We start from the raw sequence: 55,351 nt of genomic DNA on the forward strand, positions 1-55,351 counted from the left end.
CGACTGTGCTTCCTGCGCGCCGCAAGGCGCAGGTCAGCAGGTTGGCCCGTGATCTCGCGTTCTATGTCATAGAGGGCGCCAATCCGGTCCAGAGCCTCTCGGGCAATCTCGGATTTGGTGGCAGCCCAGATGTCGTGGAAGTCACGGCGCAGATGCGCCCAACAGGCTGCTTCTCGGAACCGGGCAGTCCCATCAGGTTCGGGGTCGTAAAGCTTGGCATAGCCCTTGTAACCATCAGCCTGGAGGATGCCTCGGGTTTGTTTGAGATGCTCGTGGACGTGCTCTTCCTTCCAGTCTGCGGCGAAGTAATAGACCGCCCCGGGCGGCGCTGCTCCCGCCCAAGGGCGCTGATCGCGGACATAGGCCCAGATCCTGCCTTTCCTGACGCCCTTGCCCAGACCCTTGTCGCGCATGGATGGGTCCAGAACCCGGATCGGAGTGTCGTCAGCGTGCAGGAGATCGCTGGCCATGATCCTGGTTGCGATCCGGTCAGCCAAGGGGGCGAGCACCTTGCAGGCTCTCCCGCACCAATCGACCAGCGTGCTGTCAGGGATATCGGCTCCCAATCGAGCGAAGATCTCATTCTGGCGATACAAAGGCAGGTGGTCATCGAATTTGGAGACCAACACATGGGCCAACAGACCCGCGCCGGCCATGCTGCCGTCAATCGGGCGACTGGGGGCCGGCACCTGCACCATCTTTTCGCAGCGGCGGCAGGATTTCTTCAGGCGGGCGATTTGAACGAGCTTCATCTGCGCCGCGATCATGTCAAGCATTTCACTGACATCCTCGCCGACCAAGCGCAGATCGCCACCGCAATCGGGGCAGCAGGTGCCGGGATCGAGTTCCCGGCGTTCACGGACAGCATTTGCCGACACGCGCGGACGACGGCGCATGACCCCCTCGGCCGCGATCAGCGTCGGCGGTGCCAGCGTATCCGTCTCATTGACCGGTGCGGCATCCGTTTCTGCCGCAGCGATCATCAGGTCTTCAAGCGCCAGTTCGAGTTGTTCGATCTCGCGTTCGATCTTTTCCGAGGACTGGCCAAAGACCTGCTTCCTGAGCTTGGCGATGCGCAGCCGGAGGGCTTGGATCAGCTGATCATGGGCGCGCAAGGTGGCGGATATCTTGGCGTTCTCCGCCTGCAAAATCGCGATCATCGCCTTCAGCGCGGCGGGGTCATCAGAGAGATTTTGGGCGTCGCCGGACATGCGACTGACTACCACAAGTCAGGCCAAAACACCATAAAAACAAGGGTATTCAGACCGGTAAATCACCCGACACGAGCAGGCGGCGCACCCCAATCCGGCCTGCGCCAGTCGATCCCTTCCCACAACATCGCCAGCTGGGCCGAGGTCAGGCGCACCGCGCCATCACCAGCGGTCGGCCATGGAAAGCGGCCCTTCTGGAGCACCTTGTAGTAAAGGCAAAAGCCCTGCCCATCCCAATAAAGCAGTTTCAACCGGTCACCCATGCGCCCCCGAAACGCAAAAACCGCACCCCCTGTCGGCTTCTGGCGCAGCACATGCCTCACGTCAACGCCGCCAGGCCCTCGATGCCTTTGCGCATATCTGTGGCACCACACGCCAGATAGACACGAACGCCAGTCCCTGGCGCTATCATGCCGTCTCCACCACCTGGAGCAGCCTCGCCAAGATAGCCGCATCCATCTTGCCGTCGAAGTGCAGGGAGCGTCCGTTCCGCAACCGGACTTCAACCATCGAGGGCGCTATTGGTATAGCTGCTTGGGCCTCCGGCGGCTCGCGCAGGTCTGATATATCTACCGGCAAAAACGCCACTCCGGACGACAGCGGCCACAAACCCTTCTTCTTCAACTCATGCCGCCAAGAATAAATCTGCTGCCGCGTGACCTCATGATGATGCGCAAGCTGCGTCACCGTCACGCCACCCACACCTACAGACGCGACAATTCTGACCTTGTCCTCATCCCGCCACCGCCGCCGCCGCTCAAGACCTAGAACATCGCCACGCATCACCAGCCTCCGCATAAGACACGTCGCTAACGACGTCGTTATGCACGTGCCTTACCCCGTAACTGACCATTCTGGCAGGCGGTCCCAACCGGGTGATTACGCAGATACACTGAAGCGCAGATCCTTGCGATCCTGCGTCAGGCCGAAGGCGGGATGCCGGTGGCCGAGTTGTGCCGGGCGCATGGCATGAGCTCGGCGTCGTTTTACAAGTGGCGGGCGAAGTATGGCGGCATGGACGCGTCGCTGATCAGCCAGATGAAGGCCATGGAAGAGGAGAACCGGCGGCTGAAGCGGATGTATGCCGACCTGAGCATGCGGGCGGATTTGCTCAAGGAAGCCCTTGGAAAAAAATAGATCGGCCATCTCAACGCCGCGAGATGGCCGAGAAAGCGGTGGCGCGACGAGGTGTCAGCATTGCGCTGGCCTGCAGGGCCTTTGGGGTCAGCGAGACCTGCTATCGCTACAGCCCGAAGCTGAAGGACGAGAACGAGGAGATTGCCGATCTGCTCGTCGGGCTGACCGATGCCCGCAAAACCTGGGGCTTTGGCCTCTGTTTCCTGCACCTGCGCAACGTGAAGGGGCATCCGTGGAACCACAAACGGGTTTACCGCATCTACTGTGCCCTTGAACTGAACCTGCGGATCAAACCCCGCAAGCGGCTGAAGCGCGACAAACCAGAGGTGCTGGCGGTGCCTGAGGCTCCGAACATGACCTGGTCAATGGACTTCATGGCTGATCGGTTGGGGGATGGCAGGGCGTTTCGGCTGCTGAACGTGCTGGACGATTTCAACCGCGAAGGCTTGGGCATCGAGATCGACTTCTCGCTGCCGGCCGAGCGCGTGATCCGGACCCTGAACAGGATCATCGAATGGCGGGGAAAGCCCGGCACTATTCGCGTCGACAATGGCCCCGAATACATCAGTGGCAAGCTGCTGATCTGGGCCGAGGAGCGGGGGATCACGATCCAGCACATCCAACCCGGACAGCCCCAACAGAACGCCTATATCGAGCGCTACAACCGCACCGTCAGGCATGAATGGCTCGACCAATACATCATCGAAACCATCGAGGAGGCCCAAGACTTCGCCACACAATGGCTCTGGACTTACAACAACGACCGCCCGAACATGGGCATCGGCGGCATCACACCCGCCCAGAAACTGAAAATGGCCGCGTAAGTTCTACGGATGCACCCCGTTAAGAATGGGGGGATTACCCAACGCAAATTCGCTTCTCTCATTCAAATCAATCCGATATAATAATAAAAATTCATTGAAATATTCGTTAAAATAATTATTGATGCGCCAGAAGCTTTCTCAAAGGCGAGGGCCCATACCAGATTTCAACTCGTCTTGGTACCATTGATAGGTTGCAGTGATGCCAGTCCGTAAATTTACAGTGGCGTGCCAACCTAAACAAGCGAGCCGTGAGACTTCCATGAGCTTGCGTATAACACCGTCGGGCTTGGAGGCATCGAATCTGATGCGGCCGTAGAAACCCGAAACTTCTGCGATAATCTCCGCCAGTTCACGAATGCTCACGTCTGTGCCCGTTCCAACGTTAATGTGGCTTAGCATCGGCTGGGTCTCTGATGCATAGACCTGCACTGGCAGGTCCAGAACGAAAAGGCTCGCTTCGGCCATGTCATCGACATGCAGAAATTCCCGCCGCGGCATTCCTGAACCCCAAATCGTTACCTCTTCCCGGCCCTCGGCCACTGCTTCGTGAAAGCGGCGGATCAATGCAGGCATCACATGGCTATTCTGAGGGTGGAAATTATCCCCTGGACCATATAGATTTGTGGGCATGACAGAGCGAAAGTCCACGCCATACTGACGGTTGTAGCTTTCACACAGCTTGATCCCGGCGATCTTGGCGACTGCATAAGGCTCATTCGTCGGCTCCAGAGTGCCAGTAAGAAGCGATTCCTCCCGCATAGGCTGCGGGGCTTCCTTCGGATAGATACATGAAGAACCTAGTTGCAAGAGCCGTTTGACACCGCAAAGATAGGCTTGATGGATGACATTGGCTTCGATCATCAGATTTTCATAGATGAATTGAGCCGGGAATGTATTGTTAGCGTGGATGCCACCCACTTTGGCAGCAGCAAGGATGACGACATCAGGCCTTGTGTCCTGGAAGAAATCACGCACGGCGGCTTGGTCTGTAAGGTCCAACTCTGCGCTTGTCCGGATGATGATCTCAATATTTTCGCCCGCATTTCTGCGCACCTGAAGACGACGCAGAATAGCGCTTCCGACCATGCCGCGATGGCCTGCAATGTAAATCTTAGTCATGCTGAGTTCCAACTTTTGAATGCTTGAGTTGTGGGACCACACGTGTTTAGGTCAAACGATGCAGGGCATACAAAGTAAGTTGACACGATCGGCCCATGGACTTCAGCTTTCCAGGCTGACAGGTACATTCAGCCCATGAGTCTTTAGAAGTGCGTGACGCCGCGCTGCAGTGTGATCATGTTTTACCATTTCCGCGCACATTTCTCGCGCCGTAATCACTGGTTCCCATCCTAGCTTCTCCTTTGCCTTACTTGGATTCCCGAGCAGTGTTTCCACCTCTGCGGGACGGAAATAACGAGGGTCGATACGCATTATGGTCTGGCCTTCGCGCACCATTGGAGCAAGATCGCCCACTATTTTTTCGACAATTGCAACTTCATCAATCCCAGTACCCTGAAATGAAGGGGTAATGCCCAGATCGGCGGCCGCCCAAGAAATGAATTCCCGCACTGAGTATTGTTTGCCAGTGGCTATGACAAAGTCCTCTGGAACATCCTGCTGCAGCATCATCCACTGCATACGAACATAGTCTTTAGCGTGGCCCCAGTCACGCAGTGAATCAATGTTGCCCATGTAAAGGCAATCTTCCAGTCCCATTGCGATGTTGGACAAACCTCGCGTGATCTTACGCGTCACGAAGGTTTCCCCGCGGCGGGGGCTCTCATGATTGAACAAGATGCCGTTGCATGCGTAGATTCCGTAGGCCTCGCGGTAGTTAACTGCAATCCAGTATGCGTATAGTTTTGCCGCAGCATAGGGCGATCGCGGATAGAAGGGGGTCTTTTCTGTTTGTGGCGTTTCCTGAACAAGCCCGAAGAGCTCGGAAGTGGATGCCTGATAGAAGCGAGTCTTTTCTTCCAGTTTCAGGAACCGAATCGCTTCCAAGAGACGCAAAGTACCCATTGCGTCGACATCTGCAGTGTATTCAGGTGCCTCGAAACTGACTGCGACGTGGGATTGCGCTCCTAGATTATACACCTCGTCTGGCTGCACTTCCGAAAGGATCCGCGTCAGGTTGGAACTGTCGGTCAGATCACCGTAATGAAGGCGAAAGAGCGCATTGTCGATGTGGGGGTCTTGATAGATGTGGTCCACCCGTTGGGTGTTGAATAGCGAGGCGCGGCGCTTAATTCCATGCACCTCATAGCCCTTTTCCAATAGGAATTCTGCCAGATAAGAGCCATCTTGTCCTGTTACACCAGTGATCAAAGCTTTTTTCATCATTCTCGTTCCATTTTCGCGCCGAACGGGTCAAGTGCTCGGCCAAACAGTGTCGAGCGTCCCTCCAGCCGAAAGGCCTAAGTGCCACGACACTTCCTATGACATCGCCCCACCACCAGAGAGCAACTTTTATCCATCCAAAGATACTTCGCAAGAGTAATACGACATTGTAGCGAAAAGGACGAGTTCCGCCTGCGAGCAGCCTTGTGTGATGTATTTTGGGGCTCGCCAAAGTGCCGGATAGTCGATCCTGATAGAATTTTGGGCCAAGCGCCATGTTTTGCAGCGCTTGGCCAGCACAGACGGCACGAAACATATCCCTGGGCTGCGTTCTGGCTCGCTTCAATTCCATTGGCGACCGTTTCGACCTTGATCCTAGTGCTATCAGTCAAGCTTTGCACCTGCCCAAGAACCCCCTCGACCTGTCGCGGTCTGGTTCTGCTGCTTTGATCACTAAGGTGCAACGTAAGCGGTGTATACACCCCATGTTTCAATAAAATAGGGGTTCTGCGACAATCGGCCCGTCTGGAAAACGGAGGCAGGGGTGCAGGACGAAACACTTTCAGGAACGCGTATATGGGGGCTTGAGGTCCCACTCGGCGAGACCGACCGACGGGTTTGGTCGGATGAAATCAAAAGGACCGCGGCAGAAAGAGTCGCGTCAGGCAGCAGTATTTCGGACATTGCCAGGGAACTCGGCGCCACGCCTGGGCTGGTGTCAAAGTGGGTCCGCAAGCCCAACCCGACTGCGGCGAACCAACGCTTCGTAGAAGTCTCGTTGGCCACCGAGCCGCCGACGGCAGCTCAGCATGTTGAGACTGAACCGCTCCGGGTTTACCGGAGGGTGGTTTGTTCAATGACTATGCGATCATATCGAGTGAGTTCAGGTTTGCATAGAACGCCTCCTCTACTTCTGCGGGCGGGATGTAACCGATTGGACCTAGAAGGCGGCGATTGTTATACCAATCGACCCATTTCAAGGTTTCCCATTCGACCTCGCGAATTGATTTCCATGGGCCGATCTGGTTGATGACCTCGGTTTTGAAAAGGCCGATCACGCATTCGGCAAGGGCATTATCATCGGCATCGCCGACGGTGCCGACTGAAAGATCGATGTCTGCCTCGGCCAGGCGCTCAGTATACTTGACGGACAAGTATTGGGAACCACGATCCGAATGATGAACCAAGCTCTTGTTATCTGGCGTCTTTCTTTGCCAGATCGCTTGCTCAAGTGCGTCAAGCACGAACTGTGTCTTAATCGAGGTCGAGGCACGCCAGCCGACGATACGACGCGCAAACACATCGATCACGAATGCTACGTAGACCGTCCCAGACCAAGTTTGCACATAGGTGAAATCTAAAGCCCACAGCTTGTTCGGACGGTCTGCCATGAACAGCCGGTTCACCTTGTCATCTGGGCACGGCTGCGATGTGTCAGGGTTCGTGGTGATGACCTTTTTGCCCCGAAGCACACCTTTGAGGCCCAAATCGCGCATCAACCGCTCTACTGCGCATCGCGCGACGTCCTGATTGTCTCTGAGCAAAACATGCCAGATCTTCCGTGCCCCATGGAACTTGCGGCTGTCTTTCCAAGCTGCATCGATCTTGATGCAGAGATCCGCGTCAGACTTTGCCCGAGCCGAAGCACGATCAGGATCACGCCCGATGGCGCGACGCTCATAATAGGTAGACTGGGCGATTTGCAGTAGTTAGCACATCGGCTCGACCCCGAACTGTCCCCTATGTTTTTCAATGAAAGCAGTCACTTGCGAAACGGGCGGTCGAGCTCCGCCACCGCAATATATGCTGATGCCTTCTTCAGTATCTCGTTGGCCTGGCGCAGTTCGCGCACTTCCCGCTCCAACTCCTTGATCCGATCTTTATCGGCACTGGTCAGACCTGGCCGTTCGCCACCATCACGCTGGGCCTGACGCACCCAAACGCAAAGGCTGTCCGGCGAACAACCCAATTTGCCTGCAATCGCCGTCAGCGCCGCAGTTTCGCTTTGACACTCATTGCGGTGTTCCAGCAAAAGCCGAACCGCGCGTTCGCGGAACTTGGGTGAATACGGCTTCGACGTCTTCTTCTTTTGTGCATGTTCCATAACGGGCAATTCTCCGAGAGTTTTGCCCTCCGGCAAACCCGCGGCGGTTCAGTCATTGGCGTCGTCGTGGGTCGCCTCAACCGCGTCCAGATGGAGCGAGACCAATGCGTCCATGCTGACAATCGCCCGGATCAGACTGCCGTCGATGCGAACGGTCTCCGCCGAAACCAACCCGGTTCTCTGGCACTGCCGCACCCGACGCGTGAAAACCTAGTGGAAGACGTCTTCGCCCCAGCGTTGCCGGATGTGGGCCAGCAAGGAGTGATCCGGCAACGCCTCGTGCAAGGCATAACCGACGAACCTGCGGATCGCGAGATTATCCTGCGCTTCTCGCATCAATCTACGTTCTAGAACGACCCCCATCAGGAAGCCTTCCAGCGTCAGCCGCACGGCAACCTCGGGATCGATGCAGGGACGGCCATTGTCAGCAAAATAGAGGTCGGCCACTTCAACGCGAAGCCACCCAAGATCAGGAACCTTATTGACCCTGACCACACATGGTCATCAGGGATCAGCCTCCGCAACGCCCCGGTGATAAAAAGCTCCAGTTGCCCGGCTTCTTTCCGAACACGTATAGCTGCCTCAAAATCTCTGTTCTGTCAAGTGAATCAGAGACATGGGGCTTTTTCAATAGCCCCCACTGGACTGTTTTCTGATCCATCCCCAGATTCAAAGGCAGCCGACGCGACGAATGCATCAATGAGACGATATTCGACAGCCTGGCCGATGCTGGCCGCAAGCTGGCCCTTCGGCGCTAAGGTTACAACAACGTGCGGCCGCATTCCCCACTCAGCACTGAGAACTCGGTAGAAGTGCGCCCGTCGCTCGAGCCAGCTTGGGGCTCCGCGGCCGGCTCACTTGCCCCGCCGGCCGCCAACCGCGATCAAGAATGGTCTCTCGTTGTGAACGAGGGACAACTGAGGGGGGCAGGTCAGCGTGATAGCCCTGAAAAGCAAGAATATCCTACTTGGCGAAGCGTTCTCGCACCCGGACAAACTGAACCTTGTGCGGATCTCCGTCTGGAAGTGCGGCCAATGCGGCGGTTACTGCTGCCTGCAATTTGCTATCCGTCTTAAGACGAGCCCTCATCTCCTCTGAACGGGTCAAGAGGCCAGACCCCACGGATGTCAACAAGAGCCGCGCAGACGAATAGTCACTTACGACGTTCCATCGTTCCAGCATGTCCACGCCATCGGCCAATTCTCCTGGCACCGCACTACCACCATCCAAACGCTTGCTCATTTCCTCGGCATACTTGGTCAAGTCCGCAAAACTCTTGCGGAGTTGATCCAGTTCCAATTGAGTATTCGAAGGATGTCCCAACGGCACCGGCAAAACCTCTCGCCGCCTTGATCGCGCCAAATCTGCAGACAGAATGTTCCGCAATATCCCAGGAGATGCGATTTTAAATACAGATTGTATTAAAGAACGCCAAGAGTTCCTTTCCAAATAAGCGATGCGAGATCGCTCTATACTAGCTAAAAAACGATCATAATTATCGACAACTTCAGATATCGCGGCAACAATCCCATCCACAGTTGGTGAAGCGCAGACTCCTATCTCCTCTGCCTTCACGACATCCGCCAACCAAGTGTCCTGCAAGACTACGACAGGTTTCCCTAACAACATTGCGTCCACTAGGATCCCGGACGTTCGGCGCCGAAACGCATCCGCAAGGTAAGGGATCACAACAATATCGGCACCTTCGATCATATCGATGAACTGGTGATCGGAAAGATCAGCGTCCAATATTTCGATCCCCGATTTGTCAAGACCGTCATAAGCCTTCTTCAGGACAGCCCCTGAAACCTGATCCACCCTAGCTCTGAGCACAATATCCAAACCTGCGGCGCCACGAAGTCGATCCACGGTGCCGACGCTGAGAACAAAGCCTTTCTCCGCGCGGGCCCCACCAGGGAATACGATACGAAATCGCGTCTCTAAGGCAGAAGAGCGCACGGCAATGCGGCCAGCAGCAAGCTGCCGGGCAATAGTATCGGAAAAAGTAGTACTGGGATGTTCAAGAACAGGAAGTTCAATATTCCAATCGTCGCGGAACTCATTCGCGATTTGCTCGGTTGAATGCATCAGGTGGAGTCGGGGGTGAGCATTGATTCGGCGCGCAACAAGACGCCAACGTTCAATGTATTCGAGATTCTTCTGATCATGCGCATATGACCAGAAAAGATTCACGACAGCATGAAGGCGCGGGTGTTCTGCAAGCAGGAATTCAATGAGTTCTGCCGCCTCAAGGCTTCCTACGTAGAAGAACAGGCAAATATCCCCGCTCGCAACAATCGCCTCTATCCTCCTAATTCCCTCATCCAACTCCGTCGCAAATCGCAATAAATTTGCACGCTCTGCAGGTTTCTTATTTCCGATGGTCCAACTATTAACAGTAAAAACCCGAATCAGCGCCGCGCAATCCGATGGGCGAAATCGCTCCTCCAATTCCTTTCGACATATAATATAAAAGTCGACACCTGCTTCTTTCGCTGCACTTGCAAGTCGCGCATCGTAGGCCAGGAAATGTCCCCAATCGTCCTTCGCATCGGGATCGATCATAACGAATGTACACAAGCCCTTTGCCGAGTCGCGCCGTTCGCGCGCGTTCAGGGCCGGTATAAGAGAAGGTGTATCCGAGACGACAACGCGCCCAGCCTCCTCCAACGCAACAATGACTTTCTCCAGATCGCGGCAATGATCCAGATAGTAATCATTGTAGTCGATTGCGAAGAATCCTGGATGAGCGGCCTGTATTTCAGCCATCTGATCATTGAACTGAACTTTTTTGTCATGCGACCAGAAGAAAGAATCGTCCAGTAGACGTCTGCCGTCACAACCGACCACATGGATGCTATCTGAGAAAGTTGCTGCCAAGGGCAAAAGCAACAAAGTTAAGACATTAGGGAAAGGATTGATGTGGAATGATACAGTTAAATCCGTCGGAATTGCAACTTTAGAGTCAAAAGGTACACAGACCATGCGATCAGCAAGTTTTTCAGGAAGAAAAGCCCGATATATGCCAGAATCGCGCAGCGGGCATACGAACCATGCTCCAGTCTGCTCCAATGCCTCCAACAATGCCTGACGAAATGCACCCGCGTACGACGAACATCCGGCGTGATAGATCGGATCGGCGGCACAAATGATCCGTGGTTTCAGCTTATCCATCGCGGATTTGTTCTTGACAATCGAATTAGCAACAATGCAAAGGTCACCGTCGAATTCATGACTCTCGACATATTCGCTGAAGCTTGGGCCCGTGCCGAATACAAAGGCTTTCGGAAAATGCCCGACTTCAGCCGCCATTTCCGCTAGTCGAAGCCTGTTCTTTTCAATGAGCACCTTGGGTTCAGAGAATTTGTTAAGCCCGGCCCATAAGAAGAACGATCCCTCCTGACGCGTGCGCACCGGATCAACTCTATAGAACCCTGCATTGGCAGTGTATCCCGCCTTCGCTTCTGTTAGGGGCTGCGACATTGTCTTCTCTGCACGCGAATCGACCAGCATAAATACGTCGCGCTTCCGGTCTCCATCCAGAACTCTCTGTACCAGATCGCTTTCAGGAACAATTCTGATTTTAGAAATTAATGGAGAAATCAGTTCCTCGATCTCGGTTGCCATGTGCGGTGCGAGGGTTGAACCAGCGATCCATGCGTAGTTTGGGCATGTCAGAAGGATAGATCCAATCTTGTCCAAATAGGGTGACATGTACCAAGCAAGTCGAGATACAAGGTCATTGGCCTGCAGCTGATCTGTAAGCGCAGGATAGATAAAGACTGTTGGCAGAATTACTTCTTTCATTCGTTCAAAAACCCTGCCAGCCGTTCGATGGCCTCGTAGCTGGCGCGGATCACCGCATCGACGGTGTTGGAGCCGTTGTGGGTTCCGAAGATGCAGCGGTCCATGCTGCGCAGGGGGCTGTCCATCGGCAGAGGCTCCTCCTCGAAGACGTCGAGAGCGGCGGAGTGGACGTGGCCCGATTGCAAGGCGGCAATCAGGGCCGGTTCGTCGATCAGCGGGCCACGCGCCACGTTGACCACGCGCAGTCCGGCCTTGGTCTTGGCCAGCACTTCGGCATTCAGCATGTGAAAATTGTGCTTGTTCAGCGCACAGGTGAACACCAGGAAATCCAGGCGCTCCACTTCGGCGGGCCAGACCGCGCGCTCGAGACCGGCAATGCCTGCGTCACCGTCGACGCCAGGATCATAGGCCACAACCTTCAGGCCAAGGGCCTGCATCCGACGCACGGTGTTGCGACCGATGTCGCCCAGACCCACGACGCCCACGGTACGCCCCAGAAGGCTGATGCCGGCCGGCTTCGGCCAGGTTCCTGCCCGCACGCCCCGGTCAATCACGAACAATTGGCGGGCAAGGCCAATCACATAGCCTGTGGCGACATCCGCCACCTCGGTGCCGAACATCATCGGCGTGTTGATGATCGGGATATCCAGTTCCTTGCAAGCCGCGAAATCGACGTTGTCGACCCCGATGCCCCATTTGACCGCCGCCTTCAGCTTGCCCGCCCTGGCCTTGGTGAACACCTCACGCGTCGCCGGGTCGTCGCCGATGATCCAGCCGTCGTATCCCGGAACAACTTCCAGCAGTTCGGGCACCGACAGGGTTTGCGTCACCTTGGCCGGCACCAGCCGAATGCCGCGCTCGGCCGCGAATTCGGTGAACCGGCTGATCTGCCCCAGCATCGGCGGGCAGGTTACAAGGACTTCAAAGGAATTACGCTTCATCATTCAGCTGCACTCTGGTTGGCAAGGGAATGGCCCGCAAAGGCCTCGGCAATCGCCCAATCTTCGGGCGTGTCGATGTCGACCGCCTCAAGCTTGGACATCGGGTACAGGATCGGCTTCTTGCCGATCCGGGCGTTGGACGCATGGAAGCTGTCGCGCGAGAAGATGTAAAGGTTTGAATTCTCTTCAAACCAGGGTTCCAGATCCTGCGTCTGGATCAGGTTGGCAGGGTCATGGTTCACGGCGCTGCCATCGGCCCGATAAAACCGGGTCTGGAACCGGTTGACGGTGAACAACGAATCCGCTGTGCCTGCCGCGACGCCGGCCCGGTAGGCGTCAATGGCAGCCCGTATGGTTTGAGCCCCCAGCATCGGGTTGGTGGTGTGCGTCATCAGGTACATGTCGGCCGGCACGGCTGCGATGTCATCTTTCAGGATCAGGTTCATCGAGACGGTATCGCCACACAGTTCAGGCTTGCGGTCACGAATCCGCACCCGTCCGCCCTCCACCAGGCCATTCTCGGCCAGGATGTGGCGGGCATCGGTGTTGATGACGACCTCATCAATCTCCGGCAGGGCCAGCATGGAATCGAGGATCCACTTGAACAGCGGTTTGCCGTGCAGGATGCGGAAGTTCTTACCCTTTACGCGCTGGCTGTTTGCTTTCATGGGGAGAAGTGCGACGCAGCGGCCCAAGCCAGTCATCTTGATCTGCCTTTCCAGTAATTTGAGGATAGAAAAACCGTTCCTTCGCACTTTGCGACAGGCGGCGGTGTTCATGGTTGCCCTTGTAAGAGCCGATGTACTGATTCCAACGATACCGCATCATATCCAGCGGTGAGGTCGATCGGACGCCGTTGCGGGCCGAAGCCGCCCAGTCGCTACAGACAGAGGTCACGACATAGCGCAACACGTCAAGGAACGACAAATGCACTTCGGGCATGATGCTGCGCAAGGCCAGCGCCTCACGCTCGAAGCGGCGCCGGACCGAAGCCCAGGTCTCGGTGTGGTGATGAAACACCGGAGCTTGCGCGACGTAGCCGATCTTCATTCCCTTGGATACCAGCCGCTTGGCCAGTTCCATATCCTCAAGCCCGGTCAGGGTTTCATCGAAGGGATGGGCCTCCCAGACGCTGCGCACCAAGGCGGCATTGGCATTGTTGCAAAAGAAGCCTTCTTGCGGAACGGCCGTGGCATCGGGGTAGTATTTCGCGAAGATCCGCCGTTCGCTGTAGTTGCTGTCGTCGTCGCCGATCTGGCGACCGTAGGCATAGGACACGCGTCCGTCGATCAGCGGCTGGCACAGAGTTCGCAGCCAATCGTTGCTCACCGGGATGCAGTGGCCGGAAATGAACACAAGAATGTCGCCGGTGCTGACCGCACAACCCAGGTTCAACGACCGTCCGAACGAGAACTCTTCTTTGCGGATGTAGGTCAAGGTGCAGCCGTGACGCTCTGCCGTCGGCAGGGTCGAATCGGTCGATCCTGAGTCGATCACCACGGTTTCGATGTCATGCCCGTCCAGAATCTGCCGGCTGATCATCACCAGCAGGTCGTCCAGATAGCGCCCTTCGTTGAGCGTCCGAATTACGATGCTGATCCGCATTCTATGCTCCTTTCCGGACAACTGGGCGAAACGCGATGCACACAGAACGAAAGATCACAGATCGGGCAATCGCGCGCGACCCTATGCTGCACTTGCACAACCTTACTCGAATAACACCTAGGCTTACTATCCGAATGATACAACCTGGCGACTACCAAAGGGGCAATCCGTTGTCCATCGACATGTAATGTAACCGAAATCGTTCGGCAATGCATAGCTTTTGGGCAGACCGACGCCGCGTCTCAGGGTTTCTGCACAAATCCCAGCCTGCCGTTCAGTCTGGGTGTCGGCCAAGGATTCGCCGGTGGTCAGCTTTCTCGAAAATATGACACGCTCCACCCAGGGTTGCATCAAAAATCCGGCGGCCAGCCGCCTCGAAAGCCTTGCGGGCCGCCGCGTAGGAGTCCTCCGAGCGGGCCAGATCAGGATTTTGCCAGTCGTGCCCCGAAAAGTAGTCCGGGCTGAAATGGTTCACATCCGGCCCTTCCAGCCGCTGTCTTTGATGTGGTTTGCCGCTGAAATCATAGCGGTGGTCCATGCCGATGATCACGACTTCGCTGAACCCCATGTAATAGGCCACCTGCAGGGCCACATGGGTCACCGTGCCCCCCTCGCGCACGCCAAGGGCGATGTCGGGGGAAAACACATTCGGCGGCCCCAGAATCGGAAGGTGGTAGGTGAACGCGTCCTGTGGCAATTTGTCTGCCGCGCGCCCCCCGATGAACTTGATACAACTCATCGCCGCAAGCTCGCGCCGAGATTGTTCCACGACCAAAGCGTTCACGGCCACCAGATAGCGGGGATAGAAACCGAACCGGTCAAGGCCAAGGTGGATCTTGTTCAGACCGATCACCACCTCGGACCGCAGCACACTGAGGTCCATCTGGTTGAGCGACGGGCCGTTGCAGACGATCACGCAGCGCTTGCCGGCATGCAGGTTTCGAAAGCGGGACAGGTGAGGCATGACGGTCTCGACTTCTATCAGGGAATCCAGTCCGGCAAAGGCCCCCGAACAGATGGGCAGGTCGCGCACCAAGGGCGCTGCGGCGGCCGGCGCGGTCAGCCCCGCAGGTTTCCTGCGTCAAAGTGGCGGAATGCGCCAGACGTCAGGACTGTGCCGAGAGGACTGTGCCGCGGTGCAACGGCATCCTTATCCGCCAAAGATCGGTCGCGTGCAGCCGCCACAAGGCGGGCCGGATCGGCCGACCCATCCGCATCGGCGCGCCAATTTTCAGCATCGCGCGTATCGTTCATTTGGACTTGCCGCCCTTTCCGGCGCCTTTTGATTTCTTCTTGTCACGGGTAGGCTCGGTGACGGTCAGCGCATTCATCGAAGGCTGGGGCGGCAGTTTCATATAGTCGCGCAGATGAGCCGATGCCTCTTGCAGGCGGGGTGTCAGTTGCCGCAGCAGCCCTTCCTGCTGGGCCTTGACCTCCATCATTTCAGCGAACTTGGCTTGAAGCGCCCAAAGATCGCCCGCTGCGGTCGCCTGAAGTCGCAAGGCGATCAGCAGGTCCTGACGGACCCGCGCGGTTTCGGCCTCTGCCGCCTCGGCCAAACGTGTTTGCTTTTGCAGCGCCGCAAGGTGCAGTTCATCATTCCGACGCATCAAGGCGGTCTGTTTTTGTACGGCTGCCAGATGTTGTTCGTCCGTTCGGCGCAGAAAGGCCTCCGCCTCGTTCAGGGATTTCGACTTCGCGTCCAAAGTCTGTTTGGCCGTGGACAAAGCACGTTCCAGTTCGGCAATCTTGGCTGTCCCCGCGGCAGTCAGGTCAGTCAGCTCCTTGAGCTTGGCTTCGGAGGTGGTCCGCGCCGCAGCGGCAGCAGTCGCAGCAGTTGCCGCGCCCGCTTTGGCCGCAGCCAGGGCAGCTTCTGCTTCGGCCAAGGCCTTCGACTTGGCCTCAAGACCTTCCTTGGCCGCAGCAAGTGCCCGCTCCACCTCCGCCACCTTGTTGGCACGGCCCGCCGCAAGGTCGGTCAGTTCCTTGATCTTCGCCCCCGAGGCCGTTCGCGCCGCAGCGGCATCGCCGGCCGCCTTGGCTGCGGCGGCCTTGGCCTCCGCCACGGCAGCTTCCGTCTCAGCCAAGGCCTTCGACTTGGCCTCAAGACCTTCCTTGGCGGCAGCAAGTGCTCGCTCCACCTCCGCCACCTTGCTGGCACGGCCCGCCGCAAGGTCGGTCAGTTCCTTGATCTTCGCCTCCGAGGCCGTTCGCGCCGTGGTGGCAGCCGTCACGGCGGCCTTCGCCTCGGTCAAGGCACCTTCTAATTCGGCATTGCGCCGCGACCCGGCTTCCGCCAAGTGCCGCGCCCGTTGCAAGGCCGCTTCACCTTCAGCCAGCTTGGTTTCTGCCCCCTGCAGCGCAGCGGCAAGCTCGGCGATCTGGCGGGACTGTGCTGCCATTTGGGCGTCAGCTTCGGCCAGTTTCCGACGCATCTCACGCCGCCCCTGATCCGCGACAAAGCGCATTTCAGGCCAGTCCGGATCCTCGGTCTCAACCGTTTGCGGTACGAATCCGGCCTGAATCATCCAGCTTTTCAAGTCCTCGAACCCAACAGCGCCCTCGTAGAGCGGCTCCAGACCCGCGCGCAGATCAAGCGAATCAATCTGGTCCAGATGGCCCGATTGCCGCAAGGACTGCAGGATGTCCTGTTCGGCACCGGGGGCGTCGATCTTCAGGTGTACGGGGTGCATCACTGTGCCCACACGGTCCAGCAACTGGCCCCCGGACCAGACCTCCACAGGTTGCACCCCCTGCGGTCGCAGTCCGGGCAACAAGCTGCGCAAAGCGGGCAAGGCCGGATGCAAACTGGAATGCGCCAGGTTGTTGGTGACATGCAGGACCCCGTTTGCGGTACCCTGCGCACTGATCGCCACGGCCAGCACGCTGATCTGCGGCCAAGGCGCCAAGCGGGTGATCAGGGACTGTGCGGTTGCCTCATGCGGCTCGACCAGAACCACTTTCGCCGGAGCCGCAGGACCTGCCAGATGCGCCTCAATCCCCGAAGCTGCCCCCGCCCCAATCACAATGAAAGTGCCAGCCGACAAGTCGATTTCAGGCAATGACAACGCAAAGGTCCACTTCATATACAGCCGCTTCCCCGCAACATAGAGCAGCACGGAACATAAACGCAACAGCGCCGTCTTTCGACGGAAGCTGCGCGCCCGAACGGGCTGACATTCACCACCAAACGAGCATCCAAAGGCACGGAGCGTCGTGAGTATTGCGCATTTATTGACAAGGCAGATCTAGAAAGTTCATACCGAACGAGAGCGGGGTCGCGGGGATGACCGTGGCGTCCCGGGCCTGCGGGACGCGTTTGGTGAGGATGTTTGATGGCCGATAACCTACTGCTCGGACCCGAGGCAGGCATTAATCACAGTTTGGCAGTGTTGCGGGCGGATGCCTTTGAAAAGGCCGCACAATCCAGGGTTGATCTGGTTCCCGGTGTCTTCTTGTCGGTCGATCCGGATGCTTCCGTCAGCGGAAAGATCACCTCGGCTCCCGGCAACCTGCTCTCGCTGCGCCTGACACCCAACGGTCCGACGCGATGGATGAGTGTGCATTTCCAACTGGGCGCCGCCGATCTGCGGCAGGTCCAGATCCTTGGCGTGGTGTGCCGGTCGCAAGCGCCGAAATCGACGACCTTCCGGATCACTCTGCGCTCTGGCGTGGCGGGGGGCTTTGTCGACACCTTGTTCCGCAAGACCGTAGCCTCTTATGCCGAACCCAGTGTGCATCTGGATGTCCTTGATCTGACCCGCGAAACCGCCGTCCCGCGTGAGGCGCCGTGGCGCGAGATCATCCTGATGTTCGATCAGGCCGCCGTTGACGTCACCCTGCTGAACTTTGGCATGTTCTCGATATGAGCCTTTGCGTCGTCATCCCGGTCTGGAATGATCCTGACGGTCTGGGCCGCCTGCTGACCCAGATGCTGCAGATGGCGGTGTTCGATCAGATCATCGTGTCCGATGATGCGTCCGACCCTCCGGCCGGACCTGAAACGCTGGGCTTGCCGGATCAGACTGCAGCGGCAATCGCCCGCGACGACCGTATCCTGTGGTTGCGCAGCCCGGACCAGCGCGGTGCAGGACATGCGCGCAATCGGGCACTGGACCGGATCACCACCAGCCACGTGATCTTCTTTGACTCCGACGACCTCTTCCTGCCCGAATTCGCCAGACTGGTTCCGGAACTGGCGGATCAGGAGTTCGATTTCTGCATCTTTCGTCACGTCGACAGCCGCATCCGGGCGCAGGGCGGGTTTGGCCCACTGGGGCCGGACGAAGGGCTTTGGACCAGCGCCCAAGCCATGACCGCCAAACCGACGCCCTTGGCCATGAAGGGGGCAACGCTTCTGTGCCGAATCAGCGCCTATCCGTGGAACAAAGTCTACCGAACCGGGTTCCTGCGTGAAACAGGCATTCGCTGCACCGAAATACCGGTTCACAACGACCTTGAATTACATTGGATGAGCTTTCTCAAAGCGCAGCGCATCCTCACCTCGCGCCGGGTCTGCTGCGAGCATTTCGTGGAGCTGGACGGCAAGCGCCTGACCAATCGGTCCGGCCGCGAAAGGTTTGAAGTGTTTCGGGCGCTGACAGCCCTGCAGGATGAACTGGATGGCAACCCCAGAGGCCTTGAGTTTCTGGAACCCTTCGCTGAATTCTACACCCGGCTTTTCCTGTGGATCACGGACACGCTGGACCCCACCTTGCGCGACAGCTTCGCGGCCAAGGCGCGTGGTTTCCTGCTCAGCCGGGTGACGCTGCCGTTCTTCACGCTGATCGCCCTGCGCAACCCTGCGGTTGCGATCAAGATCAACCGCATGCTGTCTGTGACAGGTTCGGCGCCGGCCTCGGTGGCCCTGAAATGAACATCTCCTTCATCATCACCAGCTACAACGTGGCGCCCTATATCGCGCAATGCCTCAACAGCCTTGTCGGCTGCCTGCGTCCCGGTGATGAGGTCATTCTGGTCGATGATGGTTCCACAGACACAACCGATCTGCTGGCCGAAAAGCGCTTTGTCGCCGGATTTGGCCCGGACGTTGGCACGCAACTGATCTTGCTGGGCACCAATACCATCGGCGGCGTCGGCATTCCGGCCAACATCGGACTGACCCATGCCTCGCGAGAGGCTGTGTTCTTCGTGGACGGTGATGACTGGATGGAGCGTGCCGGATTTCTGACCTGCCGGACCGCGTTCGATGCGACGCGGCCCGATATCCTGATCGGCAACTATCTGGAATATGACGAGGCGACCGGCCAATCGCGTGCCCCTTCTGACATCCACCGCTGGGCGGACTTGCCCAACGGTCAGAGCTCCCAGGATACGGCGCGGAAGGTGGCGCTGTCGATGATTGCGGTGCCATGGCGCAAGTTCTATCGCCGCGATTTTCTGAACCGCACCGCCATCCGCTTCCCCGAGGGTGATTTCTTCTACGAGGACAATCCCTTTCACTGGGACGTTTGCCGCAAGGCCAACACGATCCGGTTTCAGGACACGGTCCTGTGCCATCACCGGGTCAATCGCCCGGGCCAGACCATGGGCGCCACCGGAATCGAGTTTCTGGCCTTCTTCGACCACTTTGAGACGATCTGCCGCAGACTGTCGGTCGAGGACCAGTCCTTGCGTCCGGCGGCGCTGGAATGGCTGGTCAACAATATGTCCTGGCATATCGGGCGCATGAACCAGGGCGCATTTTGGGCCTATGCGGCCCGGGCAGCACAAGTGCTTGAAACACAATCCGAAAACTGGCCTCAGATCCGCAGCCGTTTTGCTGGATCGGCGATCGGTGGCATGGTGGAGGCCCTTGTCAGGGGCCAAGTTGCGGGTACGGTCGCGGCCTGGATGGCCGACCGCACCTTGCAAAATGTGGTGCAGGTCAACAAAAGCGTCGAGGCGCTGCTGTCGGGCACGGATGCACGCAGCCTTGATACTGCGCAACGTATCTCGCAAATGTCCGACCAGGTGCAGGCGCTGCGCCTGATCGAAGAATTTCGGGCCCTGCAGGCCATTCATCGCATTGACACGATTGAAACAACGCCCATTTGAAGGAACCGCTGTCCATGAAGCTTGCCTTGCATATCGGGACCGCCAGAACCGGGACCACGTCACTTCAGGTCTGGTGTGCGGGCAATCGCGATGGGCTGGGACGGCAAGGCATCTGCTACCCGACGACCCTGAGCAACGAAGCGCACCGGGCGTTGGTCGTCTATGGCATGGAAACCAACCTGACCGAGCCCATCCTCGCCCGGTTCGGCATTCAGTCCGCCGAGGACCACGAGGCCTTTCGCAGCCAACTCCGCTCTGATCTTTCGCGTGAGGTGGAAGCCAGCCGGGCACAGGGCCACCGAACCTGGCTCATGTCCAACGAACTGGTCCACAGCAAGATCAATTCTCCCAAGACGATCACCCGCCTGCACGCCCTGCTCAGGCCGCATTTCGACCAGATCACCGTCTACCTGCATCTGCGGCCGCAGGTTGACTTGCTGATCTCCAACACCACCCAAAGGGCGCGCAACGGTCGGGCGGTGACCCGGGCGGAACTGACCCGATCCTCGGTCGGGGCGAAAAGCAGCTATTTCAATTACAACAAATTCATCGGATTTTGGGAGGATGTCTTTGGGCCGCACAATCTGCGGGTCATTCCCTACCGGCGCGTCCCGGATATCACCGGGGTTCTGATCCGGGACCTGGGCATCGACATGACACACCTGCCTGCGGTGGAACGTCTCAATCCTGGGCTGGGGTGGCAGACCCTCGCGCTGGCCAATGTGGTTAACGCCGGTTTTGCCGCCCTGAAGCTGGCGGCGGCGCCCGACCTGCATCTGGACGAACTGCCCGGTCACGACAAGCTGCAGATGGGCCGACGGCTGGCGCAAGAGGTGCAGGCCCGGTTCGACATCAGCAATGCCAAACTGGCCAGCCGCCGGTCTGACATCGAAGCCGAGGATCTGACGCCGGACTGGGCGGCGATGGAAGAGGACGGCAACCTGCATCTGGTCGAAGCGCCAAGCCTTTACGCCGAACAACTGGCGCAGATGGTCCGGCGTCTGGCGCAGGATCATGCGATGGAGCGCTGGCGCCGCCACATCGCCGAAGGCCGGCTTGCGGCACTGTCCGGCGATGCCGCAGCGCTGGACGAAGCCAAACGCGCCGCCGATGAGGCCGCAGCGGAACTGGACCGGCTCGCACGGTCAGGCGGAGATGACGCCGCCACGCCCGACGACGGCCCAGATGACACCCAGACATGATCCGGATCTACCTGTTCGGTGATTTCTGGAACCGCCAGCCTTTGGCCTATGCCCCGATCCGTGACCGGCTGGCCGACCGGATCACCTTTGTCGATGACCCGGCCGAGGCGCAGCTGGCGCTGTTCAGCCACACTCATGACCTGACCCGTCACGCCCGCGCCTTAACGCGCCTGATGGTCGCCCACCCCAACCTGCGCCCGGTGCTTTTGTCAGAGGAGCCGTTCTGGGACACTTGCTGGGCCGCCGACCCGTTCTCGAAATTCCAGACCTGGACGGGTGGCCCCGCGCCCCTGGGCTATGCGGTGCTGAACCACTTCACTTCTGACATCTACGACACCGCAAGAATCCCCTACTTCCTGCTGACCGACCCGCGCTACATCGCGCATTACCGTCCCCACTTTGCCCGCAACGCCGGTTTTTCCGCCGATGACTGGTTGGCTCTGTGGCGCAATCCGAAATGGGATGCGGTTTTCATGGCCGCCCGCCGCGACGACACCCGCCACGAGCCCGACTTTGCCGAGCATGAGGTCTGGGGCCTCAGCGTACTGCGCTCGCGCATCGCGCGCCACTGTCGCGGTGCCGCCGTTCTGCGGGCCGGTCAAGGCTGGGGCGAAGCTGCGCCGCGGGTTGAATTGCCCGACTGGCATGCCGACAAACTGGCGCAGCTTGATCTGGGTTGCCGCTATGTCTCGGCGATCGAGAACACCCACCAGGCCAATTACGTCACCGAAAAGATCTTTGACGCCTTTGCGGTCGGCGGGGTGCCGCTTTATATCGCCACCCCCCGCCATCAGGTGGCCCGGTATGTCAGCAAGGACTCCTGGGTTAATCTTCAGGCCCGCCTGCCTCGGCCCGACGCCGCCAAATCGCACCCCTTCGAGGGCGATGCCCAGCCAAGCCCGGAGTTGGCCAAGGCCTATGTCGCAAGCCAAATCCGGCTGGCCCAACTGTTTGCCGATCCTGCGGCGGTTGAAGGCGAATTGGCAGCCCTGTCACAGCGTCTGTTTGATGCGCTACACCGGCTGACGTTTTAGGGCCAAGGATCAGGTCGCTTGCAGCGCGGGGTCAAGGAACCGCACCTGCGGGCGCTGGATCAAGCGGGCCAAGTCCTCGGCGTAACGCGCGTCAAGCCGCGCCGCCTCCTGCGTCGTCCAGGGATCGAACCCGGCCACACCTGGCCCGCGCGGGAAGGTCCGGTTGATCGCCTGCACATCGGCGCGCTGCACGGGCCGGGTCTGGTGCAGCGCATGCATGGCCTGAACGGCGGCCTGCGAAAACCCCGGCCTTTCGCCCTGCGCCTGCAAGGTGATGGCGCCCTGCGGCAAGCCCGTAACCTGCGCCAGCAGCGGGCGTTCGCGGTGGCGCAATATCTCTGCCGTATAAATCAGAATGTCGGACTGCGGAAACGCCGTTGCAAGACGCCCCACCAGATCGTCCCAAGACAGGGACTGTTCCGCGATCCCGTTGAAATCGCGAAAGGATCGGAACGGCGTCGACTTCAACGCCTCGCAATACAGTGATGGCAGAAAGCCCGAGAAGCACCGCAGCCCCAGAACAATCTGCGGCCGCACCAGACCAAGGTAATCGGCAACCTTGCGCGCCCGGTTTGCGCCCGTGGGATAAAGACTGGTCGGACCCAGCGCATTCTGCACAAGTGCAAGAATGTTTTCGTCGAAGATCAGCCGCTGGCGCTGCCCTTCAAGGCGCGGCGGCGGCGCGGCAGGGGCGTCCGGGTGATCGGCATGCAGCAATGGGCGCGTATAAAGACGGCGAAACTCGGACAGTTCCAGATAAGCAATGCCGGCGGCCTGCAATTCGGCCTGTGACAAATCCAGCGATTTTTGCAGGAATGTGGTTCCCGTCTTGTGAACCCCAAGCCACAGGGTATCAATCAGGGGACGACCCGGTGACGCCGTCATAAAACCCTCTTCCTGCGAACCCTTGCCCTGCGGCCAAAGACTTGTACGCTTTGGGCCAAACTGCTTCCATCTGTCCGGTCTGTCAAAAGCCCACGCAATCCCATAGCATAGTGAAGTAGTATCGGAGACGGCCATTATGCAACAAGTCAGACTGCAAGAGGATAAGAATGCCGGCGGTATCCTGCCGCAGGTGTTGTTCTGGGACGGTCAGCAAGCGCTGGCCAATCATCTTGCGGCCAGCCTTGGTGCCCCTGCCCCCTTGCCGTTTGATGCGGCGGCTGTGACGCGCAATGGGACATCCGCTCTCGTGCTGTGGCGCGGCGCCGACCATGATCTTGCGACCTGCCTGACCACCGGCGCTTCGATCCCCGACGCTTTGTCCGCGTGGAAGGGCAAGGCCCAACTCTTGCTGGCCACCTTCCGCAAGAACCGCCGCACCCTGATTTTGGCCGAGGGTGAGGCGCTGCGCCTGGGCGGCACATTGACGCTGTGCGAGCGTCTGGGCATCCCCGAAATCCCGAGCCCCCCCGCGACCGAAGAGCCTTCGGCTTTGGCACAGGCGCTGGTGCAACTGGCCTTGGGTCAAGACGACAGCCTAAGGCAGTTGCGTGAGGAGCTGCTGTCCTCCAGCCTGCCCGGTCCTGACATGCAGATTGATGCTCTGCTGGATCAGGTCGCGGCGCAGACATCGCAAACCAGCCAAACGCTCTCGGCGTTGGAAAGCCAGTTGGCAAAAGCCAGTCTGCGCACTCAAGAGGTCGAGGCGGATCGAACCCGCCTTCAGGATACAGCCCAAGGTTTGGGGCAGGAACTTGAGGCCGTAAAGCGCGCATTGCAGGCCGCCCAAGCCGCAGGCGACGCGCTCACTGCCGAGCGGGACGCGCTGTTGCAAGACAGGGCACTTCTGGAAGACCAGATCCGCCAGATGGACGACGCCACGACGGCAATGGCTGCGGCGGCGCAGGCCGATGCCGCAGCCGCGGCCCTTCAGATCAAGGCGCTGGACGGCGCGCGCGCCCGACAAGATCAGGAGATCAACGCACGGGTTGCCGAAACCAGCGCGCTGCAAGCCTCTCTTGCCCAGCGCGAGGCCGAAGGGCAGATGCTCCTCGACCAGATCGCGCTTGAAAGATCCGCATTGATTGCGGCAGGCCAGCGGATCGCGGACCTGGAAGGCGCGCTGTCGGATCAGGTCAGCCGATTTGCCGATCTCAGCCGCGAACGCGATTCGGAAAGCGTCTTGCTACGGGCCCAGATCGAGATCGAGCAATCCAACATCGCCCTGCAAACCAAAGCCCTGCAGGACGCCGCCGGGCAGATCAGCGCGCTTCAAGCGCAACTTGCGCAGCAGGCGACCAAAGCCAAGGCTGCCCGCGCCGAACGCGAGGCCGAGGTCAAGTCTCTGCGCGCCCGCATCGCAGAGGCACAAGAGGCCCTTGCCACACAGGCCAGCGCAGCCCAGTCCGCAGCAGCCGCCAGCGCCAAGCGGATCGCCGATTTGGAAGCGGCGGTGACCCAGGCCGAAACCACGCTCGCCGCCGCGCAGGCCGATGGCGCGGTGCTTCAGGCGCGTTTGGCGGAATTTGAGACGGATGCCGGGTTGATGCGCGATCAGATCAAGCTTGATCAGACCGACATGTTTTCTCACCTCAACGCCGCGCAAAACGCGTCCCATGCTGCGGCGTTGCGGATCGCGGCGCTGCAGGGTGAGGCAACATCGCAGGCGCTGGTGACGTCTGCCTTGGAAACCCGCGTGGCTGCCGCCGACCAGTTGATCGTGGACATCTCGGCCGCGCTCGAGGCGGAACGCAAGACGGCCGCACAAGCCCTGCGCACTGCCGAGGAAATTCAGGCACAGTTGACCGAGCGCGCGGAAGAAATCGATCTTTTGCGCCACCAGTTGGGCTTGGTTCAAGACGACCTGAGCCGTGATCTTCCTGCGTCGCAGGCGCAGACGCACGCGGCGGCGCTGCGCATCAAGGTCCTGCTTGAAGAAAGCCTGCTCAAGGACAGGGCCAAGTCCCTGGCCGAAGCGACGGCGCGCAGCATTCAAAGCGAGGTGGCAAAGCTTGAAGCGGCCTTGGCCGAGGAACAAACCGCACGGTCACAGGCTGCCGCCACAAACAACCGGCTAACCGAAGACCTCGCCGATCGGGCGCTTGAGGCGGAGTTGCTCTTGGCGCAGGTCAGCCTGTTGCAGGATAACCTGACCCAAGCGGTCACGGCTGCGGCAGACGCGCAGGAAGCGGCCAAGGCCACTGTCCCCGCCGCGCATGCCGAAGAGTGGGACAAAGCCCTCTCCAAGGCCCTCGCCGCCGCCCGTCACGAGGCCGATCTGCGGGCCAAACTGGAACAAGACCTCGACGCCGTGAAGGCGGCGCTGCAGGCCCGGGTCCTGCGTGAGGCCGATCTGGCCTACAACCGCAAGCTTTTCACGCAGATGACCGTCGAGGCCAAAGCATCGCTAGACGAAATTGCCAGACTGTCCGGCCCGTTGCGGGTTGCCAGCTTCGCCCCCGCCCCTCAGCAACCCTGATCAGACGCGGGGCAACGCCGTGCCTATCCCCCGGAAAAAACGAAAGAGTTCACTGGTGCCCGCGGCCGGGCTCGAACCGGCACGACCATTCGGTCTGAAGATTTTAAGTCTTCTGTGTCTACCATTTCACCACGCGGGCGCGCAGTCTGGCCACAATAGCCTGTCTGGGCTGGCAGGGTAAAGCCATGCACCTCATCCAAAGCCTCCGACATCCACCTGCTGCGACGCGGCATTGACTTACCCCACGCCGCGCGGTTTGCTAAGCGGGAGAGTTTGCGGGAGGTTCGCAATGAACAAGGAATATCCCAGCGCGAAAGCCGCGCTGGAAGGGCTGCTTTTTGATGGCATGACCATCGCCAGCGGGGGCTTCGGGCTTTGCGGCATCCCCGAACTGCTGATCGCGGCCATCCGCGAGGCGGGAACCAAGGATCTGACCATCGCCTCGAACAACGCGGGCGTCGATGGCTTTGGGCTTGGCGTCCTGCTGGCGACACGGCAGGTCAAGAAGATGATCTCGTCCTATGTCGGCGAGAATGCCGAATTCATGCGGCAGTACCTGTCGGGCGAACTTGAACTGGAATTCAACCCGCAAGGCACCCTCGCCGAGCGTCTGCGGGCCGGTGGGGCGGGTATCCCCGGCTTCTACACCAAGACCGGCGTCGGCACCGTCATCGCCGAAGGCAAGGAACACAAGGATTTCAACGGCGAGACCTATATTCTTGAACGCGGCATCGTGTCCGATCTGTCGATCGTCAAGGCCTGGAAGGCTGACCCCTCGGGCAACCTCGTTTTCCGCAAAACCGCCCGCAACTTCAACCCGCCCGCCGCCACCGCCGGCAAGATCTGCGTGGCAGAGGTCGAAGAGATCGTGCCGTTGGGCTCACTCGACCCCGACAGCATCCACCTGCCCGGCATCTACGTCCACCGCCTGATCCAAGGCGAGCATGAAAAGCGCATCGAGAACCGGACAACGCGCAAAAGGGAGGCCGTGTGATGGCTGGCTGGGACAGAAACCAAATCGCCGCCCGTGCGGCGCAGGAACTGCGCGACGGGACTTATGTGAACCTTGGCATCGGGATTCCGACGCTGGTGTCGAATTACATTCCCAAGGGCGTCAACGTCACCCTGCAATCGGAAAACGGCATGCTGGGCATGGGCCCCTTCCCGATCGAGGGCGAGGAAGACCCGGACTTGATCAACGCCGGCAAGCAGACCATCACCGAACTGCCGCAGACCGCCTATTTCGACTCTGCCCAGTCCTTCGCGATGATCCGCGGCGGCAAGATCGCCATGGCGATCCTTGGCGCGATGGAAGTCAGCGAGAAGGGCGATCTGGCCAACTGGATGATCCCCGGCAAGCTGGTGAAGGGCATGGGCGGGGCGATGGACCTTGTGGCGGGCGTGGGCCGCGTCGTGGTCGTGATGGATCACACCTCCAAGCACGGCGAATCGAAGGTCTTGAAGGAATGCACCCTGCCTTTGACCGGCAAGGCCGTGGTGGACCGCATCATCACCAACTTGGGCGTGCTGGATGTCGGCCACAAGGGGCTGCACATTGTCGAACTGGCCGATGGGGTCACGGAAGAAGAACTCCGCGCCGCGACCGAGGCGACAATCGTTGGCTGACCATGTCATCACCCGCGAGGTTAGCGGTCACAAGGGCCGCTACGTCATCCGTGCGAACGGGGACGAGGCGGAACTGACCTATTCGATCACCACGCCCGAACTGGTAATCGCCGACCACACCTTCGTGCCCGACAGTTTTCGCGGCACGGGGGCGGGGCTGGCCTTGGTCACCCGGCTGGTGGCCGATTCGCGGGCAGAGGGTTTCAAGATCATGCCGCTTTGCCCCTTCGTCAACGCGCAGCGCTTGCGACATCCTGACTGGGCGGATGCCTTCGCGGTTTGACCACCATCAGGGCTGAAGGGCTGTCTGGGTCGGGGCGCTGGCCGACACCACGTTGAACACGCAAGGATCGCTGACCAGCTCCGGCGGCGTCATGCACAGCCCTTGGGCGACCTGCCAGGCCGCCAGCACCTTGGGCACATAGTCCCGTGTCTCGGCAAAGGGCGGCACGCCGCCATTGGCGGTCACCGCCCCCTCCCCCGCGTTATAAGCGGCCAGCACCATCACCGGATCACGGTTGAAATTGCCCATCAGCCAATCGAGATAGGCCACCCCGCCCTTGATGTTCTGCGCGCCATCCAGCGCGTCGGTCACGCCAAACCGTTTGGCGGTGTCGGGAATAAGCTGCATCAACCCCTGCGCCCCGGCCCCGCTGGCCGCCTTGGCGTCACCGCCGCTTTCCACCGACATCACGGCAAGCACCAAGGCCGGAGAGACATTGGTGCCCACGGTGTCTTTCAGGATCTCGGTCCCCCAGGTCTGCGCCAGTCCCTGCATCGCTTGAAGGCGCGGCGCAGTGACACTTGTGCCATCCGGCCCCTCGGACAAAGCCGCCAAGGCCAGTGGAAAGCGCCCATCTGCGGCGGCAAGGGTGACTGGCACCTTGTCCCAGAACCAGTCGTAATGCGCCCCTGCGGGCGCCACGGGCACCAGCGGCGCGACCGCCGCCGAATCATCATGGTGATCCGGATGCGGATCCACCTTGGGTGCTGCGGCCAGCAAGGCCGCCTGTTCGGCCGGATCAATCTGAACGGTGATCCGCTTGCCGACCTGAATGTCCGAGACCTTCACCATCTTGAAGGTGAAACTGCGCGCCTGCGGCAAACCCTCGGCCGCCGCGCCGTGGGTCAGCACACAAAGCGCCAGCAGCGCGCAAAGACCTGCGCCCCTATTTCGGTTCATTGCCATCGACGGGTGCCTGCCCGATTGTTCTTCTTGGCCAAACACTGGCAGAATCGCCCGCTTTGGCAAAGCCTTTCGCCATCTGACCTGTCGTTGCCTTCGCCAAAGCGACGGAAAGGACACGAAAAGCCAAGGGGTTCGCCACATTTCTGCCACAAAATGAATGCGGTAATTCCGCAATCCGGCCCAACCGCCGCCCCGTTGGCGCGTTTAATTACAGTCATACCGAGGGAAAGAGAGCGTAAGGCGATCCGCCAAAGCAACAGACCCGATCCGGTAGGCAAAAACCAACCAGCGATAGGAATGCAATTATGAAACTCCTGAACCTGTTCAAAGCATTTACGACCGACGAATCTGGCGCTGTGACTGTTGACTGGGTTGTGCTGACCGCCGCCATCGTGGGCCTCGGCATGATCGTGATCACCTCGGTCGGCACCGGCGTGACCGGCCTGGCAGACCGCATCTCCTCCGACGTCAGCGCGACCGGCTCGCCCTACACCAACCAGTGATCGCTGGCTGAGTCTTCGGACCAGACACACAACAGGCCACACCCCGGGGTGTGGCCTGTTTTCTTGTGTCCGGGCCAGACATCTGCACCCGCCCTGAAAATGTCACAAAAACACCCCCAAGTTTCCGGACATCGCCCAACCAACGCCCCGAAGACCCGGCAAAACGATCTCATCCGAACGGGGCACGGGAACAGAGGCCCAAGCCAGTAGGACCGAACGGTAGAACCTGAACCTGACACAAAGGACACCCACCATGAAATTCCTGAACCTGTTCAAAGCTTTCAAGACCGACGAATCTGGCGCCGTGACGGTGGACTGGGTCGTGCTGACCGCCGCCATCGTGGGCCTCGGCATGATCGTGATCACCTCGGTCGGCACCGGCGTGACTGGCCTGGCAGACCGTATCTCCTCGGACGTCAGCGCGACCGGCTCGCCCTACACCAACCAGTGATCGCTGGCTGACGCCATCTGATCTAACCTCTCAGGCCGCATCCCAGGATGCGGCCTGTTGCATTTGCAGCTGCCGCCATCCGGCGATCCGGGTCGCAAATCCCACGGGCCCGCCCTGCCCCCAAAACGCCACTAAATCGTACCAAATTTTCACGATCACCGCCCCATCAGCGCCGTGATGACCCGGCAAAACAAGCTCAACCGATCGGGGCAAGGGAACAGAGGCCCAAGCCAAACAGACCGAACGGGAGACCCTGAACCCGACACAAAGGATATACCACCATGAAACTTCTGAACCTTTTCAAAGCCTTCAAGACCGACGAATCTGGCGCCGTGACCGTGGACTGGGTCGTTCTGACCGCCGCCATCGTGGGCCTCGGCATGATCGTCATCACCTCGGTCGGCACCGGCGTGACCGGCCTGGCAGACCGCATCTCCTCGGACGTCAGCGCGACCGGCTCGCCCTACACCAACCAGTAATCGCTGCGGCGATACTCTGCGCAACACCTGGAAAGCCGCGTTCTTCCGGAACGCGGCTTCCTTCATCCGGGGCGCAAAGCGGCAGTGTCATACTTAATACTGCCCCGTTGATGCCCCATTTTCGCCTACAGCTTCGGGCAGTCTGAGCCCGGTCTTTGTTAGCTTGGCAAGGCTCAGACAGACGGCGCCAGGTGATGGGAAGGGCGGGCTTCGAATATGTTTTGGAAACGCTTTACAGACGACGAAACAGGGGCCGTGACCGTCGATTGGGTCGTCCTGTCGGCAGCTGTCATCGGGATGGGCATGATTGTCCTGGTTCCGATCGCCTTCAGCGCGGACAGCACCGTGTCGCGCCTGTCCGACTATATCGCGGCCATCCCGCTGGGGATCGGCAACAACTGAGGGTCGCACCGGACAGCGCCGGTGTGACATGGGTAATGGGGTAATGTCATGAGAACAGTTTTCAGTCTGGTTCTGGTCGTGGGTCTCGCGCTGGCAGGATTCGCCGTCTACATGACCCAGAAGTATTTCAGTCAGTCGCAAGCCGAACTGAACTATGAACGTGACCTGCGGGCCAAGACCGGGCCGCTGGTGCAGATCTACGTTGTGAACAAGGTCAAGAAATACGGCGAGGTCCTGACCAAGGACGATGTCCAGCTGATCTATTGGCAGCAAAGCGCCCTGCCCGAACATGCCTTCCAGAAGGAAGAGGTCCTGTTCCCGCCGACCGAAAAGAACCCGCGTTATGTCAGCCGCCAGATCGAGAAATTTGAACCGATCCTGACCGAAAACGTCACCGAACCCGGCAAACCCGCCGGCCTGACCAGCAACCTAGAGCCGGGTCAGACCGCCTTTGCCGTCAAGGTTGACGTGGCCTCGGGCGTGGCGGGCTTCGTGCAGGTCGGGGACCGGGTCGATGTCTACTGGACGGGCTCGGTGTCCGGTTCCAGCGACGAGATGACCCGCCTGATCGAAAGCGGCGTCAATGTCGTGGGGGTGGATCAGCAATCGGATAACTCCACCGCAACCACCGGCGTGGCGCGCACCGTCACCCTAGCCGCCGCCCGTGAGGACGTCGCCCGTCTGACCCAGGCGCAAGCGACAGGTCGGCTGACGCTGGCCCTTGTGGGCTCCACCGACACGTCGGTCGCCGGCAAGATCGAGGTGAACAGCAACCAGCTTCTGGGCATCACACCACAGCAGGTCGCCGTGGCGCCTTCGACGCCGAAAGTCTGCACGATCAAGACCCGCAAAGGGGCTGATGTGGTCGATACGCCAATTCCCTGCACGAATTAAGCGCTGAAAAACCAAACGCGGCCCCCATATATCGTGGGGCCGCGTTCTGATTCCGCAAGAGACTGAGGGCTGTTGCAGGTTATCCACATAAGGAACGCCTTCCAACCTTTTGATTCTTGCTTAAAAATGCCATCTGGGGCATTTTACCAATAGAAAACGGGCAGCAAAGACCCGGATTTGGGCATTTTGAGAGGGCAGGTCGATGAAACTGCGAGGCCTTTTGATGGCAGGACTGCTGGGGCTGGCCATGACCAGCACCTCGCTGTGCCCTGCACCAGCGCTGGCACAAAATCTTTCCATCATGAAGGGCTCCGTCAACGAGCCTCTGGAAGTCCCGATGAACCGGGCTGTCGTCGTCGAAAGCGACACATCCTTTGCCGAGCTTTCGGTGGCGAACCCCGGCATCGCAGATATATCGACCCTGTCCGACAAGACGATCTATGTGCTGGGCAAGACGCCGGGCCGTACGACGATGACGCTGTTGACGCAGGACGGCAAGCTGATCTCGAACGTCGAGGTTCATGTCACCCCCGACATCGAAGAATTCAAGGAACGCCTGCAGCAGATCCTGCCGGGCGAGCATATCGAAGTGCGCACCGCCAATGACGGCATCGTGCTGTCGGGCACCGTGTCCTCCACGGCCAAGCTGGACCGTGCGCTGGATCTGGCCTCGCGCTATTCGCCCGACAAGGTCTCGAACCTTCTGATGGTCTCGGGCACGCAGCAGGTCATGCTGAAGGTCCGCTTTGCCGAAATGCAGCGTTCGGTGTCAAAAAGCCTCTCGGCCTCGCTGGGCGTGCGCGGCGGCACCAATGTCGGCGTCGAAGGCGCCACGGGCACGGTTCTGGACAATATCAACAACGGCCCCGGCAGCTTCAAACCGGCCAGCGGCACCCAAGGCGCGCTGGGTCTGGGCTTCACCGCAGGTTCGCTGGAATTCGGCGTGCTGCTGGAGGCGCTGGAATCCAAGGGCGTCGTGCGAACCCTCGCCGAACCCAACCTGACCGCGCTTTCGGGGCAAGAGGCCAAGTTCCTCGCCGGCGGCGAATATCCGATCCCGATGACCGGCACCAATGGTCAGGTCTCTATCCAGTACAAGCCTTTCGGGGTCGAGCTGAACTTCACGCCCACCGTGGTCGATGGTGACACCATCAACCTGCAGATCAACGCGGCCGTCTCCTCGATCGACACCACAACGTCGGTCACCACCAACGGCATCTCGGTCAACGCCTTCAAACGCCGCGAAACTTCGACCACCGTGGAAATGCGCGACGGCGAAAGCTTTGCCATCGCCGGCCTGCTGCAAGACGACTTCCGTGACCTGAACGGTCAGGTGCCGTGGCTGGGCGACGTTCCGATCCTGGGCGCGCTGTTCCGCAGCGCCGATTATCAGCGCAACCAGTCCGAACTGGTCATCATCGTGACGCCGCATCTTGTGACGCCGATCAAGGGCGATACCTTCGCCCTGCCCACCGACCGCATCCGCATCCCGACGGAAAAAGAGCTGTTCCTGTTCGGCAAGACCGCCGGCAAGCAGACCGGCGCTGCGGGCGAAGTGGCCCGGCAGGATTTCAGCGGCTCCTACGGCTATTCGATGGAGTGACGGCATGAACATCCTTGCAAAACCCCTGATCGTCGCCGCTCTCGCCCTGTCCACGCTCTCCGCCTGCGATCCGACCGCCTTCAACCGCGAGGCCGGGGCCGAGGTGGACGAAGGTGGCTTCGGCAATGCCACCATGACCAACACCATCGCGATGATGAGCGAGGGGGAAGCCACCCAGATGCTCAGCGACCGCTTTGCCGCCGAGGTCAGCAACACCGTCAACTTTGAGTTCAACAAGTCTGATCTGACCCCCGAAGCCATGGCGACGCTGGCCCGGCAAGCCGCCTGGATCAAGCGCTTCCCCGAGGTGCGTTTCAGCGTCTACGGCCACACCGATCTGGTCGGAACCGAGGCCTACAACAAGGGCCTTGGCCTGCGCCGTGCCGAAGCGGCCGTGGCCTATCTCGTCGGTCAGGGCATCTCGCGCGCCCGTCTGCAGGCGCTGGTGTCTTATGGCGAAACCCGCCCGCTTGTGAACACCACCGCCCCCGAGGTGCGCAACCGCCGCGCCGTCACCGGCGTGTCGGGCTTTGCCAAGGGGTATTCCGGGCTGTTGAACGGCAAATATGCCGCCATCATCATGCGCGATTACGTGGCCAGCGGGACGGCCCCAATCACGCCCCCCACCGAGGTCAAGACCACCGTCGGCAGCGGCTCCGGCGGCTGAACCGCCCTGCGGTCTTTCTCAGGGCCCGTTTGCGCGGGCCCTTTTTCGTTAATGAATTGGCAAGACCTGCCGCCATTGTTTCGCACTTTTCCGCAAACAAGGCGCTGCATGGAAAATACCAAAGATTGACGCCATTTCAGCCCCAATCTCGCCACCATCTGCCAGCACAGTCCAGCCATGGGACCGGTGTGCCGACCGCATAAGAGTCGGCCACGGGTTCAACGGTGGTGTGTGTCGCCGCAAGCGGACCGTCCGCTGACTGTGAGGCGTTATTTTGAAGGACTGGGCAATGACGAGCATCGCGAACCTGCAACCGGAGCCGGCCCCCATCCTCGCGTGTACCATTTCACGCGACGTGCAGAATTTTGAACTGCTGATCGACGATATGGAACTGGAGCTGGGCGAAAGCTGGGGCGATTTGTCGTTTGACGACGCTCAGGTCTTTCTCGACCAACCCGACGCACGCGGATTGGAGTTTGTGGCCATCGCGGTCAACGCCGAAGATGAGGCCGATCTGGGCCGCATCACCGACGTCATCAAGCAGGCTAAATCCCACAATATCAAGGTTTTGCTGGTTGCCAACCAGATCGGCCCGATGGCCTTGCACCAATTGCTGCGGCTGGGGGCGGATGATTTCCTGCCCTATCCGCTGCCCGAAGGGGCCTTGCACGAAACCATCGAGCGCATCCGCAAACCGGTGCCCGCCCCGGCTTTGGTGGCAGAGGTGGGCGGGACGGACCCCGGCGCGCCGGAAAACCAGATGCCGCATCCCGGCTTCAAGGCCAAGGGCGACCGCGATGCCGTGGTCCTGCCCGTGCACGGCATGTGCGGCGGCAGCGGGGCCTCGACCTTCGCCACCAACCTTGCCTGGGAACTGGCCAACATCGGCAAGGACGCCCCGCGCGTCTGCCTGATCGACCTCGACTTCCAGTTCGGCTCTGCCGCAACCTACCTGGACCTGCCGCGCAAGGAATCGGTCTTCGAACTTCTGTCGGACGCCCATGCCGTGGACAGCGATGCCCTGTTGCAGGCCATGCTGACCTTCAACGACAAGCTGCACGTCCTGACCGCCCCCGCCGACATGCTGCCGCTGGACATCATCGGCCCCGAAGACATCGGCCGCATCATCGACATGGCCCGGGCGAACTTCGATTTCGTCGTGATCGACATGCCCAAGACCGTGGTGGCCTGGACTGAATCCGTGCTGCAACGCGCCCATGTCTACTTCGCGCTGATGGAACTGGACCTGCGCTCGGCCCAAAACGTGCTGCGCTTCATCCGGGCGCTGAAGGCTGAATCGCTGCCGCATGAAAAGCTGCGCTATGTCTTGAACCGCGCCCCGAAATTCGCCGACCTTGGCGCAAAATCCCGCGTCAAGCGCATGGCGGAAAGCCTTGATATCGCCATCGAAGTGCAATTGCCCGATGGCGGCGCGCAAGTCACCCAAGCCAATGATCACGGCCTGCCGCTGTCGGAAAGTGCGGCAAAGAACCCGCTGCGCAAGGAAATCCAGAAACTCGCCAAATCCCTGTTCGAACTGAACCGGGCTGTTGAAACCGCACGCAAGTGACACGCTGCCTGAAATTCTTCCTGTAACTCCCGTGGGGGGCATAGATGTTTTCGCGATTCAAGAAACCTGACGCACCGCAAAAACCCACCGCCACCGCGGTGGGCTCTGGCGCACCGACCACCCGCGTTGGCCTGGCCCCGGCCGCCAAGGTCAGTCTGGCCACCCGCCCCGTGGTTCCGGTCGCCAATCCGGCAGAGGTGGCCGCCTCTGACAAGGAACGCAAGCGCAAGGAAAAGATCAGCGAACTGAAGGTCGAACTGCACAAGCGCCTCTTGGACAGCCTGAACCTGTCCGCTCTGGAAACCGCGAGCGAAAACAACCTCAAGACCGAAATCGCCGACATCACCTCGGAAGCGCTGAACGAAATGTCGGTGGCCATCAACGCCACCGACCGCGCCACGCTGAACCAGGAACTTTATGACGAGGTCATGGGCCTTGGCCCCTTGGAGCCGCTGCTGAAGGACGAATCCGTCAACGACATCCTGGTCAACGGCCCGCGCCGCATCTTTGTGGAGCGCAAGGGCAAGCTTGAACTGACCGACATCACCTTCAAGGACGAACGCCACCTGCTGCGGATCATCGACAAGATCGTGTCCGCCGTGGGTCGCCGTGTCGATGAAAGCAACCCCTATTGCGACGCGCGCCTTGCCGATGGCAGCCGCTTCAACTGCATGGTTCCGCCGGTTGCCGTGGATGGAAGCCTTGTCTCGATCCGGAAGTTCAAGAAGGAAAAGCTGAAGATCGACGACCTGATCCGCTTTGGGGCCTTCACCGAGGAAATGGCCGCCTACCTGCAAGCCGCCGTGTCCTGCCGGTTGAACATCATCGTGTCGGGCGGGACGGGGTCGGGCAAGACCACCACGCTGAACGCGCTGTCGTCCTTCATCGACAACGATGAACGCGTGCTGACCATCGAAGACACCGCCGAACTTCAGCTGCAACAGGTCCACGTCGGCCGCATGGAAAGCCGCCCGCCGAACGTCGAAGGCAAGGGCGCCGTCACCCAGCGCGACTGTCTGCGCAACGCCCTGCGGATGCGGCCTGACCGCATCATCGTCGGCGAAACCCGGGGCGAGGAAGTCATCGACATGCTGCAGGCGATGAACACCGGCCACGACGGCTCCATGACCACCATCCACGCCAACTCCGCCCGCGATGGCATCAGCCGTCTGGAAAACATGGTGGCCATGGCCGGCATCGAAATGCCGCTGAAGGCCGTCCGCTCTCAGATCGCCGCCGCCGTGAACCTGATCGTGCAGGCCTCGCGCCTGCAGGACGGCTCGCGCCGCATGGTCTCGATCACCGAGATCACCGGCATGGAAGGCGAGGTCATCTCGATGCAAGAGATCTTCCGTTACGAACGCCTTGGCGTCGAACCCAACGGCAAGATCATCGGCCGCTTCAACGCCACCGGCGTGCGCAGCCATTATTCCGAGCGTTTCCGGCAGTGGGGCTTCGACCTGCCGCCGTCGCTTTATGAACCCATCGTGTAAGGTCAGATCATGCAGATCTCTGCTGCCCCCCTCATCTACCTGTTGATCTTCGTCGCGGTGGTCTTTCTGGTCGAGGGCCTGTACCTCACGGTTTTTGGCAAATCGATCAGCCTGAACAGCCGCCTGACGCGCCGTCTGGCGCTGCTGGAAAAGACGCATGACCGTGAAAAGGTGCTGGAACAACTCCGCAAGGAAATGTCCCAGCACGTCAACGCGCGCGGCATCCCGCTGTATTCGATCCTGGCCAACAAGGCCCAGCGCGCCAACATCGCCTTCACACCCCGGGCGCTGATCGGCATCATGGGGGTCTTGGCCATCTTCGCCTATATCGGCCTGACCTTCGGCACCTCGGCCGGGCCGGGCGTGCGGGCCATCGTCGCCGTGGTCATGGGCGTGGGCGGCGTCTATGTCTGGATCAACAACAAGGCCAAGAAGCGCATGGCCCTGCTGGAAGAACAACTGCCCGACGCGGTCGAACTGATGGTGCGCTCCTTGCGCGTCGGCCACCCTTTCTCGTCAGCCATAGCCAACGTCTCCAAGGAAATCTCCGATCCCCTCGGCACGGAATTCGGCGTCATCGCCGACGAAGCGTCTTACGGCCGTGACGTTGCCGAAAGCCTGAAATCCTTCGCCGAACGGATGGACAGCCAGGACTTGCGCTTCCTTGCCGTGGCCGTGACCATCCAGCAGCAATCGGGCGGCAATCTGGCCGAGATCCTCGACGGTCTGGCCAAGGTGATCCGCGCGCGCTTCAAGCTGTTCCGCCGCGTCAAGGCCATCACTGCCGAGGCGAAATGGTCGGGCATGTTCCTGTCCGCCTTCCCGATCGGCGCGCTGATCGTGATCAACGTGATCGAACCGCATTACTACGACGACGTGCAAAAGACCGCCGCCTTCATCCCCGCCTGTCTAGTCGTGGGGGCCTTTCTGGTCGTCAACGTCGTCTTCATGAAAATCATGGTCAACATCAAGGTCTAAGCACATGGACGTCCTTTCCAACCTCAACGCGCTTCTGGTGGACAAGTTCGGCCCCCTCGGTCCACTTTACGCGGTGGGCTTGCTGGGCATGGTCCTGATCATGGCCGTGCTGCCCTCGATGCTGCGCAAACGACCCGAGCCGTTTGACAAGCTGAAGGCGATGCGTGCGCATGCCCCGTCCAAGGCGCAGGGCCCGACCCTGCGCAAGGGTGACAAGGTCGACAAGCTGGAAAAGTTCGCCAACTTCCTGGAACCGCAGGACGTTGAAACCATGACCGCCTCGCGCCTGAAGATGATGCGGGCCGGCTATACCAACAAGAACGCCGTGCGGATGTTCCACTTCGCGCAGTTCGCCTTGGGCATAGGCCTTTTGCTTCTGGGCCTTCTGTACACGTTCATCATGGCCCAGAAGGGCGAGGTTTCAACCCAGTTCAAGCTGCTCGCCACCCTGATCCCCGGCTGCGCGGGGTATTACCTGCCGCAATACTGGGTGCAGCGCCGCCTGCAAACCCGCCAGCAGCAGATCATCCAAGGCTTCCCTGACGCGCTGGACCTGATGCTGGTCTGCGTCGAGGCGGGCCAGTCGCTCGACCAATCGATCAACCGCATGGCCAAGGAAACCCGCGCCGGCTACCCCGCCCTCGCCGACGAACTCGACATGGTCTCCAACGAGGTCAAGGCCGGCAAAGAGCGCGTGCAGGTTCTCAAAGATCTGTCCGAGCGCATCAACATCTCGGACATCTCCTCCTTCGTCACCACGCTGGTGCAATCGGCCACCTACGGCACCTCGATCGCCGAGGCGCTTCGTGTCTATTCCGCCGAAATGCGGGATAAACGCGTGATGCGGGCCGAAGAGAAGGCGAACACCTTGCCCACGAAGCTGACCCTTGGCACAATGATGTTCACCGTTCCGCCATTGATGATCATTCTGATCGGGCCTTCGGTGATGGGCATTTCAAAAGTCCTGACCATGGGGCGCGGCTAAATCCGCAGCGGCAGGGTCGGACCGGCAAATAGGTGTGGCTCTGCGGCGTGCGGTTTTCCTTTTGGTGGTGGCGATGCTGGCCGGATGCTCTTTGGGCGGAGAGCTGTCCTCCACCGGATCAACCCCACCGGCGGTGGACGGCACCAAGGCCGGCGTTGACGGGCTGGAGGTCGGACACCGCCTGATGGCCGCCGGTGAATATGAACTGGCGCTGAAGGCCTATTACCGCGCGGCCTCGGTGCAGGGCATGAATGCCGATGTCCTGTCCGCCGTGGGCTCGGCCGATCTCAAGCTTGGGCGGCTCAATCAGGCCGAACAGATCCTGCGCCGCGCCATCGAGGAAGACCCGACCTTCGTGCCCGCCATCAACAACCTTGGCGTCGTCCTGATGGAACGCGGCGCCTATGGCGAGGCGCGCGGCGTCTTCCAGACCGCCTTCGAACTCGACAGTGGCAATTCGGATGAAATCCGCGAGAATTTGCGCACGGCTATCGCCCGAACCGCCAGTTCTGTGTATGGTGACCCCGTTGCCAAGGACGCGCCCAAGTTCAACCTCGTGCGCCGCGGTCAGGGGGACTATGTTCTTCTATCGCAGCTGTAACGCGGAATCCCGCGCCCTTGGATCGAGCAGCAAAAGGACGCAAAATGCGCCAACCGGGTATTATCGTGCTGTGCCTTCTGGGCGCAGAATTTTTGACAGCGTGCCAGCAAGGCATTTCGCGCAGCCAGGCCGCCCGCGCCGTGGCCGAAGCGCAGGCCGTGGACCAGAACAACCTCAGTGACATCATGCTGACGGTCGGCGATCCGGCCGAGGCGGTGACCTATTTCAAGAACGCCCTCGCCGTGGCCCCCGACCGGGTCGATCTCAAACGCGACCTGGCCAAATCCGAGGCGCGGGCCGGGCTTTACACCGAAGCCGCCGCCGTGATGACCGGCGTCATCGCCTCGCCAGACGCCACCGATGACGACCGTCTGGCGCTGGCCGATATCCTGATCCGCTCCAACGACTGGGCGCAGGCGGAAACCGTGCTGAATGCGATCCCGCCCACCGTCGAAAGCTTCGAACGCTACCGGCTTGAGGCGATGGTGGCCGACAGCAAGAAAGACTGGAAAAAGGCCGACAGCTTCTATTCCATCGCCGTCGGCATGACGACCAAGCCGCAGGGCGTGTTGAACAACTGGGGCTATTCCAAGATGACGCGCGGCGACGGTCCGGTGGCGGAAAAGCTGTTCCTTCAGGCCCTGACCTATGATCCCACCATGTTCACCGCCAAGAACAACCTCGTCATGGCCCGCGCCATGCAGCACAAATATGACCTGCCCGTGGTCGACATGACGCAAGAGGAACGCGCCAAGCTGATCTACACCTCGGCGCTGGCCGCCATCAAGCAAGGCGACACCGTCACCGGCAAGCGCCTGTTGCAAGAAGCGATCGACACCTCGCCCGTCTATTTCGAGGAAGCCGCCCGCAGCCTTGCGGCACTGGGGGGCTGATGCTGCCCGTCGCCGCCGCTTTGGCCTTCCTGCCCTTCACCCTGCTGATCGGCCTCTGGGTCGCATGGAGCGACATGCGCTTCATGAAGATCCCCAACTATGCCGTGCTGGCGCTGATCGTGGTCTATCTGGTGGTCGGGGTCTTTGCCCTACCGCTGAAACCCTGGGCCTGGGGCATCGCCCTGGGCTGCGTGACCCTGCTCGTCCTCTTCATCGCCAATGCCGCCGGCGTCATGGGGGCCGGTGACAGCAAGTTCGGCGCCGCGATGGCACCTTTCTTCATCCTGGCCGATTACCGGATGGTCATGGGCCTGCTGGCAGGCTGCCTGCTGGGCGCCTTTGCCACCCACCGCATTTTGCGCGCTGTCCCCGCCATGCGCCGCGCCACGCCCGATTGGCAAAGCTGGACCCATCACAAATTCCCCATGGGCCTCGCTTTGGCTGGAATGTTGAATTTCTACCTCATTGCCGCGCCAATTTCGTCACTATTGCAGATCACAAGTCCCTAAGTCCCGGCCTGTCCCCTCAGGCGCAACGCGAGGCCTGACATGAACCTGCAAGTTTCTCCTCCCGGCGTGCTGCCCCCTGCCCCGCCCAAATCGCTGGTCGAAGTGGGACTTTCGCCCGTGATGATGCGGGACATCCTGCTGAAAACCATGTTCCGCATGAACCTTGACCTCGTCACGGTTCTGGCGCGGGTGATCTGCCTGCCCGTGCAACTGACACAGGAACTGGTCGATGGCGCGCGGTCCCAGCGCCTGCTCGAGGCGACGGGCACCCTGCACGCCACCTCGGGCAACGAGATGGGCTATCAACTGACCGAGGCCGGCAAGGCCCGCGCCCTCGACGCACTGAGCCAGTCGGAATATTACGGCGCGATGCCGGTGCCCCTCGCCGCTTACGGCGAACAGATGAAGCGCCAGTCGGTCCGCAACATGAAGCTGACCCGAACGGAACTGATGCAGGGCATGGGCCATCTGATCCTGCCGCCAGACCTGATCGACAACCTCGGCCCTGCCGTCACCTCGGGCCGCTCGATCCTGATGTACGGCCCGCCCGGCAACGGTAAATCCAGCATTTCCAACGGCATCCGCGCCGCCTTGGGCGACAAGATCTACATCCCGCGCGCCATCGAATACTCCGGTCAGGTCATCACCGTCTACGACCCGATCGTGCATTCCAAAGCCGAAGAGATGCTGGACGACCCCACCGCCCTGCGCCGCAGCGCCAACCGCTTTGACGGCCGCTATGTCTTTTGCGACCGCCCCTCGGTGGTGACCGGCGGCGAATTGACGCTCGACATGCTTGACCTCAAATACAACCCGGTCGCGCGCACCTATCAGGCCCCGTTGCAGCTGAAATCCTCCGGCGGCATCTTCATCGTCGACGACCTTGGCCGCCAATCCGAGCCGCCGCAGAAGCTGGTGAACCGCTGGATCGTGCCGCTGGAAGAAAACCGCGACATCCTGTCCCTGCAATCGGGCGAAAAGTTCACCGTGCCCTTCGACACGCTCGTGATCTTCTCGACCAACTTCCACCCCAACGCCATCTTCGACGGCGCGGCCCTGCGGCGGATCTTCTTCAAGATCAAGGTCGATGGACCGTCTCAGGACAACTTCCTGAAGATCTTCGCCATGGTCGCCCGCAAGAAGCGCATCCCCTTGGACGAGGGCACCCTGCTGCACCTCCTCAAGGTGAAATACCCGACCATCGACAACAACTTCGCCAACTATCAACCGGTCTTCCTGATCGACCAGATGATCTCGATTTGCGAGTTCGAGGGCATCCCCTACCAGATGACCCCCGACTTGGTCGACCGCGCCTGGAGCAACATGTTCGTGCGCGAGGAAACCATCGCGCGCTGATCACTCCAGCGCGACAACCTGATGGACCTGCCGCGTGCCATCGGCCGTGACCTCGACCCGCAGCGCAAAGCGCAGCGTGGTGGACAGCCACAGCGTCGCCTCCTCCAGCTGCTTGCCGTCCTGCGTGTCGACCCGGTGCACCACAACCACCGGATAGTCACAGCCCCCCAGATGCACGATATCGGACCGCAACACCGCCACATCGGTCTGAAAGAAGCTGCGCGTGGCGTGCTCCACCGTCATGTCGGCCTTGAAGCTTTGGTGAAACCCCGGCGCCAGGTCTGACAGTGCGGGCAACGGTGTCACCCAACTGTAACTGTAGGTCGCCGCATGACTGGTCGAGGTCATGACAAACAGCCCGTTGCGCGTGGTCACCACCGCCGTCGTGCCATCGGGCAGAACGCTGCTGTAGGTCAGATCCTCTGCCGTATGGCTCAGGATCTGTACCGTCCGCCCGCCGTCAAACTGCACCACTTTCGGCATCGGCGGCCCGAAACAGCCCGCCGCCGCAGGCCCGGCCAGCAGCACCAGAAGCAGGGTCAGGCGAACCATCTGACCTCGCGTTCGGTCACCACCGCATCCAGCCGCTGGTCAAACCCGTCAATCGGCACCTCGCCCACCTCTTGCGCGGCAAAGGCAAACCCCACCGCCAAGACCGGCCCCCGTGCCCGCAACCCGGCCAAGGTCCGGTCATAAAACCCGCCGCCATAGCCCAGACGGTAGCCCCGGGCGTCAAAGGCCAGCATCGGCACGATCACCACCTGCGGCTCCACCCAGGCCCCCTCCGCCGGGATCAGCGCGCCAAATTCCCCCGCCACCATCGCCACCCCCGGCCCCCATTCGCGAAACCGCAGTGGCGTGGCCGCGGCCAGGATCACCGGCACCCCCACCGGCCCCGGGTGCCGCGCCATCGCGGGCAAGGGATCAATCTCGGTCCGCATCGGCATATAGCCCGCCAATGGCTTGCCCGAATGCCCCGCCAGCAGATCGGCCAGCAGCTCCGCCGCCTGCCCCTGCCCCGCCGCAAATGCCGCCTTGCGCGCGCCAAACGCCGCCTTGCGCGCCAAAGCCTTGATATCGCTCATCGCACTGGCCTTCTCTTGCCCGGTCAGCCCAAAATCCCGGCCCGCCGCCTTTCTGCGACCTTAGCGAAAGCTGTTTCAGCAAAACAGGGGCGAAGCGAAATTTACCCCGGCCCGATAGTCCTTTAGGTTGAGAGCGGAAGAAGAGGTGACACATGGCCGATTTGCTCTTGGGACAGGTACTATCCTTCGCCGGCGATCCGTTCGAGGATGCCAGCGCCGCACAGCTGCACGAGGCTGTCCTGCTGGACGGCGGCCTGATCCGCGCCGTGGGCCCCGCCGCAGCCCTGCGCGCCGCCCACCCGCAGGCCAAAGTCACCGACTACGGCAGTTCCCTGATCTCGGCAGGCTTCATCGACGCCCATGTCCACTACGCCCAGACCGCCATCATCGCCTCCTGGGGCAAGCGCCTGATCGACTGGCTGAACCTTTACACCTTCCCCGAAGAGATGCGCTTTTCCGACGCGGCCTATGCCAAGGATGTCGCCAACCGCTACTTCGACCTGGCACTTGCCCACGGCACCACCTCGATGTGCTCCTACGGCACGATCCACCCCGCCTCCGTCGATGCGTTTTTCGAGGGCGCCAAGGCCCGCAACCTCCGCGCCTTCACCGGCAAGACCTGCATGGACCGCAACGCGCCCGAGGCCCTGCGCGACACCGCCCAATCCGCCTACGACGACAGCAAGGCCCTCCTGCAAAAGTGGCACGGCGTAGACCGCCTGTCCTACGTCATCACGCCCAGGTTCTCCCCCACCTCCACCCCCGAACAACTGGCGGCCCTCGGTGCCCTCTGGCGCGAATACCCCGACTGCCTGATGCAAACCCACCTTTCCGAACAGGTCGACGAGATTGCGTGGGTCAAGGACCTGTTCCCGCAATCGCGCGACTATCTTGACACCTACGAGGCCCAGGGCCTGCTCCGCGAAGGCGCAGTCTACGGCCACGCCATCCACCTGACCGAGCGCGAAAAGTCCCGCCTGATCGAGGCCGGGGCGTCACTGGTCCACTGCCCGACCTCCAACACCTTCATCGGCTCCGGCCTCTTCGACATGGGGCTCGCCCGCAGCCTCCGCGTCGGCCTTGCCACCGACACCGGCGGCGGCTCCTCCTTCTCGATGCTGCGCACCATGGCCGCGGCTTACGAGGTGGGGCAGTTGCGCGGCCAGGCCCTGCACCCGGCGCAACTGTGGTGGCTGGCCACCCAAGGCTCGGCCCGGGCGCTGCGGGCCGAGCATCAGATCGGCAACATCGCCCCGGGGCTGGAGGCCGATCTGGTCGTGATCCACCTCGCCTCGACCGCGGCCATCGAACAGGCCACCCGCAGGGCCGAGGATATCTGGCAGGCGGTTTTCCCCACGATCATGATGGGCGACGACCGGGCCGTGCAGGCGGTCTGGATCGCCGGGCGCGTCAGGTAGGGTGGGGTTATAACCCCACCCTACGGCGGGCCATCCGTCAGGCGTAACATCCCAACCTTATCAATACCTTGCTGGCCGATCTTCACGCAAACCGGCGCAAAGCCGCAGGCCAAGTCGCCCATCACGGTTAACGTCCCGCTGTCTTGCCGCGCGTAGAGACCAAAGGAAGACGCGGTCAAGACGCCAAAAAGACCTCCCGCTTCGCCCAAAATCTCCAGATGAATGCAGCGTCCTCAAGCCCTTGGGCGCGAAAGCTCAGTCGTCCAACCCCAGATCCCAGCCGTCGGGATAGAAGTCATAAGCCAGCGCCACTTCGGTCGCGACCCGCTCATGCGTCCAGATCGCCTCGGCGGTTACCGGGATCGGACCGACCTTTGCCACCACCAGATCGTCATCGCGCGAACAGCGGAAGCCCTTGGCGCTCAACGCTTTCATCACGGCGCCATAGTTGGCGTCATGCTCTTCGGGATAGAACAGGAAATCAACCTCGGCCCGTTCGGGCAGCTTCTTCATGCCCTTCGGCATATCCCGGAAGGTGTTGAAGGTCTCACGGCGTTGGGCGTCGAAATTATGGCTCATGGGCAGGTACCTATCACGACATCAGCCGACGGGCCAGATGGTTTTGCCGCTCCACCACCTTGGGCAAGTCAATCGTCACCATCTGCCCCCCGCTAACCACTTGACGCCCCTCGACAAACAGATCGCGCACCCGCGTTGGCCCGGCCAAAAGCAGCGCCGCCGGGTCCCAGGATCCCGCGCTTTCAACCCCCGAAACATCCCAAATCGCCACATCCGCCCGCTTGCCAGCCGCCAGCGCCCCGCAGTCCGACCGCCCCAGAACCCGGGCGCCGCCCAGCGTCGCGATCTCCAAAGCCTCCCGCGCGCTCATCGCATCCGCCCCCAAAGCCACCCGCTGCAGCAGCATCGCCATCCGCGCCTCACCCACCAGATTGCCTGCATCATTGCTGGCCGAGCCATCAACCCCCAGCCCCACCTTCACCCCGGCATCCCGCATGGCCCGCACCGGCGCAATCCCCGACCCCAGCCGGCAATTCGAACACGGACAATGCGCCACCCCCGTCAAGCTTCTGGCAAACAAAGCGATTTCGGAAGCATCCAGCTTCACGCAATGCGCATGCCAGACATCGTCCCCCGTCCAGCCCAGATCCTCGGCATATTGCCCCGGACGGCAGCCGAACTTCGCCAGTGAATAGGCAATATCCTCATCGTTTTCAGCAAGATGGGTGTGCAGCATCACGCCCTTGTCCCGCGCCAAAACAGCCGCGTCCCGCATCAGATCCCGACTGACCGAGAAGGGGGAGCAGGGCGCCAACCCCACCCGCACCATCGCGCCGTCACGCGCGTCATGATGCGCATCCACGACCCGGATCATATCTTCCAGTATCGTCGCCTCAGCCTCCACCAAACTGTCTGGCGGCAAGCCCCCGGCGCTTTCGCCAATGCTCATAGCCCCCCGCGTCGGATGGAACCGCAGCCCAACCTCCGCCGCTGCCGCGATGGTATCATCCAGCCGAGAACCGTTTGGAAACAAATACAAATGGTCCGAGGTGAGCGTGCAGCCCGACAGCGCAAGCTCCGCCAGCCCCACCTGAGCCGACACAAACATCTCCTCCGGCCCGAACTTCGCCCAGATCGGATACAGCGTCTTCAGCCAGCCAAACAGCAGCGCATCCTGCCCGCCCGGCACGGCGCGCGTCAGGGTCTGGTACAGATGATGATGGGTGTTCACCAGACCCGGCGTCACCACGCAGCCGGTGGCCTCCACCACCCGGCCAGAGGACGCAAGCCCTTGCCCCACCTCGACAATCACACCATCGCGCAGTCGCAGATCGGCGCCGGACAGTTCGCGCCGGGTGGCATCCATCGTCAGGATGCTGTCGGCATTTCGAATCAGGATTTCAGACATGCGGACCCTTCCACCCCCTTCGGTGACGGGTCCACAGCGCGACAGAAGGGGAGAAGGACTCGCGCAGCAGGATCAAGATGCCAAGACAGGTCCAGCCGATCAAGCACGGATTGCCAGAAACTGCTTAAGCTTTTCAGGAGTTGAGCAGCGCCAAGGCTTCGGCATGGATCGCGGCGTTGGCGGCGGCCAGCACGCGCCCGCCATTGTGACAGGGCCTGCCCTGCCAGTCGGTGACGATGCCGCCTGCCGCCTCGATCACGGCGATGGGGCCCTGCACGTCATAGGCCAGCAAACCCGCCTCGATCACCAGGTCGATCTGACCCGCTGCAATCAGCGCATAGGCATAGCAATCGCAGCCATAGCGCGTCAGCCGCGCCTGCGCTTTCACCCGGTTGAAGGCAGCCCCGTCCTCGGGCGTGCCCACTTCGGGGAAGGTCGTGAACAAAATGGCCTCTGACAAGGGCCGCGGAGCCCGCGTTTTCAAGGCCTTGCGTCCCATCGGGCCATTCACCTCTGCCCGGCCCAGCCCACCCGAAAAGCGCTCGCCAATATAGGGTTGGTCGATCAATCCATAGATCGGGCCGGTTTCATCGGACACGGCGATCAGCACCCCCCACGTCGGCGTGCCGGACAGATAGCTGCGGGTGCCGTCGATCGGGTCCAGCACCCAAGTCAGGCCAGAGGTGCCGGCCGTCGTACCAAACTCTTCGCCCAGGATGCCGTCCTGCGGGCGGCGTCGCGCCAGAATCTCGCGCATTTTCTGTTCAGACAGGCGGTCCGCAACCGTGACCGGATCGAAGCGGTCCGCCTCTTTGTTGTCGGCCCAAAGCCCCTCGGCCCGGAAGTGCAACAAGGTGGCCAACCGCGCCGCATCGGCCAGTTCGTCCGCCACATTCATCAATTCTTCCGCAAGATCCGCGACGATCCGAGCCATGACATCCTCCTGCATCACGTCCTCGCGCTACAGTCGGAACCGACCCGGGTCAAGCGGCCCCGGGTCAATCTGCGTTCTGTCAGGCGGCTTCCGACAACACCCGTGCCAGATCGAACAGGCGGCGGCGCTGCGCTTCGGGGATGGCGTAGTACGACCGCACCAGTTCGGCCGCTTCCTTGTCGCCCATCATGTCGCTCGACATCGGCTGTTCACTGCCCGCCAGACCTTCGAAGAAGAAGCTGATCGCAACACCCAGCGTTTCGGCAATATCCCAAAGACGCGAGGCAGAGACCCGGTTCATCCCGGTTTCGTATTTCTGGACCTGCTGGAACTTGATCCCGACCTTTTCGGCCAGTTGTTGCTGGGTCATCCCCACCATCCAGCGCCGATGCCGGATCCGCTTGCCGACATGTGCATCAACCGGGTGCTTCATTACTCTCTCCTGACACGTTGTACCAACCCCACCATCCTAGAAGCAAGAACCGTGCCAAGTTGCCATGTCATCGAAAATAAATTCCGTCCCGCGGCTGCAGACCAAAGAACCTGTCTTTTTGGACAGGACCAATTATACAGACGAACAAGAATTCAACGCCAACATGTCTAAATCGCCGGGAGGGTTTATCCACAGCGCAGAACTCTCCCTAAGCGGGTTTTGCAAAATGCTTTGCAAAATGCATAGATTTGCCCTGATATACGTTGCAAAATGCGAATACTGAGGTTCATATGCCGCATAACGCCACAGCACCCCGCATTTTGACGCGATTTTAACGCTGGATTGACGCTCCACCACCCGAAATGGTTCGGCAAGACCGCCAAACCCTGTACAACCTGCGCTTGCAACCTGCTCTGCGCGTCAAGCCTGCATCACTGCATCGGCGCGATCCGCCGCAGCCCCCCGCCCCGGCTTTGCGGCATAGGCCAATCGGATCAGGTGCGCCAAGGCGTCGATCGCCGGGCTGCGCACGGCACTCGCGGCGTAGAGGTTGATCTTCATCCGGGCCAGATCCGGCAAGGCGCCGCCATGGTTGATCCGCTCGACATGGCGCGGCTCGGACCCTTCCAGAACGGTGTGCACGGCCAGATCGGCGCTGACCGTCGCCTCGACCGTGCGGGTGTTGTCGCTGTCGACCGCCAGCACCCAAGGCACGCCCGCCGCATCCAGCCGCTCTTGCACGCCCTGCCGGAAGATGCAGCGCTGCTCATAGGCCAGGGGCAAGGGCCTTTGCCGCCAGGCCTGCCCGCCCGGGGCACCGACCCAGATCAACGGCAGCTCGGTCAGCGTCTCGCCGCCGGGATCGACCGAATCTTCGGTGGTGACGATCAGATTGCATTCGCCGCGCCCGAACTGCTCTTTCAGGATCCGGGTAAACGACGACAAGAGCCGCACCTTGACCTTGGGGAAATCCGCCGCGAACCGTTGCAGCACCTGTGGGATCGCCGGATAGACGATGTCATGCGGAACGCCAAGGGTCAGCTCCCCTTCAAACTGGGCGCGCGACAGCAGGCCATAGATCTCGTCATTCAGCGCCAGCATCCGCCGGGCATAGCTGAGCATATGTTCCCCCGCCGCTGTCGGCTGCACCTTGCGCGCCGACCGGTCAAGAAGTTCGACCCCAAGGCTGTCCTCCAACCGCCGGATCTGCATCGAGACGGCCGACTGCGTCAGGTTCAGGAACCCCGCCGCCCGCGTGACACCCCCGGCATCCGCAATGGCCACCAGCGACCGCAGCGCTGTCAGGTCAAGATTTCGCGCCATATCACAATCCCTGATGGGTAAGGTCACAATCATTCATTTCCGTGTTGTGCCAGACCGTGCGAAAAGGATCAAGTCGGATGATGCCCGACCCAAATCCATCACATTTCCTGATGAAAGCTCTTGCCATGTTCCAGTCCGCCGCGCTGCGTCGCCCCGCCATAGCCCATCCTTTTCGCCGCTTTGCGGCTGCCCTTGCGCGGGCGCTGCACCTGAGGCAAACCCGCCAGCACCTTGGCCGGCTGGAACCGCACCTGCTGCGCGACATCGGCCTTAGCCCCGATCAGGCCAGGGACGAGGCCACCCGCCCGCTTTGGGACGCACCAAACGGGTGGCTGCAGCGCGAATAAGGCCACAACCGTGTGACATTGCGCAGGCACCGGGATGTAATCCTTGAACTGCGCCCCATCAATGCCGATATTAGCTGCAAGAGGCCGGGTCGCAACCCGGCCCGTCAGACAACGGAGGCTTGAATGGCTGACTTTCAGACGCGGACGTACGGTGCGAGTGCCGGGCTTGCCATTGATGCGGGCCTGCGCGCCTATATGAACAAGATCTACGGGCTGATGTCCGTGGCAATGCTGGTGACCGGCGGTGTGGCATGGTCGGTCGGGACCACCGACATGGTCTACACCATCATGGGCTCGCCGCTGAAATGGGTGGTGATGATCGCCATCTTCGCGATGTCCGTGGCGATTCCCGCGATGGTCAACCGCATGTCGGTGGCGGCGGCGCAACTGGCGTTTTACGTCTATGCCGCCCTTTTTGGCGTCTTCATGTCGGTGATCTTTGTCGCCTACACCAAGACCTCGATCGCCGAGACCTTCCTTGTGACGGCGATCGCCTTCGCAGGCCTGTCGATCTACGGCTACACCACCAAGCGCGACCTGACGCCGATCGGTTCTTTTGCGCTGATGAGCGTGTGGGGCCTGATCGTGGCGGGCATCGTCAACATGTTCATGCAATCCTCGGCGCTGAACTTCGCCATCTCGGCCTTTGGCGTGATCATCTTCTCGGGCCTGACGGCATGGGACACGCAGAAGCTGAAGTCCGACTATCTGGCCCACGCGCGGGCGGGGGACGAAGAGTGGATTGGCAAGTCGGCGGTCCTTGGCGCGTTGAACCTGTACCTCGATTTCATCAACATGTTCATCTACCTGCTCCGCTTCATGGGCAACAACCGCAACTGACGGCGGGCAGATCGACTGACAAAGGGCCGGAGGAAACTCCGGCCCTTTTGCTTGGCGTCAGACAACCGCGCCGAACAGCTTGCCCACGCCATAGGTCACCGCCAGCGCCACCGCGCCCCAGAACGTCACGCGCACCACGGGCCGCAGCGCAGGCGCCCCACCGGCGTGCGCCCCCACGGCCCCCAGCACGGCCAGAAACAGCAAGGATGACACGGTGACCCACAGGCTGAGGTAAGCCTCTGGCACCAGGGCTGCCGTGGCCATCGGCATGGCCGCCCCGACCGTGAAGCTTGCCGCCGAAGCCACCGCCGCCGTCAGCGGTTTGGCTTCGGTACTGGGCGAAAACCCCAACTCGTCGTGGACATGCGCCGCCAGCGCGTCCTTGGCATGCAAGGCCGTCGCCACTTGCAACGCAAGGGCAGGCTCAAGCCCGCGCCTTTCATAGATGCCGGCCAAGGCCCGCAATTCTTCCTCGGGGTCGGCCGCAATTTCCGCCCGCTCGCGCTCTATGTCGGCCTTTTCGGTATCGGCCTGACTGGAGACCGACACATACTCGCCCGCCGCCATCGACAAGGCCCCCGCCGCCAGCCCGGCCATGCCCGCCAGAAGCACGCTGGCCCGGTTCGATGCCGCCGCCACCCCGACGATCAACGACGCGGTGGAGACAATGCCATCATTGGCCCCCAGCACCGCCGCCCGCAGCCAGCCGATGCGCGAGGAGAAATGCCGTTCCTGATGTAAGTCTTCCATCCGCCGCTCCTGACTTGCGTTGTACCACATGGCCGCGCCGGGGCGACGCGAATCCATAGCGGCCACCGGCCCCCGCGGCCCTAACCGGCGTTATCCGAACCTGCGGTCCCGCCGCCCCCATCCTGACCTGACCTTCAAGGCCGTCGCAAGACGACGGGTGGGCGCAAATGAAAAAGCCGCGCTTGGGGCGCGGCCTTTCAATCGTGCAAGATGGCAGATCTTACTTGATCTTGCCTTCTTTGTATTCGACATGTTCCCGCTTGACGGGGTCATATTTGTTGACCGTCATCTTTTCGGTCATGGTGCGGGCATTCTTCTTCGTCACGTAGAAGTGCCCGGTGCCAGCCGTCGAGTTCAGACGGATCTTGATCGTCGCCGGTTTGGCCATAGTCGTCTCTCCTGCATCGGGGCAGCCCTGCCGCCCCGTCTAATCCTTGAGGCTCGCCTTTTACCCATGCGGGCGGCAGAGTCAACGGCATTCGGCGTGAAATCCCTGCTTTCAGCTGCGTTGGAACACGATCACCGTCGAAGGGTATTCTTCATCGGCGGTCCGGTCCAGAACGGCCGTCACTTTGCCCAGTTCCCCACAGCTTTCGGTCAGAATCCGGATCACCGCCTCGCGGGTGGCACCGAAGGGGTCCAGCACATTCGAGGACTTCGGCAAGTGCCCCTTGGTGTGGTCGATCAGAATCCAGCCGCCCGGCTTGAGGCATCTGGCCCAGGCGAGGAAGGCCTTTCCCGGGTCATAGGCGTGGTCCCACGAATTGGAGTAGACGAAATCCGCCTTGCCGGCCCATTCGGGATTGGCGTCGTGGAAGTCCCACTGGACGGTGTTCTCGAACTCTTTGGCGGTTTCGGAAATGTCGGTGCCGATCACATTGGCTTTGGGCAGCTTCCGGCGGAACCACGCCTGCTCGCGGCCATGCCGCACGCCGTGGCACAAGCCGAAATCGATCAATGCCCCGCCCGCCGCAGCCCGCGCTTCCGTCAGCCAGCCCGCCAGAAAGAAGATGTGGCCCTTCTTGACGAACTGTTCCCTGAGCTTGGACTTGTTGCCCTCTTCCTGCACCTTCCGGTAGGTCTCGTAATCGTCATAGAGGTGCTGGACGAAGCCCTCGCCTTCCTTGACCGTGGTCCTGGCCATCTCGGCCCCTTGGGCGACCGCGCGCTTGAACATGTCCCGCTTGGCGGCTTTTCTGAGCGCCTTGGCATCGGCCGCGGCATCGGGATCGTTCGGTTCGTCGGCCATCGGGCTCTCCTCACGCGGCGTCTGGTTCGCAGATTAGAGAAAAACCCCAAACAAGGCACGGGATTGGGGAAATCATGTCAACAAATTGCGCGGATGGCCTGTAAGCCGGATTCTGTCCAAGGCTTGCGCCTCTGGATGACCATTCCTCTGCCGCACCTGTTACCAGGGCGGTCAAGCTGCCAACCCGGGCCTCTGGGCTGAAGTGTCCCCGCGGAGGTCTCCGGCACCCCGTTGCCAAGGTGTGGATCCGGACCTTTCCGCGCAAGGCCCCTATTCGGCATTGCTCCGGGTGGGGCTTGCCATACCGTCCCGGTTGCCCGGTCCGTGGTGGGCTCTTACCCCACCGTTTCACCATCACCTTGGCTTCATGCCGCGCCGAAACCCGGCACCAAGGCAGACTCTTCTCTGTGGCGCTTTCCCTGGGGTTGCCCCCGCCGGGCGTTACCCGGCACCCTTACTTCATGGAGTCCGGACTTTCCTCGGGGCTTGCGCCCCGCGATCATCCAGCCATCCGCGCGAGGGGTGGAATAGGCGCAAGCGGGGCAGAGGTCAATGGGGCAGGGATTGCACGCGTGCAATCTGTGAAAAATGCATTCTAAACAATGGCTTGCACTCTTTTGTTAACCTTTTGTCAGGATCTTGACCGGGGCATGGCCAGATTGCCCAAGGCCCCGGTTGCCTTTGGCAAGCGGGGCCTCCACTCTGCCCCGGCGAACAGGAGAGGGAGAATCCGGTGGAGTTCATCACAAGCAGTCTGGTCATCGGCATCGGAGCCACGGCCTTGTTCGACCTGTGGGGTCTGGCGCTGAATCTGGCCTTCGGCCTGCCGGCCCCGGCGTGGGGCATGGGCGGACGCTGGTTTGCCCATGTCGCCCGGGGTCATGTCTGGCACGACGACATCGGCCGCACCGCCCCGGTGGCGGGAGAGGCGGCGATTGGCTGGGTCGGGCATTATCTGGTGGGCATCGTCTATGCCGCAGCCCTGCTGCTGATCTGGGGACCCGGCTGGGCTGTGACGCCGACCTTGGCCCCGGCGCTGATCGTTGGGGTTGTGACCATCAGCGCAGGCTGGTTCCTGATGAGCCCCGGGATGGGCGGCGGCATCGCGGCCAGCCGGGCGCAACAGCCGTGGAAAGCCCGCGGCCTTGGCCTTCTGGCCCATGTGGTCTTTGGACTGGGGCTTTACCTGTCAGCCCTCGCCCTCCCCCACTTGTGAGGTTTCGGCAAGACACGCGGGATCTTTCGCTGAAGAGCCGGGGGGGGGTCAGGCCGGGAAGCGTGCGGCCAGGTCGGCTGCCAGCGCGGCGTCGACCTCATCGACCGGCCCCTTGGCCCAGGGGCGAAAGCGCAGGCGGAAGGCGCGCAGCAGCGCCTGCGGATCGGTATCGGGATAGCCGAACCGACGCGCCTGCAGCGCGAATTCCGACGCCGCCCCCGGCCCTTTTGCCACCGGCCAGACAGACAGCCCCGACAAGGCCAGCCGCCGCCAGTCAAAATGCGGCCCGGGGTCGGTCTTGCGGGTCGGCGCCATGTCAGAATGCGCGATCACGCCAGAGGGCGGTATGCTCCAGCGTTTCATGATCGCGGCCAGCAGGGTTTCAAGCGCCGCCATCTGCGGTTCGGGGAAGGGCATGTGACCGGGGTTCTGCACCTCGATCCCGATTGAGGAGGAGTTGACATCCGTCACCGCCCCCCAGGACCCTGCCCCAGCATGCCAGGCGCGGCGGTTTTCATCCACCAAGGGCTCGGCCCGGCCATCGGTGTCAAGCAGCCAATGCGCCGACACCTCATGCACCGGGTCACACAGCCGGTCCCGCGCCTCGGCGCAGGTGGGCATCCCGGTGTAATGCAGCACGATCAGATGGGGCTTCACCCCACCGCGCCGTTCGCCATGGTTGGGCGAGGTCACTTCTTTGCGTTGCGGAAGGGACGCGGGTCCCAGGAGCAGGCAAAGCCGTCGCCATCGGGATCCAGCGCCTTGCGGTCGCGCTGCGGACCGCCGGCAGCAAGGAAGGCCTGCTGGGCAAGGTCGGGCGAAGCGAACTTGGCGCAGGCTTTCTCGGGGCTGGTGAAATAGAACGGCGGGCGGCTGTAGAGCTTGACCCCCGGCGGGTTGGTGGTGGCCAAGGCAAAAGCCGCGATGTTCGGGCCCTCGTCCCCCGGACGGACCGGCAGGGCACCGGGTTGCACCACGACATATTGCTGCCGGTTGCAGGCAATGCGTTCCTTGTCCGAGGCGATGGTCTCACGCCCCTTGACGGCGTTGAAGTCCTGCTCGTCCGACACGCCGCCCTGGGCGTAGTTCATTTCCGAGGTGGTTTCCTTGATGCCAGCAAAGGCATTGCCGCGCCCGGCGCAAGCGGTCGAATCAATCGGCGGCAGCGCCGAGGGCGAGGTGGCGACACCTTGCGCCCCGGTCGCGGTCTGGGTGCCAGCGGCGATTTGCGTGCCCGTGGCGGCAATCTGGCCGGTCGGGTCAAGCGGAGCGGTTCCGGCATCGCCCGTGGTGGCAGCGCCGCTGGCGGCCGCAATGGCCGCCGCTGCGGCATCAGTGGAAAATCCGGCTGTGGTGTCCCCGGCGGGCGGGGTCATCGTGTCAGCCGGCTGCGCCGCAGGCTGCGCGCCTGAATTGCGGATATAGGAATTGTAATCCTGAAAGCCTGCGCCCGTGGGATTGGACTCCGGCACCTGCGTCCCGCAGGCCGCAAGCCCCACCGCAAGCATCATCACCACCATGGGTGTACGCATCATTTTCGCCTCAACAAGACTGCTTTTCAGCGCGCTTACCACCATTTTGCCGGCTTGGCCACAAAGCCCGCCGCACGCTCCAATACATAAGCGTGATTGAGCAGGCCCGCCTCGTCCCACGGCCGGCCGATCAGTTGCAGGCCAAGGGGCAGCCCCTTGGAGTCCAGTCCGACCGGAACCGACACGCCGGGCAGGCCTGCAAGGTTGACAGTGACGGTGAAGACGTCGTTGAGGTACATCTCGACCGGGTCGGCACTGGCCATTTCACCCAAGCCAAAGGCCGAAGAGGGCGTGGCGGGGGTCAGGATCGCGTCAATGCCCGCCTCGAACGCCAGCTCGAAGTCGCGCTTGATCAGGGCGCGGACCTTGCGAGCGCGGTTGTAATAGGCGTCGTAGAAGCCCGCCGACAGCACAT

55 protein-coding genes, 1 tRNA gene, 1 other RNA gene, 3 pseudogenes and 1 other annotated feature (1 of these 61 cut by a window edge) are annotated in these 55,351 nt (G+C 61.1%); of the genes and pseudogenes, 30 read left to right on the forward strand and 30 right to left on the reverse strand.

From position 1 onward, the window contains the following. From tnpC to tnpA, 3 genes are all read right to left on the reverse strand, one after another. Positions 1-1,211, reverse strand: a 1,211-nt coding sequence (gene tnpC, locus AC1Y2B_RS14800; RefSeq protein ID WP_482253880.1) for an IS66 family transposase, incomplete at its 3' end; no start/stop codon positions are given. A 62-nt stretch (positions 1,212-1,273) separates the two neighbouring features. Then, on the reverse strand, positions 1,274-1,666 hold the full coding sequence (gene tnpB / locus AC1Y2B_RS14805) for an IS66 family insertion sequence element accessory protein TnpB (protein ID WP_482253881.1): 393 nt from the start codon (positions 1,664-1,666) through the stop codon (positions 1,274-1,276). Next, positions 1,620-1,994 (reverse strand): IS66-like element accessory protein TnpA, encoded by a 375-nt coding sequence (gene tnpA / locus AC1Y2B_RS14810; RefSeq protein WP_482253882.1) that lies wholly within the window; start codon positions 1,992-1,994, stop codon positions 1,620-1,622. The genes tnpB and tnpA overlap by 47 nt, the downstream gene beginning before the upstream one ends. A gap of 120 nt (positions 1,995-2,114) precedes the next feature. Between tnpA and AC1Y2B_RS14815 the strand changes: the two genes are divergently transcribed. Next, positions 2,115-3,172, forward strand: a protein-coding gene (locus AC1Y2B_RS14815) for an IS3 family transposase (protein ID WP_482253943.1) whose coding sequence is annotated in 2 segments (ribosomal slippage) — positions 2,115-2,346 and positions 2,346-3,172 — 1,059 coding nt in all. Because the reading frame shifts where the segments join, the coding sequence is not laid out codon by codon here. 138 nt (positions 3,173-3,310) lie between these two features. Here AC1Y2B_RS14815 and fcl read toward each other — a convergent pair. Both fcl and gmd read right to left on the reverse strand, forming a co-directional pair. Beyond that, entirely contained in the window at positions 3,311-4,291 is a 981-nt protein-coding gene (gene fcl / locus AC1Y2B_RS14820) for a GDP-L-fucose synthase (RefSeq protein WP_482253883.1), read from the reverse strand. A 102-nt stretch (positions 4,292-4,393) separates the two neighbouring features. Then, the gene (gene gmd / locus AC1Y2B_RS14825) at positions 4,394-5,512 is read right to left on the reverse strand and encodes a GDP-mannose 4,6-dehydratase (protein WP_482253944.1); all 1,119 of its coding nucleotides are present in this window, start codon (positions 5,510-5,512) and stop codon (positions 4,394-4,396) included. A gap of 544 nt (positions 5,513-6,056) precedes the next feature. Between gmd and AC1Y2B_RS14830 the strand changes: the two are divergent. Beyond that, positions 6,057-6,239: pseudogene (locus AC1Y2B_RS14830) on the forward strand (transposase); the annotation flags it as partial. Positions 6,240-6,372: 133 nt separating this feature from the next. On the opposite strand, the pseudogene AC1Y2B_RS14835 reads toward AC1Y2B_RS14830, so the two are convergent. The 8 genes and pseudogenes from AC1Y2B_RS14835 to AC1Y2B_RS14870 form a co-directional block, all read right to left on the reverse strand. Then, positions 6,373-7,616: pseudogene (locus AC1Y2B_RS14835) on the reverse strand (IS3 family transposase). Beyond that, positions 7,204-7,320 (reverse strand) — a sequence feature (AL1L pseudoknot). Its footprint overlaps the pseudogene before it by 117 nt. Positions 7,617-7,673: 57 nt before the next feature. After that, a pseudogene (locus tag AC1Y2B_RS14840) lies at positions 7,674-8,191 on the reverse strand (transposase); the annotation flags it as partial. A 388-nt stretch (positions 8,192-8,579) separates the two neighbouring features. Then, complete coding sequence (locus tag AC1Y2B_RS14845; protein WP_482253884.1) at positions 8,580-11,423, reverse strand: glycosyltransferase family protein; 2,844 nt, start codon at positions 11,421-11,423, stop codon at positions 8,580-8,582. Further along, the gene (locus tag AC1Y2B_RS14850) at positions 11,420-12,364 is read right to left on the reverse strand and encodes a phosphoglycerate dehydrogenase (RefSeq protein ID WP_482253885.1); all 945 of its coding nucleotides are present in this window, start codon (positions 12,362-12,364) and stop codon (positions 11,420-11,422) included. The genes AC1Y2B_RS14845 and AC1Y2B_RS14850 overlap by 4 nt, the downstream gene beginning before the upstream one ends. Then, entirely contained in the window at positions 12,364-13,032 is a 669-nt protein-coding gene (locus AC1Y2B_RS14855; RefSeq protein WP_482253886.1) for an acylneuraminate cytidylyltransferase family protein, read from the reverse strand. Before AC1Y2B_RS14855 ends, AC1Y2B_RS14850 begins: the two co-directional genes overlap by 1 nt. Continuing rightward, the gene (locus AC1Y2B_RS14860) at positions 13,001-13,969 is read right to left on the reverse strand and encodes a glycosyltransferase family 2 protein (protein WP_482253887.1); all 969 of its coding nucleotides are present in this window, start codon (positions 13,967-13,969) and stop codon (positions 13,001-13,003) included. Before AC1Y2B_RS14860 ends, AC1Y2B_RS14855 begins: the two co-directional genes overlap by 32 nt. Positions 13,970-14,243: 274 nt before the next feature. Then, a complete protein-coding gene (locus AC1Y2B_RS14865) occupies positions 14,244-14,933 on the reverse strand; it encodes a 6-hydroxymethylpterin diphosphokinase MptE-like protein (protein ID WP_482253888.1) in 690 nt (229 codons plus the stop codon). A 286-nt stretch (positions 14,934-15,219) separates the two neighbouring features. Continuing rightward, entirely contained in the window at positions 15,220-17,055 is a 1,836-nt protein-coding gene (locus tag AC1Y2B_RS14870; RefSeq protein WP_482253889.1) for a class I SAM-dependent methyltransferase, read from the reverse strand. Positions 17,056-17,304: 249 nt separating this feature from the next. Here AC1Y2B_RS14870 and AC1Y2B_RS14875 point away from each other — a divergent pair, with 249 nt between their 5' ends. From AC1Y2B_RS14875 to AC1Y2B_RS14895, 5 genes are read left to right on the forward strand one after another with little or no spacing between them, the layout of a single operon-like run. Further along, complete coding sequence (locus AC1Y2B_RS14875; protein WP_482253890.1) at positions 17,305-17,838, forward strand: hypothetical protein; 534 nt, start codon at positions 17,305-17,307, stop codon at positions 17,836-17,838. Beyond that, the gene (locus tag AC1Y2B_RS14880) at positions 17,835-18,845 is read left to right on the forward strand and encodes a glycosyltransferase family 2 protein (protein ID WP_482253891.1); all 1,011 of its coding nucleotides are present in this window, start codon (positions 17,835-17,837) and stop codon (positions 18,843-18,845) included. Before AC1Y2B_RS14875 ends, AC1Y2B_RS14880 begins: the two co-directional genes overlap by 4 nt. After that, on the forward strand, positions 18,842-20,026 hold the full coding sequence (locus AC1Y2B_RS14885) for a glycosyltransferase family 2 protein (protein ID WP_482253892.1): 1,185 nt from the start codon (positions 18,842-18,844) through the stop codon (positions 20,024-20,026). Before AC1Y2B_RS14880 ends, AC1Y2B_RS14885 begins: the two co-directional genes overlap by 4 nt. Positions 20,027-20,040: 14 nt before the next feature. Next, positions 20,041-21,228: a hypothetical protein gene (locus tag AC1Y2B_RS14890; RefSeq protein ID WP_482253893.1), complete on the forward strand. Its 1,188-nt coding sequence runs from the start codon at positions 20,041-20,043 to the stop codon at positions 21,226-21,228. After that, positions 21,225-22,262 (forward strand): glycosyltransferase family 10 domain-containing protein, encoded by a 1,038-nt coding sequence (locus AC1Y2B_RS14895; RefSeq protein ID WP_482253894.1) that lies wholly within the window; start codon positions 21,225-21,227, stop codon positions 22,260-22,262. Before AC1Y2B_RS14890 ends, AC1Y2B_RS14895 begins: the two co-directional genes overlap by 4 nt. A 9-nt stretch (positions 22,263-22,271) precedes the next feature. Here the strand turns inward: AC1Y2B_RS14895 and AC1Y2B_RS14900 are convergent, their stop codons facing one another. Then, a complete protein-coding gene (locus AC1Y2B_RS14900) occupies positions 22,272-23,147 on the reverse strand; it encodes a hypothetical protein (RefSeq protein WP_482253895.1) in 876 nt (291 codons plus the stop codon). Between the two features lie 136 nt (positions 23,148-23,283). On the opposite strand from AC1Y2B_RS14900, the gene AC1Y2B_RS14905 reads away from it, so the two are divergent. Next, positions 23,284-25,683 carry a coiled-coil domain-containing protein gene (locus AC1Y2B_RS14905; RefSeq protein ID WP_482253896.1) on the forward strand — a complete coding sequence of 800 codons (2,400 nt, stop codon included), beginning with the start codon at positions 23,284-23,286 and terminating at the stop codon, positions 25,681-25,683. 53 nt (positions 25,684-25,736) lie between these two features. Here AC1Y2B_RS14905 and AC1Y2B_RS14910 read toward each other — a convergent pair. Further along, positions 25,737-25,822 (reverse strand) — tRNA-Leu (locus AC1Y2B_RS14910). 150 nt (positions 25,823-25,972) lie between these two features. Between AC1Y2B_RS14910 and AC1Y2B_RS14915 the strand changes: the two genes are divergently transcribed. From AC1Y2B_RS14915 to AC1Y2B_RS14925, 3 genes are read left to right on the forward strand one after another with little or no spacing between them, the layout of a single operon-like run. Further along, a complete protein-coding gene (locus AC1Y2B_RS14915; protein WP_482253897.1) occupies positions 25,973-26,677 on the forward strand; it encodes a CoA transferase subunit A in 705 nt (234 codons plus the stop codon). Further along, on the forward strand, positions 26,677-27,309 hold the full coding sequence (locus AC1Y2B_RS14920; protein ID WP_482253898.1) for a 3-oxoacid CoA-transferase subunit B: 633 nt from the start codon (positions 26,677-26,679) through the stop codon (positions 27,307-27,309). Before AC1Y2B_RS14915 ends, AC1Y2B_RS14920 begins: the two co-directional genes overlap by 1 nt. Then, the gene (locus AC1Y2B_RS14925) at positions 27,302-27,592 is read left to right on the forward strand and encodes a GNAT family N-acetyltransferase (protein ID WP_482253899.1); all 291 of its coding nucleotides are present in this window, start codon (positions 27,302-27,304) and stop codon (positions 27,590-27,592) included. The genes AC1Y2B_RS14920 and AC1Y2B_RS14925 overlap by 8 nt, the downstream gene beginning before the upstream one ends. 6 nt (positions 27,593-27,598) lie before the next feature. Here the strand turns inward: AC1Y2B_RS14925 and AC1Y2B_RS14930 are convergent, their stop codons facing one another. Beyond that, positions 27,599-28,492, reverse strand: coding sequence for a lytic transglycosylase domain-containing protein (locus AC1Y2B_RS14930; protein ID WP_482253945.1), 894 nt, complete (start codon positions 28,490-28,492; stop codon positions 27,599-27,601). Positions 28,493-28,803: 311 nt separating this feature from the next. On the opposite strand from AC1Y2B_RS14930, the gene AC1Y2B_RS14935 reads away from it, so the two are divergent. From AC1Y2B_RS14935 to AC1Y2B_RS15005, 15 genes are all read left to right on the forward strand, one after another. Further along, positions 28,804-29,001, forward strand: a complete 198-nt coding sequence (locus tag AC1Y2B_RS14935) for a hypothetical protein (RefSeq protein ID WP_482253900.1) — start codon at positions 28,804-28,806, stop codon at positions 28,999-29,001. A 253-nt stretch (positions 29,002-29,254) separates the two neighbouring features. Further along, on the forward strand, positions 29,255-29,452 hold the full coding sequence (locus tag AC1Y2B_RS14940) for a hypothetical protein (RefSeq protein WP_482253901.1): 198 nt from the start codon (positions 29,255-29,257) through the stop codon (positions 29,450-29,452). Between the two features lie 281 nt (positions 29,453-29,733). Then, complete coding sequence (locus AC1Y2B_RS14945; RefSeq protein ID WP_482253902.1) at positions 29,734-29,931, forward strand: hypothetical protein; 198 nt, start codon at positions 29,734-29,736, stop codon at positions 29,929-29,931. A gap of 255 nt (positions 29,932-30,186) precedes the next feature. Continuing rightward, complete coding sequence (locus tag AC1Y2B_RS14950) at positions 30,187-30,333, forward strand: hypothetical protein (RefSeq protein WP_482253903.1); 147 nt, start codon at positions 30,187-30,189, stop codon at positions 30,331-30,333. Between the two features lie 48 nt (positions 30,334-30,381). Beyond that, positions 30,382-31,227, forward strand: coding sequence for a Flp pilus assembly protein CpaB (cpaB, locus tag AC1Y2B_RS14955; RefSeq protein ID WP_482253904.1), 846 nt, complete (start codon positions 30,382-30,384; stop codon positions 31,225-31,227). Positions 31,228-31,429: 202 nt separating this feature from the next. Next, positions 31,430-32,830, forward strand: coding sequence for a type II and III secretion system protein family protein (locus AC1Y2B_RS14960; protein WP_482253905.1), 1,401 nt, complete (start codon positions 31,430-31,432; stop codon positions 32,828-32,830). 4 nt (positions 32,831-32,834) lie between these two features. Beyond that, entirely contained in the window at positions 32,835-33,497 is a 663-nt protein-coding gene (locus tag AC1Y2B_RS14965) for an OmpA family protein (protein ID WP_482253906.1), read from the forward strand. Between the two features lie 289 nt (positions 33,498-33,786). Further along, positions 33,787-35,067 carry a CpaE/TadZ family protein gene (locus AC1Y2B_RS14970; protein WP_482253907.1) on the forward strand — a complete coding sequence of 427 codons (1,281 nt, stop codon included), beginning with the start codon at positions 33,787-33,789 and terminating at the stop codon, positions 35,065-35,067. 44 nt (positions 35,068-35,111) lie between these two features. Continuing rightward, a complete protein-coding gene (locus tag AC1Y2B_RS14975; RefSeq protein WP_482253908.1) occupies positions 35,112-36,560 on the forward strand; it encodes an ATPase, T2SS/T4P/T4SS family in 1,449 nt (482 codons plus the stop codon). Between the two features lie 9 nt (positions 36,561-36,569). After that, the gene (locus tag AC1Y2B_RS14980; protein ID WP_482253909.1) at positions 36,570-37,538 is read left to right on the forward strand and encodes a type II secretion system F family protein; all 969 of its coding nucleotides are present in this window, start codon (positions 36,570-36,572) and stop codon (positions 37,536-37,538) included. A gap of 4 nt (positions 37,539-37,542) precedes the next feature. Further along, positions 37,543-38,523: a type II secretion system F family protein gene (locus AC1Y2B_RS14985; RefSeq protein ID WP_482253910.1), complete on the forward strand. Its 981-nt coding sequence runs from the start codon at positions 37,543-37,545 to the stop codon at positions 38,521-38,523. A gap of 73 nt (positions 38,524-38,596) precedes the next feature. Beyond that, complete coding sequence (locus AC1Y2B_RS14990) at positions 38,597-39,124, forward strand: tetratricopeptide repeat protein (RefSeq protein WP_482253946.1); 528 nt, start codon at positions 38,597-38,599, stop codon at positions 39,122-39,124. A 44-nt stretch (positions 39,125-39,168) separates the two neighbouring features. Further along, positions 39,169-40,017, forward strand: coding sequence for a tetratricopeptide repeat protein (locus AC1Y2B_RS14995; protein WP_482253911.1), 849 nt, complete (start codon positions 39,169-39,171; stop codon positions 40,015-40,017). Next, on the forward strand, positions 40,017-40,526 hold the full coding sequence (locus AC1Y2B_RS15000; RefSeq protein ID WP_482253912.1) for an A24 family peptidase: 510 nt from the start codon (positions 40,017-40,019) through the stop codon (positions 40,524-40,526). Before AC1Y2B_RS14995 ends, AC1Y2B_RS15000 begins: the two co-directional genes overlap by 1 nt. 39 nt (positions 40,527-40,565) lie before the next feature. Next, positions 40,566-41,882 (forward strand): ATPase, encoded by a 1,317-nt coding sequence (locus AC1Y2B_RS15005; RefSeq protein ID WP_482253913.1) that lies wholly within the window; start codon positions 40,566-40,568, stop codon positions 41,880-41,882. Here AC1Y2B_RS15005 and AC1Y2B_RS15010 read toward each other — a convergent pair whose 3' ends face one another. Both AC1Y2B_RS15010 and AC1Y2B_RS15015 read right to left on the reverse strand, forming a co-directional pair. After that, a complete protein-coding gene (locus tag AC1Y2B_RS15010) occupies positions 41,883-42,434 on the reverse strand; it encodes a hypothetical protein (RefSeq protein ID WP_482253914.1) in 552 nt (183 codons plus the stop codon). Further along, positions 42,422-42,967 (reverse strand): 5-formyltetrahydrofolate cyclo-ligase, encoded by a 546-nt coding sequence (locus AC1Y2B_RS15015; protein ID WP_482253915.1) that lies wholly within the window; start codon positions 42,965-42,967, stop codon positions 42,422-42,424. Before AC1Y2B_RS15015 ends, AC1Y2B_RS15010 begins: the two co-directional genes overlap by 13 nt. A gap of 152 nt (positions 42,968-43,119) precedes the next feature. Between AC1Y2B_RS15015 and guaD the strand changes: the two genes are divergently transcribed. Next, the gene (gene guaD, locus AC1Y2B_RS15020) at positions 43,120-44,385 is read left to right on the forward strand and encodes a guanine deaminase (RefSeq protein ID WP_482253916.1); all 1,266 of its coding nucleotides are present in this window, start codon (positions 43,120-43,122) and stop codon (positions 44,383-44,385) included. Between the two features lie 255 nt (positions 44,386-44,640). Here the strand turns inward: guaD and AC1Y2B_RS15025 are convergent, their stop codons facing one another. From AC1Y2B_RS15025 to AC1Y2B_RS15045, 5 genes are all read right to left on the reverse strand, one after another. Next, on the reverse strand, positions 44,641-44,964 hold the full coding sequence (locus AC1Y2B_RS15025; protein WP_482253917.1) for a ribonuclease E inhibitor RraB: 324 nt from the start codon (positions 44,962-44,964) through the stop codon (positions 44,641-44,643). A 13-nt stretch (positions 44,965-44,977) separates the two neighbouring features. Continuing rightward, the gene (locus AC1Y2B_RS15030) at positions 44,978-46,312 is read right to left on the reverse strand and encodes an 8-oxoguanine deaminase (protein ID WP_482253918.1); all 1,335 of its coding nucleotides are present in this window, start codon (positions 46,310-46,312) and stop codon (positions 44,978-44,980) included. Positions 46,313-46,445: 133 nt separating this feature from the next. Next, positions 46,446-47,246 carry an inositol monophosphatase family protein gene (locus tag AC1Y2B_RS15035; protein WP_482253919.1) on the reverse strand — a complete coding sequence of 267 codons (801 nt, stop codon included), beginning with the start codon at positions 47,244-47,246 and terminating at the stop codon, positions 46,446-46,448. Between the two features lie 79 nt (positions 47,247-47,325). Beyond that, entirely contained in the window at positions 47,326-47,679 is a 354-nt protein-coding gene (locus tag AC1Y2B_RS15040; protein WP_482253920.1) for a helix-turn-helix domain-containing protein, read from the reverse strand. A 420-nt stretch (positions 47,680-48,099) separates the two neighbouring features. Beyond that, on the reverse strand, positions 48,100-49,002 hold the full coding sequence (locus AC1Y2B_RS15045) for a LysR family transcriptional regulator (protein ID WP_482253921.1): 903 nt from the start codon (positions 49,000-49,002) through the stop codon (positions 48,100-48,102). 77 nt (positions 49,003-49,079) lie between these two features. Here AC1Y2B_RS15045 and AC1Y2B_RS15050 point away from each other — a divergent pair, with 77 nt between their 5' ends. Then, positions 49,080-49,349 carry a DUF1127 domain-containing protein gene (locus tag AC1Y2B_RS15050; RefSeq protein ID WP_482253922.1) on the forward strand — a complete coding sequence of 90 codons (270 nt, stop codon included), beginning with the start codon at positions 49,080-49,082 and terminating at the stop codon, positions 49,347-49,349. Between the two features lie 123 nt (positions 49,350-49,472). Next, complete coding sequence (locus AC1Y2B_RS15055) at positions 49,473-50,189, forward strand: Bax inhibitor-1/YccA family protein (protein ID WP_482253923.1); 717 nt, start codon at positions 49,473-49,475, stop codon at positions 50,187-50,189. A 57-nt stretch (positions 50,190-50,246) separates the two neighbouring features. Here AC1Y2B_RS15055 and AC1Y2B_RS15060 read toward each other — a convergent pair whose 3' ends face one another. The 4 genes from AC1Y2B_RS15060 to rnpB all read right to left on the reverse strand — a co-directional run bounded on the left by AC1Y2B_RS15060 (position 50,247) and on the right by rnpB (position 52,703). Continuing rightward, positions 50,247-50,939 (reverse strand): VIT1/CCC1 transporter family protein, encoded by a 693-nt coding sequence (locus tag AC1Y2B_RS15060; RefSeq protein WP_482253947.1) that lies wholly within the window; start codon positions 50,937-50,939, stop codon positions 50,247-50,249. A 220-nt stretch (positions 50,940-51,159) separates the two neighbouring features. Beyond that, entirely contained in the window at positions 51,160-51,327 is a 168-nt protein-coding gene (gene rpmG / locus AC1Y2B_RS15065) for a 50S ribosomal protein L33 (protein ID WP_264492037.1), read from the reverse strand. Positions 51,328-51,438: 111 nt separating this feature from the next. After that, on the reverse strand, positions 51,439-52,188 hold the full coding sequence (locus AC1Y2B_RS15070; protein WP_482253924.1) for a class I SAM-dependent methyltransferase: 750 nt from the start codon (positions 52,186-52,188) through the stop codon (positions 51,439-51,441). A gap of 85 nt (positions 52,189-52,273) precedes the next feature. Next, positions 52,274-52,703: RNase P RNA component class A (gene rnpB / locus AC1Y2B_RS15075), an RNA gene on the reverse strand. A gap of 218 nt (positions 52,704-52,921) precedes the next feature. On the opposite strand from rnpB, the gene AC1Y2B_RS15080 reads away from it, so the two are divergent. Then, positions 52,922-53,404 (forward strand): DUF2938 domain-containing protein, encoded by a 483-nt coding sequence (locus AC1Y2B_RS15080; protein ID WP_482253925.1) that lies wholly within the window; start codon positions 52,922-52,924, stop codon positions 53,402-53,404. A gap of 48 nt (positions 53,405-53,452) precedes the next feature. Here the strand turns inward: AC1Y2B_RS15080 and AC1Y2B_RS15085 are convergent, their stop codons facing one another. The 3 genes in view from AC1Y2B_RS15085 to gatA are tightly spaced (at most 32 nt apart) and all read right to left on the reverse strand, a layout consistent with a single transcriptional unit that may run on beyond the window. Beyond that, on the reverse strand, positions 53,453-54,097 hold the full coding sequence (locus AC1Y2B_RS15085) for an N-acetylmuramoyl-L-alanine amidase (RefSeq protein ID WP_482253926.1): 645 nt from the start codon (positions 54,095-54,097) through the stop codon (positions 53,453-53,455). Then, on the reverse strand, positions 54,094-54,939 hold the full coding sequence (locus tag AC1Y2B_RS15090) for a hypothetical protein (protein ID WP_482253927.1): 846 nt from the start codon (positions 54,937-54,939) through the stop codon (positions 54,094-54,096). The genes AC1Y2B_RS15085 and AC1Y2B_RS15090 overlap by 4 nt, the downstream gene beginning before the upstream one ends. A 32-nt stretch (positions 54,940-54,971) precedes the next feature. Continuing rightward, on the reverse strand, positions 54,972-55,351 hold the final stretch of the coding sequence (gatA, locus tag AC1Y2B_RS15095) for an Asp-tRNA(Asn)/Glu-tRNA(Gln) amidotransferase subunit GatA (RefSeq protein WP_482253928.1). 1,102 nt of this gene lie beyond the right edge of the window; the window shows 380 of its 1,482 coding nt (coding positions 1,103-1,482); its start codon lies beyond the right edge, outside the window; the stop codon is at positions 54,972-54,974.

This window comes from Stagnihabitans sp. (assembly GCF_964946895.1).

Excerpts from the sequence above, each read along its gene's own strand:
- tnpB (WP_482253881.1), bottom strand. The coding sequence starts at position 1,666 with ATGCGGCTATCTTGGCGAGGCTGCTCCAGGTGGTGGAGACGGCATGAT.
- tnpA (WP_482253882.1), bottom strand. The coding sequence starts at position 1,994 with ATGCGTGGCGATGTTCTAGGTCTTGAGCGGCGGCGGCGGTGGCGGGAT.
- fcl (WP_482253883.1), bottom strand. The coding sequence starts at position 4,291 with ATGACTAAGATTTACATTGCAGGCCATCGCGGCATGGTCGGAAGCGCT.
- gmd (WP_482253944.1), bottom strand. The coding sequence starts at position 5,512 with ATGAAAAAAGCTTTGATCACTGGTGTAACAGGACAAGATGGCTCTTAT.
- AC1Y2B_RS14845 (WP_482253884.1), bottom strand. The coding sequence starts at position 11,423 with ATGAAAGAAGTAATTCTGCCAACAGTCTTTATCTATCCTGCGCTTACA.
- AC1Y2B_RS14850 (WP_482253885.1), bottom strand. The coding sequence starts at position 12,364 with ATGAAGCGTAATTCCTTTGAAGTCCTTGTAACCTGCCCGCCGATGCTG.
- AC1Y2B_RS14855 (WP_482253886.1), bottom strand. The coding sequence starts at position 13,032 with ATGAAAGCAAACAGCCAGCGCGTAAAGGGTAAGAACTTCCGCATCCTG.
- AC1Y2B_RS14860 (WP_482253887.1), bottom strand. The coding sequence starts at position 13,969 with ATGCGGATCAGCATCGTAATTCGGACGCTCAACGAAGGGCGCTATCTG.
- AC1Y2B_RS14865 (WP_482253888.1), bottom strand. The coding sequence starts at position 14,933 with ATGCCTCACCTGTCCCGCTTTCGAAACCTGCATGCCGGCAAGCGCTGC.
- AC1Y2B_RS14870 (WP_482253889.1), bottom strand. The coding sequence starts at position 17,055 with ATGAAGTGGACCTTTGCGTTGTCATTGCCTGAAATCGACTTGTCGGCT.
- AC1Y2B_RS14875 (WP_482253890.1), top strand. The coding sequence starts at position 17,305 with ATGGCCGATAACCTACTGCTCGGACCCGAGGCAGGCATTAATCACAGT.
- AC1Y2B_RS14880 (WP_482253891.1), top strand. The coding sequence starts at position 17,835 with ATGAGCCTTTGCGTCGTCATCCCGGTCTGGAATGATCCTGACGGTCTG.
- AC1Y2B_RS14885 (WP_482253892.1), top strand. The coding sequence starts at position 18,842 with ATGAACATCTCCTTCATCATCACCAGCTACAACGTGGCGCCCTATATC.
- AC1Y2B_RS14890 (WP_482253893.1), top strand. The coding sequence starts at position 20,041 with ATGAAGCTTGCCTTGCATATCGGGACCGCCAGAACCGGGACCACGTCA.
- AC1Y2B_RS14895 (WP_482253894.1), top strand. The coding sequence starts at position 21,225 with ATGATCCGGATCTACCTGTTCGGTGATTTCTGGAACCGCCAGCCTTTG.
- AC1Y2B_RS14900 (WP_482253895.1), bottom strand. The coding sequence starts at position 23,147 with ATGACGGCGTCACCGGGTCGTCCCCTGATTGATACCCTGTGGCTTGGG.
- AC1Y2B_RS14905 (WP_482253896.1), top strand. The coding sequence starts at position 23,284 with ATGCAACAAGTCAGACTGCAAGAGGATAAGAATGCCGGCGGTATCCTG.
- AC1Y2B_RS14915 (WP_482253897.1), top strand. The coding sequence starts at position 25,973 with ATGAACAAGGAATATCCCAGCGCGAAAGCCGCGCTGGAAGGGCTGCTT.
- AC1Y2B_RS14920 (WP_482253898.1), top strand. The coding sequence starts at position 26,677 with ATGGCTGGCTGGGACAGAAACCAAATCGCCGCCCGTGCGGCGCAGGAA.
- AC1Y2B_RS14930 (WP_482253945.1), bottom strand. The coding sequence starts at position 28,492 with ATGAACCGAAATAGGGGCGCAGGTCTTTGCGCGCTGCTGGCGCTTTGT.
- AC1Y2B_RS14935 (WP_482253900.1), top strand. The coding sequence starts at position 28,804 with ATGAAACTCCTGAACCTGTTCAAAGCATTTACGACCGACGAATCTGGC.
- AC1Y2B_RS14940 (WP_482253901.1), top strand. The coding sequence starts at position 29,255 with ATGAAATTCCTGAACCTGTTCAAAGCTTTCAAGACCGACGAATCTGGC.
- AC1Y2B_RS14945 (WP_482253902.1), top strand. The coding sequence starts at position 29,734 with ATGAAACTTCTGAACCTTTTCAAAGCCTTCAAGACCGACGAATCTGGC.
- cpaB (WP_482253904.1), top strand. The coding sequence starts at position 30,382 with ATGAGAACAGTTTTCAGTCTGGTTCTGGTCGTGGGTCTCGCGCTGGCA.
- AC1Y2B_RS14960 (WP_482253905.1), top strand. The coding sequence starts at position 31,430 with ATGAAACTGCGAGGCCTTTTGATGGCAGGACTGCTGGGGCTGGCCATG.
- AC1Y2B_RS14965 (WP_482253906.1), top strand. The coding sequence starts at position 32,835 with ATGAACATCCTTGCAAAACCCCTGATCGTCGCCGCTCTCGCCCTGTCC.
- AC1Y2B_RS14970 (WP_482253907.1), top strand. The coding sequence starts at position 33,787 with ATGACGAGCATCGCGAACCTGCAACCGGAGCCGGCCCCCATCCTCGCG.
- AC1Y2B_RS14975 (WP_482253908.1), top strand. The coding sequence starts at position 35,112 with ATGTTTTCGCGATTCAAGAAACCTGACGCACCGCAAAAACCCACCGCC.
- AC1Y2B_RS14980 (WP_482253909.1), top strand. The coding sequence starts at position 36,570 with ATGCAGATCTCTGCTGCCCCCCTCATCTACCTGTTGATCTTCGTCGCG.
- AC1Y2B_RS14985 (WP_482253910.1), top strand. The coding sequence starts at position 37,543 with ATGGACGTCCTTTCCAACCTCAACGCGCTTCTGGTGGACAAGTTCGGC.
- AC1Y2B_RS14990 (WP_482253946.1), top strand. The coding sequence starts at position 38,597 with ATGCTGGCCGGATGCTCTTTGGGCGGAGAGCTGTCCTCCACCGGATCA.
- AC1Y2B_RS14995 (WP_482253911.1), top strand. The coding sequence starts at position 39,169 with ATGCGCCAACCGGGTATTATCGTGCTGTGCCTTCTGGGCGCAGAATTT.
- AC1Y2B_RS15000 (WP_482253912.1), top strand. The coding sequence starts at position 40,017 with ATGCTGCCCGTCGCCGCCGCTTTGGCCTTCCTGCCCTTCACCCTGCTG.
- AC1Y2B_RS15005 (WP_482253913.1), top strand. The coding sequence starts at position 40,566 with ATGAACCTGCAAGTTTCTCCTCCCGGCGTGCTGCCCCCTGCCCCGCCC.
- AC1Y2B_RS15010 (WP_482253914.1), bottom strand. The coding sequence starts at position 42,434 with ATGGTTCGCCTGACCCTGCTTCTGGTGCTGCTGGCCGGGCCTGCGGCG.
- AC1Y2B_RS15015 (WP_482253915.1), bottom strand. The coding sequence starts at position 42,967 with ATGAGCGATATCAAGGCTTTGGCGCGCAAGGCGGCGTTTGGCGCGCGC.
- guaD (WP_482253916.1), top strand. The coding sequence starts at position 43,120 with ATGGCCGATTTGCTCTTGGGACAGGTACTATCCTTCGCCGGCGATCCG.
- AC1Y2B_RS15025 (WP_482253917.1), bottom strand. The coding sequence starts at position 44,964 with ATGAGCCATAATTTCGACGCCCAACGCCGTGAGACCTTCAACACCTTC.
- AC1Y2B_RS15030 (WP_482253918.1), bottom strand. The coding sequence starts at position 46,312 with ATGTCTGAAATCCTGATTCGAAATGCCGACAGCATCCTGACGATGGAT.
- AC1Y2B_RS15035 (WP_482253919.1), bottom strand. The coding sequence starts at position 47,246 with ATGGCTCGGATCGTCGCGGATCTTGCGGAAGAATTGATGAATGTGGCG.
- AC1Y2B_RS15040 (WP_482253920.1), bottom strand. The coding sequence starts at position 47,679 with ATGAAGCACCCGGTTGATGCACATGTCGGCAAGCGGATCCGGCATCGG.
- AC1Y2B_RS15045 (WP_482253921.1), bottom strand. The coding sequence starts at position 49,002 with ATGGCGCGAAATCTTGACCTGACAGCGCTGCGGTCGCTGGTGGCCATT.
- AC1Y2B_RS15050 (WP_482253922.1), top strand. The coding sequence starts at position 49,080 with ATGATGCCCGACCCAAATCCATCACATTTCCTGATGAAAGCTCTTGCC.
- AC1Y2B_RS15055 (WP_482253923.1), top strand. The coding sequence starts at position 49,473 with ATGGCTGACTTTCAGACGCGGACGTACGGTGCGAGTGCCGGGCTTGCC.
- AC1Y2B_RS15060 (WP_482253947.1), bottom strand. The coding sequence starts at position 50,939 with ATGGAAGACTTACATCAGGAACGGCATTTCTCCTCGCGCATCGGCTGG.
- rpmG (WP_264492037.1), bottom strand. The coding sequence starts at position 51,327 with ATGGCCAAACCGGCGACGATCAAGATCCGTCTGAACTCGACGGCTGGC.
- AC1Y2B_RS15070 (WP_482253924.1), bottom strand. The coding sequence starts at position 52,188 with ATGGCCGACGAACCGAACGATCCCGATGCCGCGGCCGATGCCAAGGCG.
- AC1Y2B_RS15090 (WP_482253927.1), bottom strand. The coding sequence starts at position 54,939 with ATGATGCGTACACCCATGGTGGTGATGATGCTTGCGGTGGGGCTTGCG.